Here is a 56,089-nt window from a genome sequence, read left to right as displayed (position 1 = left end):
ACTCGTCGGGCAAAACACCGGCAGGATAGCACCATGGCAGTGGCGCAACCGGCAGGCGACGATGTCCCATCAACCCATCCCCGTTACGTTTGCGCTCATCGCCCGGATACCCGCGGAGGGCATCTCGGACTTCAGGGCCTACGAGGATGCGGTGCTGCCGCTCCTGCCCGCGTTCAACGGACGTCTGGAGCGTCGGCTTCGAAACTCCGATGGCACGATGGAAATGCACATCGTCAGCTTCGCATCGGAAGCGGATTTTCAAAGTTATCGGAATGACCCTCGGCGGACGGCTCAGGCATGGCTGCTGGAAAGGTCCGCCGCCAGGCTCGAATTGATTCCGATGGCGGACGTCTGACGGGCCAAGCGCAAAGAGACCGCCCTCATCCGATCGCGAAATCAGCCACGGTCTCGGCGCGAATGGCCGTCGCGTCGAATGTCTCGACTGATGTTGTTCGACCAACTGCTCGATGATCGCTTCATGACTGATGACGTCAGCGGATGCACGCCGCGCAACGCCCGTAGATGTACGGGACGCGCGTCGAGCGGTAGCCTTTGCAGATTGCGCCAGTTGCGCGCGAAACGCGATTTGAAGGTGTAACGAAGTCGAAGCGCGCTTCGCGGCTGAAAATTAGTTTTGCCTCATAATCGTAATGACTCCGACGCAAAAAAAGAAAATAGGCTGCTTCAACAAGAATAATTAGTGGGAGGAGTACATGGATACTGCGGGTCGCCTGCGCGCGATGGCAGTGCTGTGCCGTCAGACAGCCGCGCGTCATCCTGATCGAAGTTGGAAACTGCTCGCCGAAGCCGAGTTTTGGGAGCATTTGGCCAATGATGCGGCGCGCGATCATGTCGACCAATGCTCGATTTGCTCACCGCTTCCTGAGGAGCGCAGTATTGCACGACCAGCTGCGGCCCCTGTGGAGTGACTGGGAAACAAAATAATTTGTTAGTGTCTGTGTGCGTAACTTGATGAGTGCCGCCCACCGCCGATTGCGGCACATTGGAATGGGAATGCCGGCCCCGGCTGTTACCCCATCCTGCGGCTGGGGCCGTTTGAACTTTCACAGCATCGTTCAACCCGGTCCACAACCATGATGAGAGGCATCGCCATAGCGCTATTCGGGATTGGGTTCCTCTCCCAGCTCGATCAAGCATTCCTCTATGGTCGCAATACCGACGCCGCGCTCCGGCTCATGCGGGACATCAGCAGAGGTTTTGGACTGTAGGACATCGTCTGATGCCCTCGTTGATCGGGCAGTGCTCCGCCAGGCCGCTACTTCTTCAATAATATGTCTTTCGCTCGCGCCATTCGCCTGACTGATCCGGCGTGACGGCCCAATTCCGCGGCTATCTTCGATGCGCCAACGCCCCGCCGGGCCAGCGCGATCAACCGCCGAATCTCCTGCTCGGTCCATTGCTTTGGCTTTGGTGTTTTCATGGTGCGACCCCACGAGCCCCACCACTTAACGGCTGCGGCTGGGGGCCGGCACTTGGGAATTTTACGGGTGGCGCGCCCGGGACGGCCACGAAGCCGCAGTGAGTTGGTTAGTCAGGTCTGCTTGGGGCACAGCTGACTTCCGCACCGACTTGAGCTGGTCGGCTTATCTCCCGAAGACGGACATAGATCGCGATTCTCATCTAAGCCGACTCTCTGCACCCCAAAAAATTCGTCAGCCGTCCAGTAACGTCAACGCCTCGCGCACGCGGTCGATGACGCTGTCGTAGTCACGGCCCTCTGTTTGCCTGAACAGGCGGACGGTGGGGTACCAGGGACTGTCGTCCCGACCGAGCAGCCATCGGTAGTCGGGAACGTAGGGAAGAAGGATCCACGTCGGGCACCCGAGCGCTGCAGCCAGATGTGCGACACTTGTGTCAACGGCAATGACGAGATCGAGCGCCGAAATCAGCGCGGCCGTATCAGAGAAATCAGCGAGGTCGCCGGTGAGATCGACGACATCCGGTCGTTGATCGAGAACCTGCTTGTCGAGCGGCCTTGGGTCCTTCTGCAGGCTGACGAACTGTGCGTCGACATCCATCAGGCGGCTGAAGACGCTGAGAGGCACGGAGCGGTTGCGGTCGTTCCAGTGCCGTGGATTTCCGGACCAGACCAATCCGATCCTGCGTCGATCGCGCCGCCCAAGACGCGTTTCCCAATCCGCGATCCGATCTGGCGAAACGGCCGGCAAGTATGAGCGCGCCGAGGGAATCGTGTTGAGCGTGGTTCCGAAGATCAGTGGCAGGCTGTCGAGCGCACAGTGAAAATCGAAGGCGGGCAGGACGGAATCGTCTCGCTTGAGAACGCATTGGACCAATCCGTCCATGCCCGAAAAGAGTGACGCCAGGGACTCCTCGACCAACAGGACAACGCGAGCACCTTGCGCGGCAAGGAAGGGAATATAGCGGACAAACTGAATCGTATCGCCCAGCCCTTCATCAGCACAGACAAGCACGGTCTTGCCGGCAATACTCTCATCGCCGAGCCATCGCGGGGAACCCAACTGAGGATAGCCGCGAGACAGATGCGGGATCTCCCATCGGGCTTCGCGCCCCCGCCAGCCCTTTTCGAATTCCCCAGTCAGCAGCTGGAGCAGCGCGAGGTTCCATTCCGTGACAGCCAATTCGGGGGCGATCGCCAGCGAACGTTCATATTCCGTCCTGGCCTGGTCGAGGCGGCGAAGCTCGACAAGAGATGCCGCCCTGTTGGTGATGGTTCGTGCAATGTGCGGCGCCATCGCCAGCGCCCGGTCGAACGACAAGACAGCCTGATCGTGCTGACCGAGCGCCTGCAGGACGTTGCCGAGGTTGCCATGGGTATCCGCGTTGGTCGGATCAAGCTCGATGGCGCGCATGTTGTCCGCGCGCGCCTCGTCCAGCCTTTTCAGGCTCTTCAACGCCAATGCCCGCATGTGGAACGACGGAGCATGATCGGGCTTCGCTTGGATGCTGCGATCGAGAAAAGTGAGAGCGTCGTCGAATTGCTCCAGCCCGTGTAGCAGGTGGCCGGCCTTGTAAGCCGCCTCCCACAGATGTCCATCGAGCTCAAATGCGTGCTTGAAGCAAAGCAGTGCGTCAGAGGATCTGGTCGCGTCGATCAGGAGGTTGCCCATGAGCGACCAAAGCGAGGCGTCGCCTGGCGCCAATTGAACAGCCTTGTCGGCCACCTGCAGGGCCTGTTCGATCCGCCCTTGCTTGGCCAACGCTGTCGCCAAGTTCGCCAGATAGCGTGGGCGAGGTTCGCTTCGAACCGCCTGCGAAAACCACTCGACCGCCTGCCCGAAATGACCTGCGCTGAAAAAGACCTCGCCCATGAGATGCAGGATCTCGGCCTTGTCCACGCCAGACGCCGACAGGGCCTGCTCACAAAGGCGCTGCGCATCAAGGTGGCGCCCCTCCTTGAGATAGGCGGAGACTGACTCTCGAAGATTGGCCTCTCTCAGGTTCTTGGCTGGCTGTGCCTTGTTCCGCTTTTGGCCGCGGTTCCCGGGAGACATTCCAAATTCCAAGTCCAGACAACAGGTCTCTCTACCTCTAGATGATTCGTCGTCACGGCGGCCAAAAAACCTCGCTCATTGGTTGCGACCAAAAAATACTCCAAGGCGCGGTCGGAACCAACTCCGCTAAAAGCTGATGAGTGGTCGGCTATGGGTCAAAATGCGAAAACTCGGGTTGAGCAAATGCGGTCCGCCCTGCCGCGACGAGCGGACCTCAGTCAGATGAGACGCAACTCCGCAGATGGGCCAATTTCGGAAGTGAGCACTTTCATTCGATCACCTCGTCTGCGCGAGCGACCAGCGAAGGTGGGATGTCGATTCCAAACGTTTTTGCAGTTTTGAGATTGATGAAAAGTTCAAACTTGGTTGGTTGTTCAACCGGCAAGTCAGCAGGCTTCGCGCCTTTAAGTATCTTATCAACATAGGCGACGCAGCGCCGGTTGAAGTCCATAATGTCCGCTCCATAGGATATGAACCCACCGAGTTGTACAAACTCTTTTCCCATAGCCACTATAGGCAACCGACGCGGTGTCGCGAGGTCGACAATGCGTTTTCGTTGATTGAAAAGCATCGGGCTCGGAAATATGAGAATGGCATCCGCACGTTCTCCAATGATCGTTGAAAATGCGAGATCCAAATCGTCGGGGGCGTGCACAGCAACAAGTCGGAGCTGCACTCCCAGGGTTAGTGCCGCCTCTTTTGCTTCCGCCATCATGTCATTCATCGTGCGCTCGCCATAGGCGCCGGGATGCCAAAGAGCGGCCACCCGCGAGGCCGTGGGTAGCGCTTCCTTGAGCAGTGCTAAGCGCTTGGGCACAAGCTGCGGGCCGAGGAAGGTCAACCCAGTGATGTTGCCCCCCGGTCGAGCGAGGCTGGCCACCAGCCCATCCCCCACAGGATCGCCCATAACCGGCACGACAATGGGAATTGTGGTGGTCGCTTGCTGTGCGGCCCGCGCGGCGGGCGTATTCGAAGCGACGATGAGATCCACGTTAAGTCGGACCAGTTCAATCGCCAGAGCCGGAAACCGTTCGACCTTCAGGCCTGCAGCTCGAGTCTCTACGAGCACGTTCTGACCATCGATATAACCAAATTCGCGTAGTCCTTGGTCGAAGGCTTTGAGGGCTGCGCGCGCCTCGGGAGATTCGATCGCACCCGTCACCATGAGGCCAATTCGAGGTATTTTCTTGGGTTGCTGCGCCCGCACCCCAAGCGGCCATGCTGCCGCTCCGCCAATAACACCAAGAAGTTCTCGCCGCTTCATGGGTCTCGCTCATAAACCGTGGCAAATCGTCATTGCCCGACTTGCTGAAGCACCGCGAACCACAGCGCGAGCGGTTCTCTGAGCGCTCCCGGCTCGGACGGCTTCTGACGAACGGCAGTGTGCACCATCACAAGCTTCGAGACGGGATCGACCAGGATGACCTGACCGCGTATGCCAAGCAGAGCAAATCTGCGCTGCTCGCCAGGGAGGAGCCACACCTGATAGCCATAGCCGAAATAGGGTGTGGCCACGCTCGGAGCAAGATAGCCGTCGCTCGGCCTGACGGTCGTGGCATCCAACAACCACTGCCGGGGGATCAGCTGACGACCTTCCCAAGCGCCGTCGTGTGCAAGCAGCCGGCCCAGGCGCGCATAGTCGCGCAAGGTCGCGTTGAAGCAGCAAAACGCGATCTCCTGGCCGCTGCCATCTATCGCCCATGAAGCATCCGCTTCGGTGCCGATGGCATCCCAGATCCGATCGTGGAGATAGTCGGCAACCGGCGTGCCCGTGGCGGAGCGCAGGACCAGGCCCAGGATCTCGGTTTCCACGCTTGCGTAGTGCCATCTGGTCCCCGGCGGCGCGATTCGGGTATTGAATTGCGCAATGACGGCGGCAGGATCTTTTGTCTCTTCAACGAACAACGCTCGCCCAAGCCGGGCTATATCGTCGTGCCCGTCATAGACTTCCGAAAACTCGACGCCCGACGACATATTCAGCAAGGCTCGGATGGATGTGTTTCCATATTCCGTTCCCGAGAGGCCAGGGACATAAGTTGAGGTAAGGTCGTCGATCGACTTGATCCGTCCCTCCGAGACCGCGATGCCGACCAGCATCGACACCAGCGTCTTGGCCATCGATTGCGAAAGAAGGCGGTCGTGATCGGTCCGCGAATATTGATAGTGCTCGTACAGGATGGTGTCGTCCCTGGCGATCAGGAGCCCTGTCACCGGGTTTCGCTTGAGGTAATCCCCGATGCTCAGCCGCTCGGTGCCAAAACTGTAGGCGATTGATGGCTCTGATGCGCGCTTGAATTGCCAGGGTACCGCCGCGCGACTGATCCGGCGAGAGGGGTAAATCTCGTCGAAGTGGCTGTAGGCTCCGACGAGCTTGTCAAGCTGTGTGGTGGTCGCCCGCGTGCCCTTTGGATAGCCGGACGCCGCGCCGTAGATATCAGCATCGGGGCCGCTATTTGAAAAAGCCGGTGCCGCCGCGCCGGAAGAGCTTTGGACGTCCTCTGCGCATGCCAAGGGCGTCCAGACCGCGGAGACAACGATCACGGGCAAGAAAAGCCTGCAGCAACCGCGCGGCGTGCAGAGCGCTCCCCAGTTCACTGGACTTAGCCTCCTCAAACGTTCTTGCGTACGCATTTACCAGAACGACTTTGCAGGCATGTAAGGAGAGCATGCTATCACCACGGCTAGACGGTGTCAGCATGGTGCACGTAGGATGGGTTGAGCCGTTGCGAAACCCATCGTCTAAACAGACGGGCGCACTAGCTCGACCCGATCGTGAAGGAAGTTTGATGGGTTTCGCTTCGCTCTACCCATCCTACAAGCTGCACCACTTAACGACTGCGGTCAGGGGCCGGCACTTGGGAGTTTGACGGGTGGCGCGCCCGGGTCGATATCCGCGTCCGGCCCCAGAGCTGCTATCCGCCGCCTCGCACAAGAAAAACCGCCGACGGCTCCACCTCGACAAGGAATTGCTCCCTGGCGAGGCTTGGCACTCCAATCCAGGTTGTGCACGGCGGGTTATCGCCGAACACCGATTTGAGAGCAGCGCTGATTGCCTCGCCCTCGTGCATGTGGCTTTGCTTGATGTAGAGCCGCAACGCACCGACCTGATCGAGGGTCGCACCAACCGCCCCCAGTGCAACGCTGAGGTTTTCGAGACTCTTGCTGAGTTGACGACCGATGTCGCCGGCTCCAATGACGTTCTGATCTGCGTCCCAGGCCACCTGGCCGGACACATGCACGATATCGCCGAACGGTGTGGGGACAGTAGCGACCTGCGCGAAGCCATATCGCGAGCTATCGAAGATTCCGGTGGGAATATGCATCGTTCGGCTCATGAGAGCTCCCTTGGCCAGAGCGCCAGTCAGCGGCGCCACGACAGTAGAGCAGAAAGCCGGCAATGGGAAAATCGACCTATCGAGCCTCCACCGACATTGCCCTCACCCGATCGCAAAATCCGCCGCCGTCTCCGCGTGAATGGCCGTCGTGTCGAACGTCTCGACCGACGTATCGGCGGCCCCCACCAGCATCGTGATCTCGGTGCAGCCGAGGATGATGCACTCGGCGCCGCGCGCCACCAGCGCGGCCATCACGTCCTGATAGCGGCGACGCGAGGGCGCTGCGACGACGCCGAGACATAGCTCGTCGTAGATGATGCGGTTCACGTCGGCGCGCTCGTCGGCAGACGGAATCAGAACATCGAGATCATGCGCACGCAGACGGTCGGTGTAGAAATCTTCCTCCATCGTGAACTTTGTCCCGAGCAGGCCGACCCGCCGATATCCCTTGGCCCGAATGCGTTGCGCCGTTGCGTCGCCGATGTGAATGAAGGGTATGGTCAGCTGCGCGGTGAGTTCGGGCGCCAGCTTGTGCATCGTGTTGGTGCACAGAATGATTGCACCGGCGCCCGCGCCTTCGAGCCGCCTGGCCACGTCCGCAAGGCTTGCCGCCGCATAGGCCCAGCGGCCGGAATATTGCATCTCCTTGATCTCCTGGAAGTCGTAGGAATACAGCAGCAGCGGCGCCGAATGCAGCTTGCCCATGCGATCGCGGACGCGTTCGTTGATGAGCTTGTAATAGAGCGCGGTGCTCTCCCAGCTCATGCCGCCGATCAGGCCGATGGTTCGCATCTTGGCGTCTCCGAAACGTAGCGCGATCGGATCGTAGACGAAGAGATCGCGGCATGTCACATCATGAAATGAGTAAGTGAACAGTCCCGGTTCACCTCTCCCCAGCGGGGAGAGGTCGGATTGCGCAGCAATCCGGGTGAGGGGCCGCAACGTACGGTGAGACCGTAAGCCCTCACCCGGCTCGCATCTTTCGATGCGATCCGACCTCTCCCTACGGGAGAGGTAATTCGGGTTCCGGGCGCGCATCGAGTCAATCAGAACCCATCCGCTTTGGATCAAGCACCACCGCTTCAGTTGAACCCGATCCGGCCTCGGCGACACTATCTCCTGCAGGGTAAGCGGCTTCGCCCGTCCGCGGGCGATACGGGGAGTGTCTCGCATGCGACAGCGAAACTGGCGATTGATTGCGGTGGGCACCGTGCTGCTGGTGCTGGCCGTGCTGTTCTTCCTGTCGATGCGCGACATGACGCTGTGGTCCAATGATCCTGTCGCCCTGATGCGCACGGTCGGAGAGGTCTCCGGCGTCGTCGGCGGCATCAGCCTCGTCATGATCGTGTTCGGCCTGATCGGCAGGAAGGCGCCGGTTTGACGCGACGCCGGCCGGAAGGCTCGGTCACGGCGGCATCACGCCTCCGCTACGAGCGGAATAACGGGTCTCCGACGCAAATCTGAATGTCAGAACCGCGCATTGCGCGCGGAATGGCATCTGGAGGCCGCGATGATCACCTCAAAACTGTTGGTTGCGCTCGTCCTCGCATCGACGATCGGCGCCGCGTCTGCGCAATCGTTCCATCCATCGGTGGCCGGAAAGGAAACGACCACAAGACCCTGGACAGCGCCGGTCGGCCATCGCCAGCCGCACGCCGCCGATATCCCGGCAACGACGATGGGTCCCTTGGATTTCCTCGATCAGGAGGATGCCAATGTCGACCGCAAGATCAGCGGCATTTGCCGGGGTTGCTGAATGCGTTGCTCCCAACGCCTGCACGGCCGAACAGGAGCTGGCGTTAACGACGTTTAACGGTTCCAGCCCGAACGGAAATCGCTTCGAGGTTTCTTAAAATTTGCTGGGTACCTCTTCCGGGCATCGTGATCCGGAGAGAAATATGGCGAAGCGGGCCAAGCGTGGAAAGGCGGAGACGCTCGCAGTACCAATGGCCGCGAGAGTTGCCATTGGCGCTGTGGCCGTCGCCGCGCTGGGGTACGGCTTGCTGTCTCACCCAGAGACAGTTCAACCGACGCGGAAGTCGTCCGTGCACGAGGCCCAGGCATCGTCATCTGCGGTTTACGTGGCAACTCCGGCTCATGTCTCAGCGCCAACGCCGGCTCCGGTGCCCGCCCCGGCTCCGGCCCCTCTGGTCGAACCGCCAAAAGCCGCCGATGGTCCCGGAGCATTTGTCCGGCAGGTGGTTGACTACGCCAGTCACCAGACGCCGGGCACCGTGATCATCGATACCAAGAACACGTTCCTCTATCTCGTTCTGAACGACGGCCAAGCGATGCGCTACGGCATCGGCGTCGGCCGCGAAGGTTTCACATGGTCCGGCGAGCAGACCGTGGCCCGCAAGACCGAATGGCCGGATTGGCGTCCGCCTACAGAGATGCTCGTGCGTCAGCCCTATCTGCCGCGGTTCATGGCAGGCGGTCCCACCAACCCGCTCGGCGCCCGGGCGATGTATCTCGGCGAGACCGAGTATCGAATTCACGGCACCAACAAGCCCGATACGATCGGCAAGCGGGTCTCGTCCGGCTGTATCCGCCTGACCAACGACGACGTCACGGACCTCTACGAACGGGTGAAGGTCGGCGCGAAAGTGATCGTGCTTCCACCAGCTGCTGCCCGCGCGACGCCCGACGCCGCGGTCCGGTCGCCTGATCCGGCATCGCCGTCGAAGCGGCCCTCGGCAGCCAATGCGCAGATGCTGTCATCCGGACCGAAGATCGCCGAGGCGCAGTAGCGCTGTCCTCGAGGGGGAAAGGCTTACTTCGAGATCCGCCGATAGAGCATCAGATCCACGCCTCTCGCGTCAGTCGATAAAGGACTTGCCGCCGCAAGGGATCACCTTCCGGGATACGGGGATGGTCAAAATCCGCTGCACTGTCGTGGGACATCCCGAGCTTCGCCATCAGGCGCCTTGATCGAATGTTTCGGATGCCCGCATGTGCTACGATCTCTGCGAGATGAAGCTCGTCGAAACCGAATTGAACCGACGCTCGCGCAGCCTCGACGGCAAATCCCTGCCCCCAGAACGGCCTCGCCAGCCGCCAGCCGACTTCGACAGCCGGCGTGAAGCTCGCGACAAAGCCGATGCGCAATAATCCGACAGCCCCCATGAATGCGCCGGATGCTCTCGATTCCACGGCCCACATGCAGAAGCCGTGAGAGGACTGATGGCTGATCTGGAAATCGATCCAGGCGTCAGATGCCTCCCGCGTCGCGAGTGGACGGAGATATTCCATGACGGCTGCATCCTGAGACATCTGCGCGAAGGGCAGCCTGTCTGAATCCCTCCATGGCCTAAGCAGCAGCCTTTGCGTCAACACTTGCATCCGCCTTCGCCTCAATGGAGATCACCCAATTGTGGCGCAGCTTCATGAAATTGCAACCGGCCTCGGCCGCACTTATAGATGAGCGCGGGAGCTTGACGATTGGCCAGCTGGTAGCGAGATGACCAGCGACAGAACCATTGTCGACACCGCCTTTTGACCCCCGCCAGATCCCGCAAGGGAGCCGACGGCGTCCGCCGGCTTCCCCGTCTCTTGCCCCATACGCGCCCTACGACGCCTTCTTCGCTTCCACGTATCGTTTAAAGCTGTCGAGGATCGCCTGCCAGCCGCCCTGCTGCTGCTCGACCGAGTGCGTCTGCTCGGCATCGAAGGCGACGCGGACGACGACGCCCTTGGCGCCGGGCACGAACTCGACCTCGGCCTTGCGATCGCCGAACGCGTATTCGATCCGCTTGTGCTCGACGATCTTCGTGTAGGTGCCGGCGAAGTCGAAGCCCATGCTGCCGTCCTTGGCCTCCATGCGCGACGAGAACAGGCCGCCTTCGCGCAGGTCGACCGTCGCCTTGGTCGTGTGCCAGTCGTCCGACGCGGCGTTCCACTTCACGATGTCGGCAGGCGTCGTATAGGCACGCCAGACCTGATCGATGGGGGCGGCGACGCTGGTTTCGACGGTGATCCTCATGGGTATTGCTCCAGTTCGATTTTGACGGCTCGAGATGACGACGTCACGTAGGGGGTCTGTACAGGACGCCCGAGACGTGTCCACCCAAGGACGGTCGAGACCAGTCGATGCCGACATGGCCCGACCGTCAATGCGACAAAAAAATGCGACAGAGAAGATGTTGCCGAAAAGGCGCGTGCCGCCGCCGGCTTTCGGTCGGCGCCTCAGCAGACCTTCTGGAAACGCGCGCGCCAGCGCGATGCGCTGGTCGGCGGCAGCACGTAGCTCTTGCCCTCGGCCGAGATCGTCAGGGGTTGCCCAGAGGCCAGAAGATCGAGGACGCGAGTTTCCAACTCCCCCCATTTGCCTTCGGCAAGTTCGGGATGGCCGAGGTCCGCCTGGTTGAACATCGCGGTGTTCGGCGGGAAGGACTCGGGGCCGGCGTAGGTGAAGCCGGCGAAATCCATCTGCGTCTTGCCGTTGCCGATCGTGATCGTGGCCGCGGTGTGCTCCTGCTGCGGCGCTTCGCCCGGATAGACCGCATCCAGTTCGTAATGCGTCCCGCAGCCGAAGCGAAACACCGTCTTGCGGTTCGTGTCGAAAAAGGTGAGCCAGGGCCGATCGTAGCGGTCCATCTCGAGCGTCCAGGCGCCGCGCCACATGTCCTTCGGCGGGCCGCCGGCCGCTATTGCCGCAGACAATCCGAGCCACGACAGCGCGACAACGATTCCGAGCAGCCTTGCGTGCGTCGCCATGACAAGCTCCCAACGCGATCCGCGATGATCCTTACACGAAAGCGGATCGACCGGCCGGTTCAGATCGCGCCCGTCTTGCCGCGGATGGCCATCGACCGCTTGATGACCTCCCGGGCATCGGCGTAGCGCCCCTGATCCTTGTAGAGACCGGCCAGGTTCTCCAGGACATCGGCGAGATCCGGATGGTTCGGGCCGAGCGTCCTCTCCATGGTGGCCACCGACTGCTTGAACAGCCGTTCGGCATCGGCGTTGCGTCCCTGACGCGCGTAGAGCGCGGCCAGATTGTTCAGCGCCTGCGCGACGTCGGGATGGTCGGGTCCGTACGCCTTCGTGGTCACCGCCATGGCGCGCTTGAGCAGCCGCTCGGCATCGGCATAACGGTGACGATTGATGTAGGCGTCGGCGAGGTTGCTCATCAGCACCGTGGCTTCGGGGTCGTCGGGACCGTTGGCCTTCTCGAGGACGGCGAGCCCGCGCTTGAACAGCGGCACGGCCTCGTCGTATCGTCGCTGACCGCTGTAGACGGCGGCGAGATTGCTCAACGGCAGCACGATCGACGGATCGTCGGGGCCGACCGTCTTCTCGTCAATGGCGATGGACCGCTTGAGAAGCGGTTCAGCGTCCGCGTAACGCCCTTCCGCGCGGTAGAGGTCGCCCAGATTGTTCAGCACCATCGCGACTTCCGGATGCGCCGGACCGAGCGTCTTCTCCCTGATCGCAAGTGCACGCTTGTACAGCGGCTCGGCGACCGCGTACTGGCCGAGATTGTAGTGGATCGTGCCGAGATCGTTCAGCGGCATCGCGACGTTGGCGTCATCGGCGCCGAACTCCTTCTCGCGCAGGGCCAGCGCCTTCTGGGCGAGCGGCAGCGCTTCGATGTACTTGCCGGCCCGATAGAGCTCTTTCATCTGCAGGGTGAGCGTGCCCGCGTCATCCTCTCCCGCCCGGGACGGCGCATTGAGCGACAAGGTCAACGCGAGCGCGGTCATCGCGACACGGATCGATGCTTTCAGGGCCTTCATCGCGCGTTCCTTCGTCGCGGTTCTCGGGGCATACGCGCTTTTGGTGCGCCCGGGGGCCGGACAGGTTCAATGCGGATGGGTTACCGGAGCGAGCCCGGCAGGGCGGCGTCCCTTGCGGTGTTCGCCTTACGGTCCACTGCTGCGATCAGGTGAAGAAGCCGCCCAGCCGGTCAATGACGAGCTCCGGCGCCTCCTCGGGCAGATAATGTCCGCAAGGGAGGCTTTCGCCGCTCACATCGACGGCCTTTTCGCGCCAGGTTGCGCGCACGTCGTAGGTCGATCCGACGACGCCTTTTTCGCCCCAGAGCACCAGCAGGGGGCAGCCGATCCGCTTGTCCGAATCGGCCGCGTCGTGGAGCAGATCGATGCCCGCGGCCGCGCGGTAATCCTCGCAGACCGCGTGCAGCGTCTCGCGCGTATAGCAGCGGCGGTATTCCTCGAGCGCGACCGGATCGATCGCACCTGGCGTCTTGTTCTGCTTGTTGATGTGCGCCTGCAGATAGAAGTCGAGATTGTTGCCGATCAGGGTTTCCGGAAGCGGCGCGGGCTGGCTCAGGAAGAACCACCACATGTAGCGCATGGCGAAATCCTTGGTCACCTTCGCATACATCGTCGCGGTCGGCGCGATATCGAGCAAGACCGCCTTGGTCACCGCAGCGGGATGATCCAGCAACAACCGGTGCAGCACGCGTCCGCCGCGGTCGTGACCGGCCGCATAAAAATGCTCGAAGCCGAGCGCGCGCATGACCTCGACCTGATCGCGCGCCATCTCGCGCTTGGAATAGTTGATGCTGTCCTTGCCACCGTCCGGCTTGCTGCTATCGCCATAACCCCTGATATCAGTGAGCACGACCGTGAACCGCTCGGCCAGTTTCGGGGCAACCTTGTGCCAGCACACGACCGTCTGGGGATGACCATGGAGAAGCAGCAGCGGCGCGCCCTCGCCCTTCACCAGCGTGTTGATCTCCGCGCCATCGGTCCTGATGCGGCTGCGGCGAAAGCCCGGCAATAGTTTTTCGATCTGGTCGCTGTGCACGGTCGTCGTCTCCTCGGCAAGAGCGGGCAAATCCAGCATCGTCGAACCGATCGCGCCCGTGGTCGCCGCTGCGAGCGACATCAGGCGACGCCGCGTCAGCCTCGGATCAAATGGACGTTCTGCCTGATCATCATCGGACATGTCGCGTTCCCCGGAAGGAATTGGGCCCTTGCGGAGAAGGTGCCGGCCGGATCAGCGAAAATCCAATGTCAGGTCAAAATATCATTATGCACGGCCTGCATAAGCGGCCCCGCCAGCGCAGCGCCGCAATGGCCGCGATCAATTCAGCGACGCCGCCGGCAGGATGTAGTGATCCAGCAGATCCAGCTCGGGTGCGACCATGTTCTTGGATTCCCGGCCCGCGTTGAAGACGACGACCATGTCGAGCGCGGGGATGATGATGGTCTTCTGCGAATTGAAGCCTTTCGCGGCGGCCCATTCGATGGTGCGATCGCCGTCCTGTGAGCGACCGACCCACCATTGGTAGCCGTAGGAATTCGGCTCCGTGGTCTTGATGTGCTCGGCGGTCGATTGATCGACCCAGGAGGCCGAGACGATCTGCTTGCCCTGCCAGGCGCCGCGGTTGAGTACGAGCTGGCCGATCTTCGCCCAGTCGCGCGGCCGCAGGCTCAGCCCGCTCGCCGACGTCGGAAGGCCACTCACCGGGTTCTTGTACCAGGCAACGTCCTTGATGCCGAGCGGCGCGAAGATGTTCTCCTGCGCCAGCACATCGACGCCCTTCCCGGTGATCTTCTTCAGGATGGTGCCGATCAGCTCCGTTTCCGCATTGTTGTACTGGAAGGACACGCCGGGAGCCCGCTCGGCGCCCAATCCCGCCGACATCGTCAGGAGATGGCGGAGCGTGATCCGATCCTTGTCGGATGCGCCCAAGCCCGCATAATCGGGGAGATACGACGAGATCGGCGCGTCCAGATCCCTGATCAGGCCGCGATCCATGGCGATGCCGACCAGCAGCGAGACGACGCTCTTGGTCATGGAATAGCCGTTGTGCCGCGTGGTCGGGTCGTAATTCATCTGATGCGGATAATCATAGTAGCGCTCATAGACGAGCACGCCGTGCCGGATGACGACGATGTCGTCGACATCAGCGAGCTTGCCGCCGCTGATGCCCTGGTCCATCGCGCAGAGCAGCGCCGCGTTCAGCCCCTGCTTGTCCGGCGAGGTCATCGCCCATCCGTCATGGATTTCGTGCGGAATGCCGCAACCGGATGCAGGCGCGGCCGCGACGGGACTTGAAGCAAAAGCACACGCGGCCGCGATGACGCCGATCCATGTCCGCATGTCAGGCTCTCCCCCACCATTGCCAACGACGAGCAACCCAAGGATGCCGTTCTGTGTGTGACCGTTTTGCGGCGTTGCAGGTTTTGCAGGAGCCTTCATTGTAGGCAAATGCCTGAGTGCAACACAGTCCGGCCATTTTACTCCACTAGGTCAACGCCACATTTTGGAGCCGCGTCGATGCGCCGGTTGTATTTGTTTTGCCTCGCTTTGTTTTTTGGCCTGGCCTCGTCCGCGCATGCGGCAGGTCTGCAGCTTCTGGACACCGATCCCACTCTGGCCGGCGCGATCTGGTATCCCTGCGCGGCGGAGCCGCAGCCGGTGCCGCTCGGCAAAGTCTCGATGAATTTCATCACCACCTTGCAGGGCGTGAAGGATTGCCCGGTGTCCGGGAGCAGATTGCCGCTCGCCATCATCGCGCATGGCCGCGGCGGCTGGTTCGGTGGACACGATGATACGGCTCAGGCGCTCGCCGACGCCGGCTTTGTCGTCGCCGCCATCAACTATCCCGGCGACAACGGCGCCGACCGTTCACAGAGCGACAGCCTGTCCATCATCGCCGCGCGTCCGAAAGAGACGATCCGCCTGCTGGACTTCATGCTGAACGAGTGGCGCGATCGCGCGGTGATCGATCCCGAAAAGATCGGCTTCTTTGGCTTTTCCGCCGGCGCCTATACCGGATTGATCCTGGCGGGTGCCAAGCCGGACTATCAAAAGATTGCGGGACTCTGCACCGAGGGCAACAATTCGCCGGGATGCGAGCAGTTTCGTCGTGGCGACATTCCGCCCGAGCCGCAGCACGATCCGCGCATTCGCGCCGCGGTGCTCGCTGACACCGCTTTGAACTTCATGTTCTCTGCGGACGGACTGACCGACGTGCACATTCCCCTGCTGATCTGGCGATCGAAATCGGGGGGCGGTGGCATCGATCCCAAAAATGTGGTGCTGACGGCGAGCAGCCTGCCGGGCAAGCCGGAGGTGCGCGTCATGCCCGCCGGCCACTTCGGATTCCTGGCGCCGTGCACGGAGAAATTCGCCGCCGAACTGCCGCGGCTATGCGCCGATCCGCCGGGCTTCGACAGAACCGCGTTTCATCACGAGCTCAACGCGAGCATCGTGAGCTTCCTTCGCGATCATCTCGCCACCGAGCGGAAACCCTAAAGCCCGCCGGGACACGGCACACACACGCTGGAAAGAGAACGATGGCTTTCGGGATTGCAGGCGCGACTGGATTGGTGATCGCCTATCTGCTCGGCTCGATACCCTCGGGCTATCTGGCGGGGAAGCTCCTCAGGGGCATCGACATTCGCGAGCACGGCTCCAGGTCCACCGGCGCCACGAATGTGTTGCGCACCCTCGGCAAATGGCCTGCGCTCGCGGTGCTGATCGCCGATGTGCTGAAGGGCGCGGCTGCCATCGTCGTTGCGCGCTGGTTCTGCCCCTGGCTGGCTGCCGAACTATCGCCGGCACCGCCGGCGGCGACCGATCTGCAGGTCTGGGTGCCATGGGCGGTGTGCCTCGCCGGCATTGCCGCGCTGCTCGGCCATGGCCGCTCGATCTGGCTGAACTTCACGGGCGGCAAATCGGCGGCAACCGGGCTCGGCGTGCTGCTGGCGATGTCGTGGCCGGTGGGACTGGGTGCAGCGGCCGTGTTTGGCGCCGTGCTGGCGCTGGTGCGGATCGTCTCGCTCAGTTCGATGCTCGCGGCTTTGACGGCGATCGTCCTCGTCTGCGGCTTCGAACACCCTCTGCCCTATCGCTTGCTGGTGATCGCAGGCGGCCTCTACGTGATCATCCGCCATCGCGCCAACATTCAACGGCTGCTGGCGGGGACGGAGCCGCGGCTGGGCCAAAGCAGCGTGGACGTGAAAGCGGAAGCGCAGGTCTAATTCACCGCCTGAAGCGCGGCCGTGAAGGTGGCCAGATCGGCGCGCGCCATCTCGTCGGGCGCCCATTTCGGGAGGTCGGCCAGCTCTGCGATCACGCGGGCCCGGTCCTGCGGCAGCAGAAAGCTCGCCCAGACGTCGCGCGTGTCGCGCAGCGCAGCCGCCACCAGCCGCGCGTTGGCGGGCTTGCTGGCGCCCTGGATCGCCGCGCAGACCGTGGTCAGGATGTAGACGGCGCTATTCTTGCGAAAGCCTGTCATTCCTTCCTCGCGGATGCGGGTACGTTGCTCCGGCGGGAGCTCTCTCCAGAACAATTGGCCCGCCTCCGCCTCGCGGGCCATGCCGCGGATCATGAAACTCATCGCCACCGCGTATTGGTCGCCATACTCGGTCATGTTGCGCCCAAGCGCAGCGAAATCGGGCTGCGGCCCCGGCTTCGCGCCGTAAAAGATGAACAGCTTGTGGGTCTGGTTTGCGGTGTCGGTCCAGTCCATCAGCCAGCCCATGTCGCTGCCCTGCACGGGCGGCAGCGCGGCGAGGGCGTCGAGATCAAAGACATGGCCAAGCAGGGCTGCGATCTCCGGCCGGGTCAGATCCGGCCGCTCGCCCTTCTTCGCGACGCCATCGACATAGGCCTTGAAGGCCTTCGCGGCATCGCGCGCGGCGGCCAGATCGCGCGCACCGTCCTGCGCGAATGCGGGCGACGCGAAAGCGAGCAGGATCAGGAGAATTCTGACGATCGGCATGGGAGTTGGTCGTGCGCCACGCCGCCGAGGTTCAGAGCGCCGGCAGCCCTGGCGGCGGCTTGCGCCTATTCGAGGCCTGCTCATAGGCATAGGCCAGTTGCAGCAGCTTGTGCTCGCTCCAGGCACGGCCGGCGAAGCTCACGCCGAGCGGATAGTCCGGCGTCTCCTTGTCGCCGGCCCCGGAGACGAAGCCCGCGGGCACCATGACGCTGGGATAGCCCGCCTTCGCCGAGATCACGCAACCGCTGCTGCCGGGGAACAGCACCGCATCGAGCTTGTGCTGGTTCATGTAGGCATCCATGCCGTGCGTCCTGGCGGCGAGCAGGTCCATCGCGCGCGCGGATTTGTATTCGCGTTCGCTCAGGTCGCCCCTGGTGAGGTCGGCGGCGAGAAACAGATCCTGGCCGAAGCGCAGCGCCTTCTTCGCGTGCGCCGCGTTGAAGGCGATGATATCGGCCACGGTCTTGATGTCGGTATTGGTCGCCCAATCCTCGAGATAGAGATTGAGACCGTATTTCAGCTCGTAGAGGAACACGATCGGCGAGCCGGTCGGATTGCCCTTGTTGATGCTCAACGGATTGCGGTTGAGCACGGCCATGCCCGTGCCCGGCCCGCCGAGCCAGCCACGCGTCGGCATGTTGGCGCGCACGATGACGGCGCCGAGATCCTCGAGCACCTTGATCGCCTCGGTCATCACCTTGGCCCAACCGGGTTGCAGCTTGCCGTAATAGCGATCGTTCAGCGGATCGGCCGGGTCGCCCGGCACGCCGATACGCGCGCCCTTCATGGCGTCGCGCGAGAGGCCTGCGGTGTAATCGGCCGGCCGCCGCTGCCGCTTTGTCGCGGGATCGAGCAGGTCCTGGGCCGCCAGAACATTGAGCAGCAACGCCGCGTCGCGCACCGTGCGCGTCATCGGCCCTGCGGTGTCCTGGCTGTGCGCGATCGGAATGATGCCGGCGCGGCTGATCAGGCCGACGGTCGGCTTCACCGTAACGAGGCCGTTCATGCTTGCAGGATACAGCAGCGAACCCGAGGTCTCGGTGCCGATCGAGGCCGCGCACAGGCCGGCCGCGACGGCGACCGCCGACCCCGAGCTCGAGCCACCAGGGACCACGACCGGGATGTCGTGTTCTCCCATCAGCGCCGGCGCATAGGGGTTTTTGACCTGACCGCCCAGCGATGAGTAACCCGCGGGCATCTCGATCGCGATGATGTTGGCGAACTCCGTCAAGTTCGCCTTGCCGAGAATCACCGCGCCGGCCTTCCGCAGCAATTTGACGACGGTGGCGTCGCGCTTCGCGCGTGCGCCCTCCAGCGCCAGCGAGCCCGCCGTCGTCGGCTGCTTGTCGGAGGTCGCGATGTTGTCCTTCACCAGGATCGGCACGCCCGCGAGCGGTCGCCCGGCTGATGGCTTGGTGCCGTCGAACCCGGCTGCGATTGCGGGCGCATCGGGATTGAGGGCGCGGACCGAATTGAGCGCCGGCCCGGCACGGTCGTAGGCTGCGATCCGCGCGCGATAAGCTTTGGTGAGCGCCGTCGCGGTGACCTGCCCGCCTGCCAACGCATCGATGATGTCGCTCATCGGCGCGTCCTCGAGCCTCAGCTCGGGCAGCGCTGCGACGCCTCGGGTCGGCTTCTTCATGATGTGCCTCTACTCGCCTGTCTTGCCGCGCGACTTCTTCGCCTTGTCCACGGACGGGGCGGCTTCAATCAGCGCCTTGAGGAAGGTCAGCACGATGCGCCCGCCGCGATCGTCATCGCCACCGGTCGGAGAGAGTGCGAGCCCGCGGCTCAGCGCGGCAAGGCCGCTCGCGATCTCCGACGGTTCTCCCGGCACTTTCTTGCCGAACAGTTCGAACAGATGCGCGATCATCGTGCCGAGCGCACGACGATGCTTGCGGTTCGACTCGTTATAGACCTTCGCGAATGCGGGGCTCCGCAGCGCGTGCAATTGCAGTTCGATCGCGAGCACGCCGAGATCAGGGTCGGAATTGACTGTCTCCGCCCACGCCTCGATGCCCGCCATGGCCACATCGGCGTCGCCTTGCGCGCGCGCCAAATTCTCCTCGATCCGCGTCCGCTCCTCGGCCTGATGCTGCTGGATCAGTTCGAGCAGTATGGCTTCCTTGTCCGGGAAGTTCGAGTAGATCGCGCCCAGCGAGAAGCCCGCAGCCTCCGCGATGTCGCGGATCGAGGCTGTCGCAAAGCCCTTTTTCACGATTTCCCGGCGGGCGGCCTCGATCAGGAGGCCCCTGGTACGAGCCTGGCTCTCTTCGCGATTCAGTTTCGCCACGCGGACATTCTCTCTCGTCTTTAAATATCACTTGATATTCGAATATCAATTGATATTTGTATTGCATCGATGGTTTCTCAGAGGGCATATAACATGGATCAGAAAAGCCTGGATCGCACGCTGGCGCTGCTCGCCAGTCTCGCAGCGTTGACAGTCGCCGCGATGGTTGCCTCCATCCTCGCGACCCACAGCTCGCAGGACTTTTTCCAGAGCGCACGCGCGATCGACGATTACCGCGCCTTCATTGCCTCGCCGCTTGCGGTCCTGGGGCTTCGGCTCAATCTCGGCCTCGACAATCTCTTCATGGTTTTCTACGGCGCCTTCTTCGTGGCGCTGGCCGCCCGGTTGCGCGGGCTGGTGGATTCGCGGCTGATCGGCGTCGCGCTGGCCGCTGCCATGCTGACACTGCTGCTGGATTCGCTGGAAAATCATCACATCATGACTGTTGTGCACGCGCTCCAGACGGGCCTGCCGGTTTCGGCCGCCGACGGCGAAGTCCAGATGATCGCCTCTCAGGTCAAGTTTCACGCCAGCTATCTCGCGACGTTCCTGTTCTCGCTCGGCTTTCTCCGCCTCGGCAAAATGGGGCGCATCATTGCGATCGTGCTCTGGTGCTACATCCCCTTCGGCATCCTGATCTCGGTCGTGCCGCCCGAGCAGGCCAAGGTTTTGGCATTGGCGCGAACGATCTTCTTTGTCCTCGCCTTCGTGCTGTCGGCCCGCCTTTTCTTCTCGCTGGCCCGGAAAGACGACGCGACGACTGCCGTTGCGACTTGATTGAATTGCGCAGATAGACCACCATCGCGTTTCACCGCTCACGGCAGAATGGGCGAGGAAACGCGGATATGGACGGAACCGTTGAAGTCGATCTCGTCGCGCGGGCGCGGGCCATCGCGCCGCTGATTGCAGGTGAGGCCAACGAGATCGAGCGGACGCGGCGGCTGACGCCTGCCGTCGTCGACGCGCTGATCGAGAACGGGCTCTATCGTGCGCTGCTGCCGCAAGACCTCGGCGGGTCGGAAGCGCCGCCAGACATCTTCATGCAGATGCTGGAGGAGATCGCGAAGGCCGATGCATCCACGGCCTGGTGCCTCGGCCAGTGCAGCGTCTGCGCGATGATCGCGGCCAGCCTCGACCACGGCAGCGCGCACGAGATCTTCAACACCGCGCCCGGCATCCTCGCCTGGGGCGCGGTGGCGCATGAGGCACGCGCGGTCGAGGGCGGCTACCGCGTCACCGCGCGCTGGGATTTCGCCTCGGGCTCGCGGCAGGCGAGCTGGCTTGGCGCGCATGTCCGCATCGCCAATGCCGACGGCACGCCGCGCAAGAATGCCGACGGTTCGCCGGAGATGCGCACCATCCTGTTCCCGCTCGCGAGCGCCGTGATGCACGATGTCTGGCAGGCGATCGGCCTCGCCGGCACCGGAACCGATTCCTACGAGGTGAAGGATCTCTTCGTTCCCGATCGCTTCGCCGTGTTCCGCGACGTGCCGAGCGCGCTGCGCGAGCCGGGCCCACTCTACCGGCTCCCGACCGGTTCGACCTTCAGCCTCGGCTTCGCAGCGGTCTCGCTCGGCGTCGCGCGCGCGACGCTGGATGCGGCGATTGCGCTGGCGCGCGCTAAGCACCAGTCGCTGGCGGCCAGCGCCATGCGCGACAACCAGGCGGTCCAGGGCCTGATCGGCCGTACCGAGGCGGATTTGCGCGCCGCCCGCGCCTATCTCTATGCGACGGCGAATGCAATGTGGCGCGATCTCTCCGCGACGGGCACTTTCAGCCCGGCGCATCGCAGCGCCGTGCGCCTCGCCTCGACCTGGACCATTCAGCAATCGGCAAAAGTGGTCGACACCGCCTATCACATGGCCGGCGCCACCGCCGTATTCCGCAGCAATCCGTTCGAGCGGCGGTTTCGTGACATGCATGCGATCGCCCAGCAGATTCAGGCGCGCGACACGCATTACGAGGATGTCGGCAAGGTGATTTTGTCGTCGCCCGCATCCTGAAGTAGCATATCACAGCAGCGTTGCGGTCGCATGCATCTACAGGAATCGCGACAAAAGGGGGTGATATGCGCCGGCTTCCAACTGTGATCGGTACGGCCCTCTTGACGTTAGTCATGGCGGGCTCCGCCCACGCGGAAAAAATCTATTATCTTCACGACCCCGGCGGCAACACCGCCGCGCACATCTACACCTATACGCACATCAATGCGGAGTATGATCGCGTGGTGATCGACGGTCGCTGCAAGTCGTCCTGCACGACGGTCCTCGGGGTCGTTCCCCTCAACAAGATCTGTATCACCCCGAGCGGTTACTTCATGTTCCACGCCGCGCATCACGGTGACCGCAGCATCAATCCCGGCGAAACTCAGCTGATGATGTCGGCCTATGCGCCCCCGGTACGGGACTGGGTGATGAAGCACCACGCGCTCGAACAGGTGGACCCTTACACGTACCTGTACGCCAGGAATGTAACGTTCATCCGCCAGTGTCGCCGGTAGCCGATGCTTCAGCCTTGAAGCGGACACCCCAACGCCAGGCTACAATCCGTTCGAGCGACGGTTTCGTGACATGCACGCGATCGCCCGGCAGATCCGGGCGCGCGACACGCATTACGAGGATGTCTGCAAGGTGATCCTTGCCGAAAACCGCTAGTCGCCCGCGCGCGACGCCGCGTCGCTTTGTCTCTGCCGATAGCGAACGATCAATCCCTCCATGCGCTTATCGCATTGAGTCATGCAAAAGGGCCGTAGCGAATCCGTGGAAACACGGAGCCCATCCGCTCTTGTTGTTAAGCAATTTCTGGGACCGTTCTGCAAAACCAAGATCAATCTTTGGAATGCCCGGGAATTTTCGATGTTCATGCTCAAGTCGATTGCGGCTCGCCTGATTCTCACGATCGCGCTCACCGTTGCGGTGGCCTGCGCCATCCTCTCCGGCTTCTCGATCACCCAGCAGCGGGCGCTGACACGGATGGCGCTCGATCAGCAGCTCAAGCTGCAATATGAGAGCGTCATCGCAGCGATCGACTATGAGGGACGTTCGGCCCTGGCGGTCTCCGCCGTGATCGCGGCACTCCCGCCGGTTGGAGATGCCATCGCCAAGGGCGACCGCGACAGCCTGGGCACGCTGCTCGGCGACGCCAACAAGGCGCTGAAGGCGCAGGGCATCCCCCTGATCACCTTCCAGCTGCCGCCGGCGACCTCGTTCTATCGCGTCCACGCGCCCAAGACCTTCGGCGACGACGTCTCCGCGCGCCGCGCCACCGTGGTCGAGGCGCTCAAGACCGGCCGGCAGATCGTCGGCGTCGAGCCGGGCCGCGAGGCGCTCGGCATCTTCGGCCTGACGCCGATCGTGCGCGACGGCAAGAACCTCGCCAATGTCGACGTCGGCGCCGCCTTCGGCAAGGAATTCGTCGACCGCGCCAAGAAGCGTTTCGGCATCGACCTGGCGGTCTATTCGGTCGACGGCGCATCGCTGAACAAGCTGTCCTCGACCTTCGGCGAGAACGCCGTCGCCAAGCCGGACGAGCTGAGAGCCGTGATCAGCGGCGCGCCGCTGCTGCGCGAGGCCGAGCTCGACGGCCACCCGGCCGAGGTCTATGCCGGGCCGATCAAGAACTACGCAGGCCAGCCGGTCGGCGTGCTCGAGATCATCAAGGACACCACCGAATACGAGGCCGCTTTCGCCGCCTCCGAACGCAATCTGATCCTCGGCACGGTCGCAATCCTTGCCGCCGCAATTCTGCTGGCGTTCCTGCTCGGGCGCGGATTGTCGCGGCCGCTCATCGCGATCACCGCGGTCATGAACAAGCTGTCGAGCGGCGACACCAGCGTCAACATTCCCGGCAGCGAGCGGGCGGACGAGCTCGGCACCATGGCCAAGGCGGTCGAAATGTTCCGCCAGGGCATGCTCGAAACGGGCGCGCTGCGCGAGGCGCAGGAGGCCGACAAGGCCAAGGCCGCGATCGAGAAGCAGGCCCTGCAGCGCCAGATGGCCGACCGCTTCGAGGCCGACGTCAAGGGCGTGGTCGCCGCGGTCGCCAAGGCGACCGAGGGCATGCAGCATGTCGCGGGCGAAATCACCTCCAGCGTCAACGGCACCTCGCAACGCGCATCCGCCGCGGCGACCGCGTCGGAGGAAGCCTCCACCAGCGTCAACGCGGTCGCGGCCGCGACCGAGGAGCTAGCCTCCTCCGTCACCGAGATCGGCCGCCAGGTCACCCATTCCAGCCAGGTCGCGAGCGGCGCGGTGGTCAAGGCCACCGAGACGACGGAGATGGTCACGAGCCTTGCTGCCTCCGCCGAGCGGATCGGCGACGTGCTGCGGCTGATCAGCGAGATCGCGAGCCAGACCAATCTGCTGGCGCTGAACGCCACGATCGAGGCGGCCCGCGCCGGCGAGGCCGGCCGCGGCTTTGCCGTGGTCGCCTCCGAGGTGAAGGAGCTGGCGAGCCAGACCGCGAAAGCGACTGATGAGATCGCCACCCAGGTCAATGCGATCCAGGCCGCGACCGGCAATTGCGTCACCGCGATCTCCGACATCAGCGGCACCATCCGCGAGATCAGCGGCATCGCCACCACGATCGCCGCCGCCGTCGAGGAGCAGGGCTCGGCGACGCGCGAGATCGCCCGCAGCGTGCAGCAGGCCTCCACCGGCACCACCGAAGTCTCGGCCAACGTCGCCGGCGCAAGCCAGGCCGCGGACCAGTCGCGGGCGCTGGCCGGCAATGTCATGGTCGCCTCAGGCGAGCTCGGCCAGCACGCGACCGCGCTGATGAAGAGCGTCGATACGTTCCTGGCGGGGCTGCGCGCGGCCTAAGGGTTGCGTCTTGGGTTAGGACGGTCGAGCCGCGGGCTGGCTCACCTCTCCCGCTTGCGGGAGAGGTCGCGCCGAAGGCGCGGGTGAGGGTTCTCTCCTCTTGGAGTTCTCGCGCCAGGAGATACCCCCACCCCACCCCTCCCCCGCAAGCGGGAGAGGGAGCGCACCTGTTTCGGAGCGACGAAGTCTACGCCACCAGCGCCGTTTCCCCGTCAACCCGCGCTGCGCCGCCAGCAGGCTGATGATCTCTGCATTGGGCCGGGCCTTGCTAAACAGAAAAACCCTGGCCCGCGTCGCAGCCCCTCGGTGCGGAGGCAGCTCAGTTCGGCTTCGGTCTCGACGCCCTCGGCGGTGATGAAAAGCGTCGATACGTTCCTGGCGAGACTGCGCGCGGCATAAGGGCTGCGATCTGTTTGACTTAAATCAAGTCTGGCGCAGCACGCCTGCCTCCGAATAGGCTGTTGACGGCCGCGCCAGGGCGCCGCCGCACAGCACGGAGATGGTCATGAGGTTCTCGAACTCTCTGCAGACTACCGTTCTCGCCGCGGCCGGTGCCCTGCTCGTCACAAGCGCCCAGGCGGGCCCGATGCCGACATCCGTGGCGACGATCAAAGCGATGGTCGATCCCGTGACCACCGAAGTACGCTGGGGTTACGGCTACCGCGGCGGCTACGGCTATCGTGGTGGCTATGGCTATCGTGGCGGCCTGGCCTATCGCGGCTACGGTTATCGTGGCTATGGCTATCGCGGCTACGGCTACCGCCGCCTCGGTTACGGGGTCGCCGGCGCCGTCGTCGGCGCTGGGATCGCGAGCGCTTACTACGGAGGCCATGGAAGCTATTACGGCGGCTATTACGGCGGCGACCCTGGCGGCGGCTATTCCGCCTACGGCTATCCTTCCGGATACGGCTATGGCGGCGGCTACCACTATGTCGACGACTCCTGCATGCCGTCCGGTCCCTACTCGGGCTACTAGAAGCCTATCTGCCGATAGGCTAGGCCACCAGTGCGGTGTCGCCATCGATCCCGCGCTGCGCCGCCAGCAGGCTGATGATCTCGGCATTGGGCCGGGCCTTGCTGAATAGAAAACCCTGGCCTTCGTCGCAGCCCTCGGTGCGGAGGCAGCTCAGCTCGGCTTCGGTCTCGACGCCCTCGGCGGTGATGATGACGCCGAGGCCTTTGCCGAGGCTGACGATGGAGCGGATGATCGCCTGCGCCTCGCGATTGGCGCCGAGATCGCGGACGAAGGACTGGTCGATCTTGATCTTGTCGAACGGAAAGCTGCGCAGATAGCTGAGGCTGGAATAGCCGGTGCCGAAATCGTCCATCGAGATGCGGACGCCGAGCGCGCGCAGCGCATGCAGCGTCGCCAGCACCTGCGCGCTCTTCTCCAGCAGCAGCGTCTCGGTGATCTCGAGCTCGAGGCGACGCGGCGGCAGGCCGGAATGCTTCAGCGCGTCCGTGACCATCGACAGCAGATTGCCGCTGCGGAACTGGAGCGGCGACAGATTGACGGCGACGCGGACGTCGTCCGGCCAGGTCGCGGCATCGAGGCAGGCGCGGCGCAGCATCAGACCGCCGAGCGGATTGATCAGACCGGTCTCTTCCGCGACCGGAATGAACTCGGCCGGCGAGACCATGCCGCGCTCGGCATGCGGCCAGCGCACCAGCGCCTCGAAGCCGGTGATGCGGCCACTCTGGAGATCGACCAGCGGCTGGTAATACGGGCGCAGCACGTCGTTCTGGATCGCGTCGCGCAGCTCGACCTCGATCTTGCGGCGGCTCTGCGCTTTTGCATCTAACGCGGCCTCGAAGAAGGCGAAGGTGCCGCGCGCGTCGGACTTGGCCCGCGACAGCGCCATGTCGGCGCTCTTGAGCAGCTTTTCGGACTCGTCACCGTCGCCGGGCGCCATCGCGATGCCGATGGAGGCGCCGATCACCACCGAATGACCGTCGAGCAGATAGGGATCGGCGATGGCTTCGAGCAGGCGCTTTGCCAGGCCCACCGCGTCCTCGGGCCGGGTCAGGCCGCTCTGCACGATCGCGAACTCGTCGGAGTTCAGCCGCGCCAGCGCGTCCTCGTCGCGCAAGGTCGAACGCAGCCGCTTGGCGACACCGCGCAGCAGCTTGTCGCCGACGGCGTGTCCGAGCGTGTCGTTGACCGCCTTGAAATTGTCGAGCCCGAGCATCAGCACCGCGACCTTCTCGGGACTGCGCCGCGAATGCTGCAACATCTCGTCCATGGTCTGGCGCAACAGATTGCGGTTGGGCAGGCCGGTCAGCCCGTCATGCTGGGCCATGAAGGCAAGCCGCGCTTCGGCGCGCTTGCGCTCGGTGATGTCCATCAGCGCGAGCAGCACGGCGGGCCGTTCGTCATAGCTCAGTTCGCGGGAATAGATCGCGAGATCGATCAGCGCGCCGTCGGCCTTGACGTGCTTCCAGGTGCGCGCGGCCTGCTCGTCGCTGGAGCGGTCGGTGGTCCAGGGCGGCTCGCTGTCGAAGGCCTGCAGTGAGCGGATCTTCAGCTTCTCGAACTCGGCGCGGCTATAGCCGTAATGCGCGATCGCGGCGTCGTTGACGCCGAGAATGCGCTCGTCGTCGAGCGCGCAGACGATCATGGGAACGGGATTGCCGTCGAACAGCAAGCGGAACGAAGCCTCGCGCTGCTTCAATTCGGTGATGTCGACGCGCAGGCCGACGACACCGCCATCGTCGGTGCGGCGCTCCTCGATCAGGATGACGCGGCCATCGGACAGCGTCTGCTCATGGCGCTTGCCGGGCTCGTGGAGCTTCTTCAGCCGCTCGGCGATCCATTCGTCCTCGTGGCCGGCCGCTTCCGGATAATCGCCGCGGGCGACGCCGACCCGCAGCGTGTCTTCGAGGCGCGCGCCTTCGGCGAACAGATCGGCGGTCCTGCTGTAGATCTCGGAATATTGCTTGTTCCAGAGGACGTAGCGGCCTTCGGGATCGAGGATCACGATGCCCTGCGGCAGCAGGTCGACGGCCTGGCGCAGCCGTTCATGCGATTTGCGCGCTTCGATGATGGCGGCTTCGGCTTCCGCACGGCTCTGCACGAGCTGGTCGCGCTCGGCGGGCGGATGAGGCGCGCGCGCAAATCGCGGCTTGCGCGGCTGTCCGCCGCCCCTGGCAAGCACGTTGCGCTTTCGCTTTCCTGTTTTTTTGGACCCCAAACTCAACTTCACACGTCCTAGCCGCGCCCAGCGGACGCAAGTCTTGCTCCAAGTGTCTGAAAGAAAAGTAATCTTGCGTGGTCTCGTCCTCCGACGACGCGCCTTGCAGCAGCCGGACGGCGGAGCGTTTTGCCTGTTTGCGAGGCGCAATCGGCGCCGGCGGCGCGTCGAACCAGCTTGCTCGTCGCGATCGTCGAGAGCGGAGATGCAAAAACGCGCAGTCTCCATGAATCAATTCCGGAATGCAGGCCGCTTGCATGCAGGAGCCAGGTGCATCTCGTTCCGCGCACGAATTTTGGTCAATGCAGGATAGAGTTATCGCGCCGTTAAGAATCGCGCCGCCGCAGCGGAAATTTGCGACTTTCGCACGATGTCCCCGCTGCGCTCGATGGAGCGCTCATCCGAAATATGGCTCTTGGTGTTGCCCACGCGAACAGGGCCGCTACCGCTGTAAAGACGTTGTGAGGCGCCGTCCCGCCGAGAGCCTCATCCTTAACCCCGACGCAGGCTTGGGTTATAAGAACGTCAGCATGAGTCCCCGCCGAATCGCCCCTCTCCTGCTGATGATGACGCTGCTGGCCGCCGGCGGCGCGCTGGCCCAGGACAAGGGCAGCGTGAACGCAAAACCGTTGCCGCCGCTCGCCAATCCGAACGATCCGCATCTCGGCGCCAAAGAGCTGTTCGCGCGAAAACTGCTGCCCTCGACAGGACCGGCGCATGTCATCGGCTCCTACGTGAAGGGCTGCATCGGCGGCGCCCAGCAGATGCCGCTCAACGGCGACAATTGGCAGGTGATGCGGCTGTCGCGTAACCGCAACTACGGTCATCCCGATATGATCGCGCTGATCAAGCGCCTGGCTGCCAGGGCGCACAAGGACGCGGGCTGGCCGGGCATTCTGGTCGGCGACATCGGCCAGCCACGCGGCGGGCCGGCGCTGTCAGGTCATGCCAGCCATCAGATCGGGCTGGATGCCGACATCTGGCTGACGCCGATGCCGGACCGTCGGCTATCGCGCGAGGAGCGCGAGGAGATGTCGGCGGTGATGATGGTGCGCGAGGACCGGCTCGACATCGATCCGAAAGTGTTCACGCCGGCCCACGTGCTGGTGCTGCGCGATGCGGCGCAGGAACCGGCGGTGCAGCGCATCTTCGTCAATCCCGCGATCAAGAAGGCGCTCTGCCGTGAAGCCAAGGGCGACCGCTCGTGGCTGTCGAAGATCCGGCCGTGGTGGGGCCACGACTATCATTTCCACATCCGCATGCGCTGCCCGGCGGGATCAGGCGAATGCGAGGGCCAGCCGTCGCAATCCGAGGACGAAGGCTGCAAGCCCTCCGATTTCGCCTATTGGTTCAGCGAGGGCGTGCTGCATCCGAAGCCGCCGCCGGAGCCGCCGAAGCCAAAACCGCCGATGACGCTGGCCCAGATGCCGGCGGCCTGCAAAGCGGTGCTGCGCGCGGGTGATGCGAAGCCATAGGGCACACTGCCGCTCCATTTTCGGTTGTCGTCCCCGCGAAGGCGGGGACCCATAACCACAGGGAGGAGTGTGGGACATCGCTCACACTCCGGGTCTTCGTCAAACATCTCCCTGTGGGTATGGATCCCGGATCTGCGCTTCGTTTCGCTGCGCTTGTCCGGGATGACGAGGAGAGGAGCATGCGCTAGGATCGTCCTGCCGCGCGGCCGTAAGCCCGCGGCATTCCGGGATGCGCATCCCGTTCGCCGACAAAACCTGACTGCAAGCTGCGCCCACGCGCGGCCAACGATGAGATTTGACATGCGCGTCCTCGCTCTTCTTGCCGTGCTCTCGATCAGCGCGACCTCCGCTCTCGCGGCGGAGGAGCCCAGCGGCTGCGACAAGTTCAAATGGCCGATCGAGCGCGACCGCGCCGCGCTGACCGCGCCGGACCGCGCCAAGCTCGCCTCGGGAGCCGAACAGGCCGCGGTCCCGGCATCGGCGATCACGCTGGGCCTGGTCGCGCCCCAGGAGGCAAAGCTGCCGACGCCGCCGGAGCGGGCGCCGAAGGACGGCACCTTTGCCGGCTTCACCAGCATCAAGGCGGCCAAGGCCGGGCTCTACACCATCAGCCTGTCCTCCGGCGCCTGGGTCGATCTGGTCCAGGACGGGCATTTCCTCAAGCCGGTGGCCTTCAGCGGCGCCACCGATTGCGACGGCATCCGCAAAACCATGAAATACGAGCTCTCGGACAAGCCGTTCGTGCTCCAGGTCAGCGGCGCCAAGGACAATTCGCTGTCGATTTCGATCCTGCCGGCGCAATAAGCGGGATGTTATTGTTTGCGCATGATCTTTTCGGAAAACCGCGACACACTTTTCCGGATCATGCGTTGGACAAAGGGTCGCCTTTGACCTGAAGCCCCGGCCTGCTATCTTCGCAGCTGCGATATCCCCGTCGGCCGTAAGCCGTTGCGGGGACACGTGGAACAGCGCTTCCGCCGGTCGCGACCTGAACCCACCCAACGCCAGATTTGCGCGTGCGTTTGCGCGCGCGGGCTCGCACGGAGCGCCATCCATGTATCGTATTGCCGGACTTTTCACCGCCTTCGTGATGCTCGCGGGCGCGAGCCTCTCGCCCGCCGCCGCCGAGGACAAGACCATCACGGTCTTCGCCGCCGCGTCGATGAAGAATGCGCTCGACGAGGTCAACGCCGCCTACACCGCCAAGACCGGCGTCAAGTTTTCCGTGAGCTATGCCGCGAGCTCGGTCCTGGCAAAACAGATCGAGCAGGGCGCGCCGGCCGACGTGTTCGTCTCGGCCGACACCGACTGGATGGACTACGCCGCCTCCAAGAAGACCATCAACGAGCCTTCCCGCGTGAACCTGCTCGGCAACAGCATCGTGCTGATCGCGCCGAAGGATTCCAAAATCGACAACGTCACCATCGCGCAGGGTTTCGACCTCGCAAAACTCGCCGGCGACGGCAAGATCGCGACCGGCGACGTCAAGTCGGTGCCGGTCGGCAAATACGCCAAGGCGGCGCTGGAGAAGCTCGGCGCCTGGACCGCCGCAGAGCCGAAATTCGCCATGGCCGAGAGCGTGCGCGCTGCGCTGACGCTGGTCGCCCGTGGTGAAGCCAACCTCGGCATCGTCTATTCCACCGACGCCAAGGTCGAGCCCGGCGTCAAGATCGTCGGCACCTTCCCGGCGGATTCGCATCCCGCGATCATCTATCCGGTTGCGGCGACCACGACCGCGAAGCCCGAGACCAACGACTATCTCGCCTTCCTGCGTACCTCGGCCGCCAAGACCATCCTGGAAAAATACGGCTTTAAGTTCCTGATCAGCCCGACCACTTGATCTTCGCGATCTGATATTACGACTTAATGCTCGACATCTCTCCCGCCGAATGGACGGCGATCCTGCTCTCGCTCAGGGTCGCCGTCATCGCAACGCTAGTGGCAACGCCGTTCGGCATTGCGCTGGCGTGGCTGCTTGCCCGCAAGGATTTCTGGGGCAAGTCGGTGCTAGATGCCGTCGTGCATCTGCCGCTGGTGCTGCCGCCCGTCGTCACCGGCTATCTGCTGCTGCTCACTTTCGGCCGCCGCGGCCTGGTCGGCGGCTTTCTCGCCGATCATCTCGGCATCGTCTTCGCCTTCCGCTGGACCGGTGCGGCGCTCGCCTGCGGCGTGATGTCGTTTCCGCTGCTGGTGCGCCCGATGCGGCTGTCGATCGAGGCGATCGACAGCCGGCTCGAACAGGCCGCCGAGACGCTCGGTGCGGCGCCCTTCAAGGTGTTCTTCACGGTGACGCTGCCCTTGGCCCTGCCCGGCGTGCTCGCCGGCATGGTGCTCGGCTTCGCCAAGGCGATCGGCGAGTTCGGCGCGACCATCACCTTCGTCTCCAACATTCCCGGCGAGACCCAGACCATCTCGTCCGCGATCTACTCACTGATCCAGACGCCGGATGGCGACGCCGCCGCGGCACGACTCGTGATGATCTCGGTCGGGCTCGCGATCGGCGCGCTGATCGCCGCCGAATGGTTCGCCCGCCGCGCCACGCAGCGCCTGCACGGGAACTGACCATGCTGCGCGTCGATGTCGAAAAACAGCTCGGTGAATTTTCGCTTCAGGCGTCGTTCTCAAGCGAAGGCCGCGTCACCGGCCTGTTCGGCGCATCCGGCGCCGGCAAGAGCTCGCTGATCAACATGATCGCAGGCCTGCTGCGGCCCGATCGCGGCACCATCGTGATCGACGGCGAGACCGTCGACGACAGCGCCGCCGGCATTCATGTGCCGACCTATCGCCGCCGCATCGGCTACGTGTTCCAGGATGCGCGGCTGTTTCCGCATCTCAACGTCGCGCAGAATCTCGACTATGGCCGGCGGATGAACCGCCTCGCGGCCGATCCGGCGCAGCACAAGCGCGTCGTCGAGCTGCTCGACATCGGTGCCCTGCTTGACCGCCGCCCCGGAAAACTCTCCGGCGGCGAACGCCAGCGCGTCGCGCTCGGCCGCGCATTGTTGTCGAAGCCGCGGCTGCTGCTGCTCGACGAGCCGCTCGGCGCGCTCGACGAGGCCCGCAAGCTCGAGATTTTGCCCTATCTGGTCCGCCTGCGCGACGAGGCCAATGTGCCCATGGTCTATGTCAGCCACGACGTCGCCGAGCTGCGCCAGCTCGCAACGCAGATCGTGATGCTGAGGCAGGGCCGCGTCACGTCGTTCGGCGGGGTGAAGGTGCTGACGTAGCAACTCCGTCGTCGTCCTTACGACGGCTTTCGTAGGGTGGGCAAAGGCGCCCTTGCGCCGTGCCCACCAACTCTCTCGATCGCAAGAAATGCGTGGGCACGCTTCGCTTTGCCCACCCTACGGCAGCCACAGCAGCGTCAGACCCCCGCCACCGACGTCCAGATCTCCGCGAGCTTCTTCCGCAACGCCTGCCTGCGCGTCAGCGGCGGTGGCGTTTCGTCGTCTTCCGGCAGGCGGAGGCCGACGACGTTGACGCGGCCGCCGGAGATGCTGCGCGCGACGAGCACGATCTCGCCGAGCGCGAGCTCGGCGCCTTCCTTCGGCGCGCGATCGAGATGAACGTCGAAATAGTCGGCCAGCGTCAGCTTGCTGTCGTCGTCGCTTGCCGTCACGCCGTAGATCTCGGCAAGCTCGGCGAGCGTGTGCTCGCCGGAGACCATGAAGTCGCCGAGCAGATGCGGATCGGGCGCCGAGCTTGGTTGCATATCGACGAAGAAGCGGTCGAGCGCCTCGGCCTTTTCCGGCGGTGCCAGCAGATAGATGTAATCGCCGGGCTCGATCGGCTCGGCTTCCACGGGCGTCAGAATGCTCTCCTTGCGGATCACCAGGGTCGGCTTGGACCAGGAGGGGATCAGGCCGCGGCGGAAATACAGGCTCTTCGGCCGCACCGGATAGCCGACCAGCTGCTGTTCGAGCTGGCCGGGCAGATCCAGTTCGACGCGGCGCGGGCCGCGCTCGGCGCGCGGCAGCGCCACATGCAGCTTGCGCGCGGCGGGCGCCAGCGTCCAGCCCTGCAGCAGGAGCGAAATGATCACGACGACGAAGGCGACGTCGAAATAGAGATAGGCCTTTGACAGGCCGACCAGCATCGGGATCGAGGCCAGGAAGATCGCGACCGCACCGCGCAGGCCCGTCCAGGCGATGAAGATCTTTTCGCGCCAGTTGAAGCGGAACGGGGCGAGGCACACGAACACCGCGATCGGCCGCGCCACCAGCATCAGGACGAAGGAGATACCGATCGCGGGCAGCACGCTGGAGCCGAGCCGGCTCGGTGACACCAGCAGGCCCAGCAGCACGAACATCACGATCTGCGCCAGCCAGGTCGCGGCATCGAGAAACGCCACCACCGAATTGTGCGCGCGCGTCGGCCGGTTGCCGATGATGATGCCCGCGAGATAGACGGCGAGGAAGCCCGAGGCGTGCATGATCTGCGAGCCGCCGAAGATCACGAGCGCGGCCGTGGTGACGAACGGCGCGTGCAGGCCCTGCGGAAGCGCGACCTTGTTGAGCCCGATGACGACGAGACGTCCGCCGATCACGCCGACGATGGCGCCGAGAGCCGCCTCCTGGACAAACTCCATCACCACATGGCCGGGCGAGCTCGAGCCCAGCGAGATGTATTCGACCAGCATCAAGGTGAGGAAGATGGCGAAGGGATCGTTGGTGCCGGATTCGGCTTCCAGCGTCGCACCGACTCGCGGGCGCAGGCGCAGGCCCTGGGTATGCACCAGCAGGAACACCGCGGCGGCGTCGGTCGAGGCCACGACGGCGCCGACCAGCAGCGACTCGGCCCAGTTGAGATCGAGCGCGAATTTCGCGAACGGCGCGGTGATCAGCGCGGTCAGCAGCACGCCGACGGTCGCGAGCACCACAGAGGGCGCGAGCACGGTGCGGATGCTGGCGAAACGCGTCTTCAGGCCGCCGTCGAACAGGATCAGGGCCAGCGCCACCGAACCGACCAGATAGGTGGTGCCGACGTCGTTGAACTGGAGCTGGCCGGGACCTGAATCACCCGCCAGCATGCCGATCGCGAGGAAGACCAGCAGCAGCGGCGCGCCGAAGCGCAGCGCGAGCAGGCTCGAGAGGATACCGGCCATGACGAGGACGGCGCCGAGCAGAATGGCGATGCTGAAAGAGTCGAGGGAGGCCATCCACCTTCCGGGTTCAAATCGCTGGAATTGCATCCTTATCGTCGCCGTACCGGCGCGCCAACCCATTTTCTCCCGCTCGCGGCAATCTGCCCGTATTTTGCGGCCTTAACGCGCTTCACTTCGCGGTGTATCGATGGCCGGGCCGCTTCCTTTGTGGGATTCTGCGGCACTTTCGAATCAAATCCTCGCCCGACGAGACCTGTCCCGACGCGACCTTTCCAACGAGACTTGCCCGATGGACCTCAAAGACTTCATGGAGTTCGTGCAGACCACCGCGCGCAGCGTCGGGGCGGAAATCGCCTCGCCATGGTTCTACCTGCAGTTCGGGCTCATGCTGGCGGCGGCCGGGATCGCCTATGCGGCGGAAGCCGCCATTCGCAACCGGGTCGACATCACCTCGCTGGCGATGCGCTGGCCGCTGCCGCTTCGCCAGTTCGCCCGCGTGATGGTCGCGAGCGGCTCGACGGCGGTGTTCACCCTGCTCGTGATCATCTCCCGCATCGTGATGTATCACGCGACCTGGCCGAGCCGCAGCTACCTCCTGATGGTCGCCGCCAAGCTGGGGCTGGCCTGGCTCGCGATCCGGCTCGTGACCTCGGTGCTGCGCAACGCCTTCTTCGTCAAGCTGGTGTCGGTTGCGGCTTGGTTCTTCGCCGCACTGTCCATCCTCGGCCAGCTCGATACCACGGTCGAGCTGCTCGACTCCTACGCCATCGTGCTCGGCGGGTTGCGCTTGACGCCGCTGCTGGTGATCAAGGCCGGCGCGCTCCTGATCATCGCGCTCTGGCTCACCAACATCGCCAGCAATTTCGCCGAGAGCAAGATCAACGCGACGACCGACCTGACGCCGTCGGTCCAGGTGCTGCTGGTCAAGATCATCCGCATCGGGCTGCTTGCGATCGCGATCGTGATCGCGCTCGGTGCGGTCGGCATCGACCTCTCCGCGCTTGCGGTGTTCTCCGGCGCGGTCGGCGTCGGCATCGGTATCGGCCTGCAGAAGATCGTCGCCAATTTCATCTCCGGAATCATCCTGCTCGCCGACAAATCGGTGAAGCCGGGCGACCTCGTCACCATCGGCGACAACACCGGGCGCATCAGCGCGATGAAGACGCGCTATATTTCCGTGGCCGCCGGCGATGGCCGCGAGTTCCTGGTGCCGAACGAGGATCTGGTGACACAGAAGGTCGTCAACTGGACCTATACCGACAAGAACACGCTGGTGAAGATCATCTTCGGCACCAACTACGACGCCGATCCCAGGCTGGTCTGCAGGCTCGCGATCGAGACCGCGGCCGCCCATCCGCGCGCGCAGAAGGGCAAGCCGCCGAACTGCATCCTGACCGAGTTCGCCGAAGCCGGCATGAAGTTCTCGCTGACCCTCTGGCTCGCGGACCCCGACGGCATGGACAACGTCAAAAGCGACGTGATGCTGTCGCTATGGGACGCCTTCAAGCGCGAGGGCATTCGGGTTCCCTACCCGGTCCGCGAAATCCGCGTCCGTGGCGGGGCGCTGCCGGTCGAAGCCACCGTAGAAGTCCCGAATTGAGACCGCTTTCGGGCACATGGCGGGTGGGCCCCTTGTTTTGACGCGCTTTCTTCATGCGAGCCAGGACCCACTTCGCCCGAAAACGCTCCAGCCAAGCTTGCGCGAAGGCCCGCAATCATTAAATTAGGGCCTCAAATCAAGCCCTTCCGCCCTGTTCCAGAAGATAGCGCCCGCATGAGCTACGTCGAAGCCACCGATACCTCCCTGCGCAAGACCGGACAGATCAAGCTGCATGGGCCGGCCGCCTTTGCCGGCATGCGCAAGGCGGGTGCCCTGGTGGCGAAATGCCTCGACGAGCTCACCGACATCGTCGGCCCCGGCGTTGCGACCGACCGCATCGACGAGTTCGTCCGCGAGTTCGCCTTCAGCCATGGCGCCTATCCGGCGACGCTGATGTATCGCGGCTATCGCTACTCGACCTGCACCTCGCTCAACCACGTGGTCTGCCACGGCATGCCCGGCGACCGTCCGCTGAAGGAAGGCGACATCGTCAACATCGACGTCACCTTCATCGTCGACGGCTGGTACGGCGATTCCAGCCGGATGTATGCGGTCGGCCCGATCGCACGCAAGGCGGAGCGGCTGATCGAAGTGACCTATGAAGCCATGATGCGCGGCATCGCCGCCGTGAAGCCCGGCGCCACCACCGGCGACATCGGCCACGCCATCCAGAGTTTCGTCGAGCCGCAGGGCATGAGCGTGGTGCGCGATTTCTGCGGCCATGGCCTCGGGCGCATGTTCCACGACGAGCCGAACATCATCCATATCGGCCGGCCCGGCGAAGGCGTGCAGCTCAAGCCCGGCATGTTCTTCACCATCGAGCCGATGATCAATCTCGGCAAGCCGCATGTGAAGATCCTCTCCGACGGCTGGACCGCAGTCACCCGCGACCGCTCGCTCTCGGCACAGTTCGAGCACTCGGTCGGCGTCACCGCCACCGGCGTCGAGATCTTCACGCTGTCGGAGCGGCACGGCGAGAAGCAGATCGCCTGATCTACCGGCCTCGCGCCGTCAGTCCAGCGTGAAAAATTCGGCGCCTTCGATCGCGTAGTGCGCGAACAGAAAATCCCTGATGTTGACGATGCTGCCGTTCTTCCAGTCGAGGAGCACGAAGTAGCGCGGCGGGCCTGACAGATCCTGCGGATCGAACATGATGATCGCAGGGCGCCGGTCGACGAATCCGGGAACGCAGCGCCAGGGGCTGGTCTGCGCATAACGCCCGAAATACTCGGCGACGTCGTGGCGGCCGGTACGGCGTGTCCTGTTGACCATCTCCAGCCGCACGTCGTCGGCCAGCATGTCGCGCAAGGAATCGAAGTCGCGGGCGTTGAAGCGCTCGACATAATGCATCAGGCGGGCGCGCTCCGCCGTCTCCAGTTCGGGAGGCCTGATGTCGTCGGGTTCGTTCGCGAGCTCGCGGAGGCGGACGCGACCGCGTTGCAAGGCGCCCTTGGTGGCGGGAATGCTGCCGCCCATGATGGTGCAGACCTCGTCGACGGAATAGCCGAGCACGTCTCGCAGGATCACCGCACTCCGCTGCGACACCGGCAGCCGCATGAAGGTCTGCAAGCTCGCAGCCACGATCTGGCGGTCGTTCACGGGGCTGGTCAAAGCGGCGATCATGTCCAGATCTTCATCGGAGTGAGCAGCGTTGTAGCGCGCGCGCCGGCGCAAGAAATCCAGCGCGGCATTGTGGGCGATGCGGAACAGCCAGCCTTCCGGATTGTCGAGCGACTCAGTCCGCGGTACCGCCTCGACGGCCTTGAGCAGCGCCTCCTGAAGCACGTCCTCGCCGTCGACGACCGAGCCCGTCATGCGCGCGCAATAGCGATGCAGCTGCGGCCGCATCTCCACTGCCAGGCGGTCGAGGGCTTGCTGGGCGGTCTCCCGGACCGCCCCCGAGTTGTTGCTGGTCACATCGTCGGTCAAGCAGGCTCTCCCCGTCGCCGACAGGCGTGATACGTCAATCGGAATCGAGATACCACCCACTGAGGGTCAGGCATGATTGACCTCGACGACCTCGCACAGGATCGTCTCGGCCTTCGCGATCGCGGCAAGGCGCTGGATGTACGGCGCGAATTTCGGATCCTTGCGGAAACTCTCGATATCGCCGGCGCTGCGCCATTGCGAGTAATTGATGGCGCGGCCGCCTTCCTTGCTGGCATGGACGCTGGAGGAGATGAATCCGGGCTGCTTGCTGAAGAAGGTCTCGGTACCTTCCTTCAGGAGCTGGACCAGCTTCTGCTGGTTGTCCGGCTCGACCGTGAAGACGTTGACGAGGGTGGCGACGTCGCTGCCGGTGCGAATGGTGGCTTCCATTTTCGAACTCCTGTTCTGGCTGTAGGACGGGACGCTTTGAGCGGCCAACAGGACGCCGGCACTGATGCCGGTGGCAACGACCGCACGACGCGATGGCGTGGCTTTGATCTCTGACATCGATGTTCTCCCTTGAGGAAACCCTGCTGGCCGCTCGACGAGGCCCACAGCGCTAGAGACGAACGAGGAGGTGCAAAGGAAACGGTTAGCCGCAAATTTTTTTCAGCCGAGTGCGACGGTTCCGGCGGCGCTCCTCCGGAGGGCCGCGCCATCCCGCCCCCACCTGCGCGACACGATCAGAAACCACGGGGCTGATTGTCGCCATCTTCAAAGCCTGATCTTGCCATCCTGTTTCCCGATGACGATCTCTCGTCAAGCAGACAGGAGAGACGGAGTGAGCACATCGACGCGCCGCGGCTTTCTCGGGTTTGTGTCGGCCAGCGCCGCGGGCCTGTTGCCCGGCCGCGCGGACGCTGCCCCCGTTGCCGCGGACGCCCAGCCCGCCTGCATCCTGACGCCGCAGGCGGAGGAAGGGCCGTTCTATTCCGACCCGAAACTCGTGCGATCCGACATCGCCGAGGGCAGGCCCGGGGTGCCGCTAACCTTGCGGCTGCGGGTGATCGATGCCGGATCGTGCACGGCGATCCACGACGCACGGATCGACATCTGGCACTGCGACGCGAAGGGGCTCTATTCGGCCTTCGCCGGCCAGAGCGACAACCACAATGTCGATGCGACCGGCCAGACGTTCCTGCGCGGCACGCAAACGACCGACGGCGCCGGCTGGGTGACGTTCAACACCATCTATCCCGGCTGGTATGACGGCCGCACCACCCACATTCATTTCAAGGTTTTTCTCCGCGACCGGACCGTGCTGACCGGGCAGACCTTCCTGCCGGATGCGCTCAACGAGTTCATCTATACCAACGTCCCCGATTACGGCGGCCGCGCACGGCAGCGCATGGTGATCAATGCCAACGACCACGTCATCGAGCGCTCTGATCCCGAGCATCGCGCCTTCTGCGCGGTGAAGGAGGAGCGCGACCGTTATGTCGCGACGCTGACGCTCGGCGTCGACCGCCGCGCGGAGGCGACGGTCGGCCGTGCAGGCCCGCCGCCACCGCCGCCCGGCATGCACGGCGGACCGCCACCGGGGCCGCCGCCCGGAGGCCAGGGCGGCCCCATGTTCGGACGCCCGATCGGGGACCGGCTGGCTGCGCTGGTGCCGGGGTTGAAGCGCGACCGTTGAACGATCGTTGCCGCTCCGCGCGATCTTTGCTAGGCAGGGCGCGCCGAAAAAGGCATGGCCGGATTGGTAAGCCCGGCCTGTTCCTGATTGTCCAGGAATTCTGCCACCGTCTTCACGGGTGGACCCACGGCCGGACAGAGTGACGCGATCGTCACGCTGACCGGCGTGTCGTGTCACCGTGTCAACCCGGCCGCCGCCTCAGCCTGGATCTCGCCTCGTCCGTTCATTCACCTTGAACGGAGACAGACCCATGCGACTGCAACATCTCAACCTGGCGACGTCGGACGTGGCGGCCCTTTCCGCCTTCTTCGAGCGCTTCTTCGGCTTCACGCTCTACGCGGGGCGCGGCGACGCGCTCGTCGTCCTGCGCAACAAGGAGGATTTCGTCCTCACCGTGATGCGCGGCAAGACAGGCGAGACGGCCGACTATCCCGCCAACTTCCACATCGGGTTCTATTATGACGAAGCGAGCGAGGTCGAGGCCAAGCACGCCGAGCTTGCGGCCGCAGGCCTGAACCCAAGCCGGATCGCCTTCATGGATCGCGGCGGCGGTGCGCGCGTGCCGCATTTCTACTGCAACGCGCCGGGCGACGTGCTGGTCGAAATCTGCACCCCGCCGGGCGGCCTGACGGCGTAGGCTGGATGGCGCCTCCTGCGGGCGGCAGCGAAACCGCCCGCAGGACGTCCCGACACTTCATGGTTGCAAAACGCGCCGCGTACGGCATGGTTGTGCCGATGCCCGCCAAAGCCAAGCCTGACGACAGCACGCCCGAAGAGACGCCGCATTATCTCGGCCATCGCGAGCGGCTGCGCGAGCGCTTCTACACCGCCGGCGCGGATGCGCTCAGCGACTACGAGCTGCTGGAGATGGCGCTGTTTCCGGCGCTGCCCCGGCGCGACACCAAACCGCTGGCAAAGACGCTGATCAAGACCTTCGGCTCGTTCGCCGAGGTCGTCCATGCGCCGGTGGCGCGGTTGCGCGAGGTCGACGGCGTCGGCGAAGCCGCGATCAACCAGCTCAAGCTGATCGCCGCGGCGGTGCACCGCGTCGCCAAGGGCGAGGTCAACAGCCGCAACGCGCTGTCGTCCTGGAACGAGGTGATCGCCTATTGCCGCACCAGCATGGCCTTCGCCGACAAGGAGCAGTTTCGCCTGCTCTTCCTCGACAAGCGCAACCAGCTCATCGCCGACGAGGTACAGCAGACCGGCACCGTCGACCACACCCCGGTCTATCCGCGCGAGGTGATCAAGCGCGCGCTGGAGCTCTCGGCGACCGCGCTGATTCTGGTGCATAACCATCCCACTACCCCATTTTGATCACGCCAGATCACGCTAAATACCACTTAATCATCAAGCGATTAGCTTCTTTTTGTGCTTTGCGTACAGGGGGTGGTTATGGCAAATTGGGAACGGTTAGAGGGGTTGAATACGGCTTTCCGATCCCAGCAAACGACCCCCGTTTCTCCTCGACCGATCCCAGTTGCCGGACCAGGAGGAACGCCATGCCAAGCCTGACCGACATAGCAATCCGACATGCGCTCAAGCGCGTCGAGATGAGCCAGAAGCAAGAAAACCTCGCCGACGGCGAAGGGCGCGGCACGGGTCGTCTCGTTCTGGTCCTCAAGCCCATGCCGAAGCGCGTCACTGCCGATTGGATGGCGCAGCAGTGGCGCAATGGGAAGCGCACTAAGAGGAAGCTCGGCGCCTACCCATCAATGTCGCTCGCACAGGCGCGAGAAATCTTCAAGCGCGACTTTGCTGACGTGATCCAGAAGGGCCGAAGCATCAAGATCGCGACCGACAGGCGCCCAGGAACCGTCGCCGATCTGTTTGAGGGCTATGTCGCGTCACTTAAGGCCGCGGACAAACCCTCGTGGAAAGAAACGGAAAAGGGACTGAACAAGATTGCGGGCACGCTCGGTCGCGATCGCCTGGCCCGCGAGATCGAGTCAGAGGAAATCATTGAACTGATCCGCCCGATCTATGAACGCGGCGCCAAGTCGATGGCCGATCATGTGCGATCCTACATACACGCTGCCTTCAGCTGGGGCATGAAGTCAGACAACGATTATCGGCAGCAATCCGCTCGGCGCTTCCGCATCCCCTTCAATCCGGCGACCGGCATTCCGACCGAACCGAAGGTCAAGGGCACGCGTTGGCTCGACGAGGACGAGTTCGTCCAGCTCTATCGCTGGCTGGAGTGCCCGGATACGCCTGTCCATCCACCCTATACTCGCGCAGTCCGAATTCTCATGCTGACCGGCCAGCGGGTCGAGGAGATCGCGAGCCTCCACATCGATCAATGGGACGCTAAGGAGAAGATCATCGACTGGTCCACTACCAAGAACGACCAGCCCCACGCCGTTCCGGTGCCGAATCTGGCCGCAGAGTTGATCTCATCCATCAACGTCAACGAATACGGCTGGTTCTTCCCTTCGGCCAAGGACCCATCGAAGCCCGTCAGGCACGGCACGCTGTATTCGTTCATGTGGCGCCAACGGGACCGCGGCGTGATCCCCTATGTGACGAACCGCGACCTGCGCCGGACCTTCAAGACTCTGACCGGCAAGGCCGGCATCCCCAAGGAAGTCCGCGACCGCCTGCAAAACCATGCCCTGCAGGACGTCAGCTCGAAGCACTACGACCGCTGGAATTACATGGCCGAGAAGCGGGCCGGGATGGCGAAATGGGACAAGTTCGTCCGCGCCATGCTGGCGAAGAAGCGCCTAAAGGCGGCGGCATGAGCTCCCGGCGCGGAACCCGCTCCTCGCCGATCCCGCGGTCGAAATCGACGCTCAGACCTACACCGCCTTCGTCGGCGATCTGGAGCAGAAGATCTCCGCCGCACGACACCGGGCGGGCTTGTCGATAAATCGCGAGCTGGTGATCCTCTACTGGACCATAGGCCGCGATATTTTGGGCCGGCAGGAGCGCGAGGGTTGGCGGGTGACCATACAACCTTCGAGCTCAAGGGGGACGAACTCGACAACGCGATCACGCACGCTATCGGCTACCGGGCTGATATGGGAGTCAAAACGAACCAAGAAATAGTCGGACGGATGGCTACCCAAATTGCGGGACGATCAGAGACGCTGCGGGGCCGATATCGCGCTGGTGATCTCGAGCGTCCTTCCAAAGGACATTGAAAATTTCGATCTTGTGGACGGCATGTGGATAGCGCATCCCCGGAAAAGCATGTCGATAATGAGTGTGAACCAGCGTGATCATTCCAACCCTGTGTTAGAACGGCAACAGCCAGAGGAAATAGAGAAGCCCAGCGACGGCGGTCCAGAAAAGCATCCCGCGGACTATGTTCCGTGATGATGTCATGCGCCGGGCTGTTATCACAAGCTTAGCTGGCAGGCCGCTTTGCCGTGACGATTTCATCGATCGCTTCCTCGAGCTCTCCCCGCAGGCCAGCGACTTATCGCAGAGCAATAACGCCGGCGATCGTGGTTGGCGCAGAATAGATGAGCACATTTGCATGCTCCGTGAGAGCTAGGTTCCTTTGGCCGCTGATTTCGTCTGGCAACAATTCGGGCACCATCCTCGAGCTTAGCCGAAACCGAATCCGCCACATTGTAGTACGCGAACAGCTCGCGATGACGCTCGATCGGTACGAAGATCAAATCCCGAACGGCTGTAGCAGCCGACTGGGTAGAAATTTCCTGCGACGACAACGTTGGCCCTTGGCAAAAAACAGACCGACGTTAGCATCGCGGCCATGGCGATAATCAGCGTACAGGGGCTTTCATCCGCCATCTTTCTGCTCGATCGGCCTAGAATTCAGACAAGGTCCACACTCGCGAAGGCCTATCTTTGCGGCTTTCGCGACATTGGGGGGCCGGAATGCGCTGCGCCTGCTTGATCATCGATAAAAGCCCGCCATGTAGCGGATTGCGACCAAGGTCCCGACGGCAACTGCGGCCGTGATAGCGATTGAAAACGCAACTCGCGCTAAGAACTGACCAGGGCTAAGTCCGTCCCATGAACTCATCTTCTTGCTTTGCGTTGCGACTCTCGTTTGGACCCGAGGCGTAAGGGCCTGGTTAGATGCGGGGGTTGATCCAGTCCCAGACCTCTTTGGACAACCAGCCTTCATGCTGACCGCTCACCAGTCTCGTGACAATGAGCCGATCGTTTTTGTCTATGTGTCGTCGGATGTCGGCATCTAGCGCCTCGGCGGTCGACGCCGCTTGGATGAACCACACGGAATCGAGGTCCACATCCTTGATGTGACTGTAGCGCGAAATGTGATCAATCAAATTTTGTCGAGCCTGCGTATAATTCGCCTTATGTTTATTCAAGTCCCAAGTGACCAAATACACGGCCATTACTTGATCTCCATACTTCGCGTAACGCGCTTAGAATGGTCATGCCACACGCTCGTTGCGAGTATTCAGCGGAATCTAGACTACACGCGCCGTGAATCTTCGCGCAGATTGGGGCGCCCGCTGCAAATCCCCCAGCGCAGCTTGCACCCCGATCGCGGAACAGGTGAATCTTACGCCATTAAGGAAGAGCTGCGACAGGCTGAACGCGAGTAAACTCGCCCGGCCCAGCTTAGCGATTTGCCTCGGCGCTTCGACTTCGATGACCCCAAGCCTTCACTTGGCAACCGGTTCGAGGGAACGTGATTCCTTGAAGACATCTTGAAGGAGCATTGAACGAAGCCAGACGTTGTGTCGACGGGCTTCGATAAGCCTTGTTCCGCGATCGGTGGCGTGGACACCGAAGATGCGAGAGAGAATCGTACGTTATGCGTCAGGGGCGTTCGCGCGGCACACACCAGTTGACCGTTGATGCTTGCGGTCTTGACCGCCACGAGCACCACCCATCCCACGCGAGGTCACGACGTCTAAAGGTTTCGTATTGGACGCCGAAGTCGCGCATTAAGCCGCAAAAAGGACTGCAGCCCGGCAAGGCGAGCGGAGTTGGCAGTAAACGGTACGAGAGGGCCACGGACTCGGTGCGGACGGCCTACGCACCGCGCTTGAAGCGTATAGGCATCCAGAACTGGCGCAGGGCCTCGACGGTTGCTGGAATGTCGCGCCAGACGTTTTGGACAATGGGCTGCGTTCCCAGCGTGCGCCGGGCCGGAGGTAGCAAGGGCCGACCGGCGTCGTCGATGCAATGGACCAAGATCGGCCGCAGCATACGCCGTCCTCCCAAAGATCACGATTGCGACGGAGTCCCGTGGAAGTGGACATTGTCAACCCTTTGCAATCAAGGAACGCTTCACAGTTCGATGCCGCGATCGCTGAGCACCTGGTGCATGACCTCACTTTTGATCTCGCGGGCCATTTCTTTTATGATCTCGGCTCCGAGCAGGCGCTCGGAATCGCGGTCGCCTATCAGACCACGCTCGGCGAGCCCCTGGTTCAGGCGGGTTTGAAACTCCTCGTCCGTCGCCTCGGCGAGCCGCGCCTGCATCGCGGCATGGTCTTCGGGGGCGATGCGCCTCATAACCGTCTCCCACGGTTGCCAGCTCGTTGCCAGATAGTCCGCAAAGCCCGTCGTCTCCTGGCTCCGCACCGAGGTCTCGGCGCTGGCAATGTCTTCCTCGCTGACGTGAGAGACATTCAAGAAGCGCATGTCCGGGGCGATGTGCCGGAGCTCCAGCGGCTCGCGCAGCTGCGTCTGGTAGGCAAGATAGACCTCGATCTCGTCGACCTCGGCGTCCGGGTCGGCAAGGCGGAGCGAATCGACCCTCTGGCGCGCGATCCTGTCCAGCGCTTCCAAGCGGAACATGACACGGCCATGCTGGAGCAATTCGTCGAGCCGACCGTCATAGGCGCCGTCCTCGACATCAGCGTTCACGCGTGCGGTCTGCATGCGATTCCATGTCAAAGTGATGCGATCCTCACAGCTCATGCTCGCTTCGGAAGCCAGCTCGAAGAACTGCTCGCGCAATGGCGGCCTTGCCATCCCCTGCCGCAGATCCTCGATCACCGCCTGCCGAAACGCGTCATTGCTATAGTTCACAGTGCCCCGAAGCCTGTCGAGGAAACGTGCATAGTCCTGGGCGCCCGGCTCTTGGGCGAAGCGTTGCCAGGCGGCTACCGCCGCCGGATCGCGCTCCAGCCAGTCCGCGACAACCTCGTGCAGGGGCCGCGGCTCAACTTCCTCCGCTCCTTCGTTCATCGAGAGAAAGATCTGCGGGCCAGCATAGTCCCCGGCGTGCATGGCTGCCGACAGGTGGGTCACCACCTGCTCAGGCAGCGGATTATTTTCCAGATCAACGCTGGACTCGCGGCCTAGGTGTGTCAGCAGGGTATCGGGAACTCTGGTCAGCTGATTGTCGCAGGCGCCGAGCCAGAGGAGCTCGGCGGGGAACGTCTCCGGCAGGTTGGTCAGCCCGTTGTGGCTAGCGCTCAGCCACTCGAGCCCTGGGGGGAGGGGCTCGGGCAGATTGGTAAGCTGATTGTAGTCGACGTTCAGGCGCTGGAGCCTGGCTGGTAAGTCGGGCAGACTGGTCAGCCGGTTGCCGCTGGCATCCAACTCGCGAAGCGTTGGAGGAAGAGCGGTCAGATGAGTTAGCTGGTTATTGTCGACCATCAGGCGCCGGAGCCGGGGTGGCAGGCCTGCGGGCAGGCTGCTCAGCCTGTTGCTGATGGCGTAGAGCCGCCGGAGACTGGTCGGAAGGGGGGCGGGCAAGGCGGTCAGGGACAAGGAAGATAGATCCAGGCTCTCATTGACATCGCCCTGCTCCTGCCAATCACTCGTTCGACTAACCGCCTCTTGCCGGTTCTCGCCTTCTGCCTGCCTCTCTTCGGCAGCCCAACCCGCCAAGATCCGATCCTGTGACGAGCCGGGGTCAGCGGCGGATACCCGCGTATTCGTCAAGGCTTCGGCCCATCGCGCCGCGGCGGGAGACCCAGGTTCGGAGGTTTCGGAATCGGACGTTTCGATCTCGGAAGTTTCCGAGGCGGCGCCGGCGCCAAGCTGCAGCTGTTCTGTATTCATCGATGCCGTCTCTTCGGTAGCCAAATCATAAGGGAATGCGCCGGAGCGGCGCTGTTCGAAGCTCGCGGCTGTCACCGCTGGTGGTGATCACCACGACTGATGAAGCAGGCGATTATAAAGATCGGCTCCCGTCAAATACTGCCCAACACGTTTCCCATTTTACCCACCGAGCAGTGCTGCCAGAGACAGCGCGTCCGCACCAAATCTCAGTTCTCCAATCGCTTCAGATTGTTAAAGGGATCCATCATTCCCTCTGCTAGATCTGAGCAGATCAGGCCGGGCCTGTCAGTCCAGATCGAGACGTTCTCATGCTGACCGGTTTTGCTGTCGATAAGCTGACAAACCCCATAGCGATCCCAAACTGCACGGATGGAACTCTCGAAGATTTCGAAGCCAGTGGTGCGCTGAAGAAAAGCCGGCAACGGTCAATCAGAGCTTCGAGCTGACAAGTGCCGATGGCGGCGCGCCGGCAGCTTGCGCTCACGGTCGGCGAGCTTGGTGCGCTTTGGGGGGCGCGGCCGGCCTCGTGCTGTTCGACCCGCGCCAGCCAGACGGTGCCGACGAAAGAAGAAGAGCAAGGGCTGCACGTCTGAACGACAACTGCTCGACTTGATCGAGTCCACTCCGCAGCACGGGCGCGAGGGCCACGGACTTGGTGCGGGCGGCCTACGCACCGCGCTTGAAGCGTATAGGCATCCAGAACTGGCGCAGGGCCTCGACGGTTGCTGGAATGTCGCGCCAGGCGTTTTGAGCGACGGGCAGCGTTTCCAGCGTGTGCCGGGCCGGGGGTAGCAAGGGCCGACCGGCGTCATCGATGCAAGTGGATCAGGATCGGCCGCAGCATAAGGTGTTCAGTGCCGTTCGGAGAGAGAAGGCGCCACCAGACGAGAAGCCGAAGCTTCATGACGGCGTAGAAGCCCATGCACCAGGGCTGCGGGTCGACTTCGCCGTCCGGCGATCGCACGAACAGCGGCTCGAAGCTCTCCGGTCTTGTCGACAGCATCTCGCTGATCGCGTTGTGGCGCATCAGCGTGCCGGCGATCGCCGAGAACTCCTCGGTATCGTGATTGAAGGCGTCGGGATCTAAGCCAAGAAGCGAGCACACCCATTCCTCGGACGCCATTGAGACGGGCCCGGCGACGACCGCAGCCTCTGCGCCGTCGAGCATGGAGAGTGACGTCGCTTGTGGATGCCGAAGCGCCGGCGTCCTGGCGCGCTCGCTGATCCATTGCCCGAGCTGTTCGAACGACATGGCATAGTCCGCCATCGTCGTCTTGGCCCGTTTTCCTCGCCGTTGCTTCGGCTTTGTCATGCTGCGGCCTGCTTTTCGGCTTCGCGTGCGGCCTTCCAGTTCCAGGCCAGAAGTTCGTGAAGCTGGTTGGTCTTCGTGGCGCCGCTCACCATGCGATCGAGAACGTCGACGAGATAGGCCTCGGGGTCGAGGCCAATCAATTTTGCCGTGTTAAGAAGCGAAGAAAGTATCGCCCAGGTCTCGCCTCCGCCTTCGTCACCACTGAACAACGAGTTCTTTTTCCCGATCGCAATTGGCCTGATCGATCGCTCGACGGTGTTGCTGTCTGGCTCGAGCCGCCCGTCATCCAGGAACGCCGTCAGGCCCTGCCAGCGTTCGAGCATGTAGTCGATGGCCTTGATGAGCGTCGAGCGGCGGGAGATTCCGTCCTTCACCGCGATCAGACGGGCCCTCAACGCCTCCATCAGCGGCTTCGTCTCGGCCTGTCGCGTCGCGCGGCGTTCCCCAGCGTCGAGACCGCGGATCCTCTCCTCGATCGCGTAGACGGCCGCAACGCGCTCGATAACCTCCGCGGCGAAGGGTGAGTTCGTCGTCTTGTGCACCCTCACGAAGTTGCGGCGCGCGTGAACGAGACAATATGCCAGCTGGATCTGGCCCGACATCTTCGCATCGCCTGCCAGCGAGGCGTAGGCGGCATAGCCGTCGACTTGCAGCACGCCTTCGAAGCCGGCCAACTGCGCCACGATCTCCTTCTTGCCGCGACCGCCTGCGAACACGTAGGCGACCGCCGGCGGCGCCGGCCCCTTCCACGCCCGATCGTCCGTCGCATGCGCCCAGAACTGGCAGATCCTCGTGCGGCCGCGCCCCGGATCGAGCACCGGCATCGGCGTCTCGTCGCAGAACAGCCGCTCGAAGCCGTGCATGGTCTTCAGTTGCAGATCGTAGAGGCCCCTGGCCAGCCATGCCGCGCTCCCCATCCAGCGCGCCAGCGTCTGACGGTCGACGACGACGCCCTGGCCCGCCAGGATCTGCGTCTGGCGGTAGAGCGTCGATTGCCAGGCATATTTGGCCGCGGCGATATGCGCCACCAGCGCCGTCGTCGCCATGCCGCCCTCGACGAGCCGCGCCGGTGCCGGCGCCTGGACGATCGGCCCCTCACAGGCGCGGCAGGCGTATTTGGGACGGATCGTGCGAAGCACACGCAGCCACGCGGGAACCCGATCCAGCGCTTCACTGCTGTCCTCGCCGATCCGATGCATCTGACCCGTGCAGCACGGGCAGAGCGTGGACGCCGGCTCGATCACCCGCTCGACCCGGGGCAGATGCGCCGGCAGCGCGCCGATGTTGCGCCTCGCTTTGCGCCGCTTCGGTCTCGGCGCGTCCGGTTTGTCGTCATTGGCCGGAGGCTGCGCGCCCGCGGTCCGTTCCAGATCGAGCGCAATCTGTTCGGCGCAGACGATTGCCGAGCGCTCCGATCGCGCGCCGAAGATCAGGCTCTTCAACGTGGCGATCTCTGCGCGCAGATCGTCGTTCTCGCCTTCGAAAGCCAGCACCATCTCGGCGAGAGCCGCAGGGTCAGAGGGGAGATCTTCAGGGCGAAGCGCCATATCGCAGAGCTACACGAACACACTCGCAGTTGCCAGCAAAACAAGACGATTCAGGCAACTTTCGTCGGCTGCTTCGTCACCTTCGGGACCACACGCGACCACTCCGCAAGACCTTCAATCAGCATCGCAAGTTGCGCCCCCGTCACCGGCATCGTACCCTCGCGAACAGGTGGCCAGGCGAAGCCCCCATTCTCGAGCCACTTCGTCGCTAGAACCATTCCCGAGCCGTCAAAAACCAGTAGCTTCAAGCGATCCGATCGCTTCGATCGGAAGACATAAACGTCGCCGCTGTAGGGCTTGCCGCTCAACCCCTCAGCCACCAGCGCGACCAGGCCATGAACTCCTTTGCGAAAGTCAATCGGCTGCGTCGCGACGAACACACGGACCATTGGACCGAACGAGATCATCGCGTCGACCTCACCGCCGCCAGCACGCGCTCCAGCGTCGCGGCGTCGACGCCGACGGGCACGCGCACCGTCGCGCCCGCGATCATCACCTCGATCCGCTCGGCCGGACTCACCAGAACACGCGCCTTATCGATCGCGTTCGGCTGCGCCTCGACGGCGGCGTCGAGCCTGACTTGCACGAACTGCGGCGCTTCGCTCGACGCGAGCCGCGCCTGGCGCCGCCACACACTGAGCAGTCCCCGGTTGACCCCGTTGCGTCGAGCCACCTCGGAAATGCTCGTCTCCGGATCGCCGCTCTCGGCCACGATCCGCGCCTTCTCCGCATCGCTCCAACCGCGCCGTCGCCTCTCCCCCGTGATCACCTCGATCCGCTGATAGGAGGCGGCATCAAGCCTGTCTTGATGTCTGTCTTGATGCATGGAATGAGCGTCCCTCGCGTTGTTAAATCCACGCGCGAGTCTCGCTCATCCCGTCCACCTAAACGAGGTGGGGGCGTCGTACCGCTATCAGTTGGCACCACGTCCGAAAACGACCGCGCGGCGGTCGCTGCGGGCTACTGCTCCTGGTCCTCGAGACGCGCGCGAGACCGCGTTGGTGAGTAACATCTTACGGCAAAAAGGATCCAACTCTCCGAGACAACTCCGCTCGGATTAGCCCCTTAGCTGCTTCCCAGACAAACCGTAACGTCTCCCCACTGGCGGCTTTGGCAGTCGACTTGGCGCGATCCCACAGCTCCGGATCTTTGGTCGAATCGATGAAATCGAGCCCCTCCGCCGTCAACCGCTTAATGACGAACGCGCCTGACGTCCGGTTGCACTCGCCATCTAGCCATCCCTCATCGATGGACCAGCATGAGGTGATATGCAAGTTCATCGTCGCTGTGATCCGGAAGATTAAGCAGTTGACTCGCCGTGACTGAATAGACGCTCCGACCATTCAGGCGCGGACTCTGCTCGAGGGACTGCATGATTCTCCGGATCAGATCGACGTTCCTCTTCATAACCTTCGTCATCCTCAATGAGGCTGTGCGTCCGAGTAGCCAGCTCGGTCAAGCCACCGGCGTCCAATGGTGTCGGGATCAGCGTCGCTAAGTTCAGCCGGATCAAAAGCATCGAACGCCACACTCCTTGAACCGCTGGCTTGATGAGGTAGGGCATCTCAGCGCCCCTTTCATCCACAAGATGCGCGGAACGATGTATGTTGCCCTCGGCTTTAGTGATAGGCGCTTCCATTCGTCCAGCCGTTTCTTTCGCATATAACGGATTTCGGGAGTGTAGAGCGGTCTCGGTGAAGCAGTGAGCCGTAAAGATCGATGCCTCTCTCGCCAATGCCCGCAACAATGGCAGAGAGTCACCAAATTCTTGAAATTCCGCCGTACCGGATCGGAGATATCACCCTGAACAACGCGGCTCCAATCGATCGATGGGCTCCAATACTCGAGGACATCTAGCCGCATTGCCTTATCGTTGTCGAGCCAAGCTCGGTGACCTGATCCAGTCCCTCAACTAGTTGCGCAGCATGGCGTCGCTACGCTTAAGGTTTCTTCCCTCTGATCGTTGTGAAGGCACTTGGCCGCATTGTCTCGTTAATGAGCGAGCGAGCTATTGTGGCCCACCGCTGTTCGTGCATTTCGTTTATTAGATCAAAACCTACTTTTGAAGGCCTGCCAAAGACCTTTGACCGCATCCCAAAGGCATCCCCAGAACCCACATTCTCTCCTGTACCGTTCGGTATGCGCCTGTTGCCGCGCGCGTTAATCACTGGCGCGGTTCGCCGCGACCTGAGAGAGGTAAAGCCCAGCACCCAATCTATCTGGTTACCCCGATCCAGTAGTGAGATTGGCAGCCCGCGCTCCAATTTCCGATTGACGGATAGATACTGATGGAATCCCCCCCTGGCGATCAAACGATCCTTGATGAGAAAAATGATCGCTGCAGAAAGAATGCACGACGAGGCAAAAGAGTTCGGAGTCGCGCGTGAGACCGGCCGGATCCGTTGAAATGCTGCATGGCATGTTTCATATAATGCTCGCAACATGTAACGACCATGATAAATGCATCAATACGTCGACTTCGGCATGCCGGACAGTCGCGGTGGCAGCGTCAACGCAGTGGAGCTGCGCGAGGTTCGAATTTCCAGCTGTGCGCGTTGAAGCGCCCTCGGCCCAGCTGCGCCCTCCCGGTTGATCCCGTTGCTATTCCAGCGTTTATATGTGGAACTTGCCACTTGACATTGCGGTTCCGTTGAACCAACACGAGTCAATAGATTTCTTTTCATTTCTTTTCACCAAGCTCGGCTCGGACGGCCAAATGAGACATGGAAATGGGCATCGCAAATTGGGCCGGACATCCGCCCACAGGCGATCTCTGTTCCGCAATCTCGCATCCAATCTGTTGCTTCACGAGCAGATTTTGACCACGATACCGAAGGCCAAAGAACTTCGGCCTATCGTAGAAAAACTAATTACCAAGGGCAAAGAGGACAGTTTGCACAACCGGCGGCAAGTGGCTGCTGTTCTCACTCGCAAAGACGTCCTCAAGAAGCTGTTCGAAGACATCGGGCCACGATACGCCCAACGTCCAGGCGGCTATCTGCGCATCATCCGAGCTGGCTTTCGATATGGCGACAGCGCTCCTATGGCTGTCATCGAGTTTGTCGATCGAGACGCGACCGCAAAGGGAGCTGCCGCCTATAAGGCGCCGGGCCAATACCGCTACGGGACCAAGGAAGACGATCCAGACGATGTGAAGGGCTAAAATGATGGAAACGATTGCAGCAAAACTATCTGACACGACAATCCTTATCGCCGCACTGGCAATTTTTGCCGTTGTCGCAGTCATCTTGTTGAGATCGAGACTCAAGCGCATCAACTGGTCGCCGCTGGGCGGCGCATCCGTTGAAACGCACAGCCCTGCGGATGTCTCAACAGTTCGGCGAATCAAAGCCGCTGGCACGGACATCGAAGTCGGGGCGGCCGGCAAGGGGACCAGCATCGAAGATGTATCGATCGATCACGCCAGCAAAAACGTCAAGATTACCTCGTCCGCGAAATGACAAAGCCCTCGCCGCTGGTCAACCACAAGCAAGGGCGTGAAAGGCTACGGGCATTTCTGGTCAATGACGGTCTGAGACTTTGTGTCATCAGCGCCCCCAAAGACTACGGCAAGTCGATGCTCTGCGAGTGGCTATACGAGCAGATCAAAGACAGCCACATGTCTGCCTTCGTTCAGCTCAATAGTCTCGAGAAGCCACCAGACATCATCTACACGATTCTTAACGATTTGGGTGTCGGGCATGCATTTCAGACCAACCTGCAGGCCTGCCGGACGCCGGCATCGGTCTCTCTAAGCTTTGTGCAGGGCGTGCAAGTAAATAACTCGCAGCATGTCCAGATCGACGCAATCAGTAGAGCCCAGACAGAAGATAATCTTTGGCTGCATTACTCTGATCTTTTTGACGCATTTGCACGAGATCTGGCGACCTATTTTGGGCAGCGACCATTCGTTTTGATCGTCGATAACTACGAAAAGTGCGATCCCATCATCCGGACGTGGACATACAAGCACCTTCTGAAGCTTCCGAAGCTCATCCCTTCTGCCAAGATTGCATTTTTCTGCCAGAGCTTCGCCAGCGAGAATATCGACTATCACACCAAACGCGTTTGCTGCGAGTATTCCCTCGGTCCGATAACCGATCGCGAAGAGCTATTTGATTGGTTGCGCGAACACGGGCGAAAGATCGATGAGAATATCGAGAGCATTGTGGAGAGAGCCTTAGAGGACTACTCCACCGACCCGATGCGTATGGCGGCTGCCATAAAGATATTGCTTCCTCCAAGACGGCTTCGAGTTCAGGTGGCCAATGAGGTCCCCCGCAATGAGTAGTGAAGCACCCTTTGCTAGATTTAAGACCAAGGCGTACATCGGAACGCTCGACAGCGTCCTCTTGCAGTTGCTGACCAGTCACGCCGGTGAGGAACTGGCGCCCTTATCAGTCCTTGGATTCCCAAGGTTCTTTTTGCAAGAGACCTACCAACAATTGTGCGAGAGACATAACCTGCGCGAAAGCAACATCGAGGCCTTTTTTCAGAGCTACGAGAAAGATCGCGAACTTTCTATCGCAGAGCCAATCCGCAAGGTCTTACGATATATCTTCGCAAGCCAGTTTGCTCCCTCGGAGCAGTTACGGGATTTTGAGCTCGTCCTTTCAGCCTTTCGCGATCACGCCTCGATGACCAAGCCGGCACTGAAGGGAAAATATGAAGCCGAAATAACCTACCTAGAGTATTTTTTGACCCCCCCCTGGGCGATGACCCGGTATACGACCGCGTATATCCGCGCAGCGCTACAGCCTGAGCTTCGAGCCACGCTACGCCGCCTCATCCGCGCGTTCGACGATTTCAAGCAAGATGCCTTGTTTGCAACCAAAAACGACAGCTTGGTTCACGAAGCGTTGCGTTGCACAATCAATCCTTGGCGAACAGCGCCGGCGGACCGGACAAAGAGGATTACCGCGGTCCTCGACCCGCGGTCGACAGAGCCATTGCATCTTCTTCTTAGTGAGGAGTTGCTACAGGCACTGTTGAAGAAACGCGATATCGAAGAAGTGTTGAGCGTCGCCAAGCAACTGGAAAAAATCGCGAGCAAAGCCAGGTTGCTCGACTGGCAAGGGCTTGCGATACGATACCAGGCCAGGGCGTATCTCCACAAGGACGAGTATCGGCTCTGCGAGAAGGCGCTGGAAAGAGCGCGCGATCTGTTGAAGGAGCAGGACTCAAAGAACCGCGCGGGCGAGATCAAGCTGGCGGAGATCTCCGCCGATCTATACCGACTAATCGGTGATTTCGATCGCGCCAGCGAGACCATCGACATCTGCATTGAATATTACTCTCAGTATGAACTTCTGTATCAGTACGCCAATGCAGTCTTCAAAAAAGCCAAAATTCTCAGCGAGCAACCCGATAGCGACAATGAGGCTGTCGTCAAGTTGCTACAACTTGTCGAGCCCATTTTTGCGAAGATGATTGACCCCACTGGCCGGGGCAACATACTCAACATGCATGCTTCTTGCCTGCTTGATCGAGATCAGTTCGATGATGGGGAAGTGCAGCGTCTTTTGGTGGAAGCTGAAGTCGAGCACGAGCGCGGTCATAGCGAAAGCGGCCTGATCAACGCGCTCATCTTGCGCGCCAAGCGGGAGTGGCGCCACTCGACCGATCTGGACAAGGGAATCGCTCTCGCGGCCGAGGCCATACAGCGCATCGAAAAAAGGGGCGGTTCCGATCTTTACGGGCTCTTCAACGCGCGCGAGGTAAAAGCAAGATTGCTTCGAAAGGGAATGCGCTATGATGAACTTCGTCAAGAAATCAGGAAACTAAAGCTGCTCAATCAACGCCTCTCAAAGGGCGCGAGCACCATCTCCGGCTCATTCGAAAGCCGCGCTCGTGCCATCGAGCAGCTGCAGGCCGCTCCCTGAGCGTCAAGTTATGTCAAACTTCTCAAAATGACTTAGCGGCAGATCGTCGCTTTCTCTTTCGATGAAATATAACGTCGAATCAATGCGCGGCCTCGTGGCTGTCCGCATCGACTTCTTGCTTTCGCCGCGGCTTGAGCTTGCGGTACGCAATGCGTGTTTCGGCTCCTTGGATTGAGAGCCGTTTTGCGCTTTCTTGCCCAAGTCTCTCTCCGTCGTACCCGTGCCTAGCATGACCACAAAACGTGATTCGGCTGAAGCGCCCCACAGCAAAATCCTAGCCTCATTTGGTTAATTGTTGATTCATCTTGTGGATGATTTCTGGATGGCGCGATAGAGTCGACAAAACTCTTCACTCCGCCGATCGTTCTTGCCAGGCTCGGGATTTCTTTTCGGCTCGTCGCGAGCGTTTCAAACAGCCAGTAGGTCCAGCAAACAAACGGTCCAAGGTCAACGGTCATCTCAAACAGAGGCGATGCGCAAAAGCTGCGTCAAATCAAAACTGTGCAATGTCCATCAGACACAGCAGCAGGCAACTTGGTGAAATGCTGCGCGACATCAGGGTAAGCTCACAAACAAACGAGCAGCGATCCATCCGCGTTGGACGCGGAGACGAAACGCTTTGCGGCCATGTCTGACGGCCGCCGGGTCAACGCCCCAGCTGCTACTGCGACCTTGAAATTGTCCGCGGTAGCTTACGGGCATTATCCGAAAGGTCTGACGGGCTGTACTACTTTTGACTGCATTTGGTGGGGGCGTCTTTGAAGATCAAGTCGATTGCTATTAAGAATTTCCGTTCGTTC

General features: G+C 62.5%; 54 protein-coding genes and 1 pseudogene (1 of these 55 cut by a window edge). 28 read left to right on the top strand and 27 right to left on the bottom strand.

All coding sequences use genetic code 11. From position 1 onward, the window contains the following. Positions 1-61: 61 nt before the first annotated feature. A complete protein-coding gene (locus QA645_RS05380) occupies positions 62-355 on the top strand; it encodes a hypothetical protein (RefSeq protein ID WP_283048708.1) in 294 nt (97 codons plus the stop codon). A gap of 136 nt (positions 356-491) precedes the next feature. Here the strand turns inward: QA645_RS05380 and QA645_RS05375 are convergent, their stop codons facing one another. The 6 genes from QA645_RS05375 to QA645_RS05350 form a co-directional block, all read right to left on the bottom strand. Continuing rightward, on the bottom strand, positions 492-860 hold the full coding sequence (locus tag QA645_RS05375) for a hypothetical protein (protein ID WP_283048706.1): 369 nt from the start codon (positions 858-860) through the stop codon (positions 492-494). 813 nt (positions 861-1,673) lie between these two features. Then, on the bottom strand, positions 1,674-3,494 hold the full coding sequence (locus QA645_RS05370) for a tetratricopeptide repeat-containing glycosyltransferase family protein (RefSeq protein ID WP_283048705.1): 1,821 nt from the start codon (positions 3,492-3,494) through the stop codon (positions 1,674-1,676). Between the two features lie 268 nt (positions 3,495-3,762). After that, a complete protein-coding gene (locus QA645_RS05365; RefSeq protein ID WP_283048704.1) occupies positions 3,763-4,758 on the bottom strand; it encodes an ABC transporter substrate-binding protein in 996 nt (331 codons plus the stop codon). A gap of 29 nt (positions 4,759-4,787) precedes the next feature. Continuing rightward, the gene (locus QA645_RS05360; RefSeq protein ID WP_283053091.1) at positions 4,788-6,035 is read right to left on the bottom strand and encodes a serine hydrolase; all 1,248 of its coding nucleotides are present in this window, start codon (positions 6,033-6,035) and stop codon (positions 4,788-4,790) included. Positions 6,036-6,406: 371 nt separating this feature from the next. Further along, a complete protein-coding gene (locus tag QA645_RS05355; protein ID WP_283048703.1) occupies positions 6,407-6,829 on the bottom strand; it encodes a Rid family hydrolase in 423 nt (140 codons plus the stop codon). Positions 6,830-6,931: 102 nt separating this feature from the next. Continuing rightward, positions 6,932-7,621, bottom strand: a complete 690-nt coding sequence (locus QA645_RS05350) for an aspartate/glutamate racemase family protein (protein ID WP_283048701.1) — start codon at positions 7,619-7,621, stop codon at positions 6,932-6,934. Between the two features lie 379 nt (positions 7,622-8,000). Between QA645_RS05350 and QA645_RS05345 the strand changes: the two genes are divergently transcribed. The 3 genes from QA645_RS05345 (at position 8,001) to QA645_RS05335 (ending at position 9,579) form a co-directional block, all read left to right on the top strand. After that, a complete protein-coding gene (locus QA645_RS05345) occupies positions 8,001-8,210 on the top strand; it encodes a hypothetical protein (RefSeq protein WP_254127989.1) in 210 nt (69 codons plus the stop codon). A gap of 129 nt (positions 8,211-8,339) precedes the next feature. Further along, positions 8,340-8,585, top strand: coding sequence for a hypothetical protein (locus QA645_RS05340; protein ID WP_254127988.1), 246 nt, complete (start codon positions 8,340-8,342; stop codon positions 8,583-8,585). Between the two features lie 142 nt (positions 8,586-8,727). Then, positions 8,728-9,579: a L,D-transpeptidase gene (locus QA645_RS05335; protein WP_283048697.1), complete on the top strand. Its 852-nt coding sequence runs from the start codon at positions 8,728-8,730 to the stop codon at positions 9,577-9,579. Between the two features lie 49 nt (positions 9,580-9,628). Here the strand turns inward: QA645_RS05335 and QA645_RS05330 are convergent, their stop codons facing one another. The 6 genes from QA645_RS05330 to QA645_RS05305 all read right to left on the bottom strand — a co-directional run bounded on the left by QA645_RS05330 (position 9,629) and on the right by QA645_RS05305 (position 14,905). Further along, entirely contained in the window at positions 9,629-10,171 is a 543-nt protein-coding gene (locus tag QA645_RS05330; RefSeq protein ID WP_283048695.1) for a GNAT family N-acetyltransferase, read from the bottom strand. 226 nt (positions 10,172-10,397) lie between these two features. After that, entirely contained in the window at positions 10,398-10,811 is a 414-nt protein-coding gene (locus QA645_RS05325; RefSeq protein ID WP_283048694.1) for an SRPBCC family protein, read from the bottom strand. 203 nt (positions 10,812-11,014) lie between these two features. Next, entirely contained in the window at positions 11,015-11,545 is a 531-nt protein-coding gene (locus QA645_RS05320) for a hypothetical protein (RefSeq protein WP_283048693.1), read from the bottom strand. A gap of 59 nt (positions 11,546-11,604) precedes the next feature. After that, on the bottom strand, positions 11,605-12,567 hold the full coding sequence (locus QA645_RS05315; protein ID WP_283048691.1) for a tetratricopeptide repeat protein: 963 nt from the start codon (positions 12,565-12,567) through the stop codon (positions 11,605-11,607). A 145-nt stretch (positions 12,568-12,712) separates the two neighbouring features. After that, a complete protein-coding gene (locus QA645_RS05310; RefSeq protein ID WP_349253171.1) occupies positions 12,713-13,744 on the bottom strand; it encodes an alpha/beta hydrolase in 1,032 nt (343 codons plus the stop codon). 138 nt (positions 13,745-13,882) lie between these two features. Next, the gene (locus tag QA645_RS05305; RefSeq protein ID WP_283048689.1) at positions 13,883-14,905 is read right to left on the bottom strand and encodes a serine hydrolase; all 1,023 of its coding nucleotides are present in this window, start codon (positions 14,903-14,905) and stop codon (positions 13,883-13,885) included. 177 nt (positions 14,906-15,082) lie between these two features. Here QA645_RS05305 and QA645_RS05300 point away from each other — a divergent pair, with 177 nt between their 5' ends. Beyond that, complete coding sequence (locus tag QA645_RS05300; protein ID WP_283048687.1) at positions 15,083-16,063, top strand: prolyl oligopeptidase family serine peptidase; 981 nt, start codon at positions 15,083-15,085, stop codon at positions 16,061-16,063. Positions 16,064-16,104: 41 nt separating this feature from the next. Next, on the top strand, positions 16,105-16,791 hold the full coding sequence (gene plsY / locus QA645_RS05295; RefSeq protein WP_283048685.1) for a glycerol-3-phosphate 1-O-acyltransferase PlsY: 687 nt from the start codon (positions 16,105-16,107) through the stop codon (positions 16,789-16,791). Here plsY and QA645_RS05290 read toward each other — a convergent pair. Genes QA645_RS05290 through QA645_RS05280 form a run of 3 tightly spaced genes read right to left on the bottom strand, consistent with a single transcriptional unit; the run spans position 16,788 to position 19,827 of the window. Further along, positions 16,788-17,534, bottom strand: coding sequence for a hypothetical protein (locus tag QA645_RS05290; protein ID WP_283048684.1), 747 nt, complete (start codon positions 17,532-17,534; stop codon positions 16,788-16,790). The two genes, plsY and QA645_RS05290, sit on opposite strands and share 4 nt — an antisense overlap. Before the next feature lie 31 nt (positions 17,535-17,565). Continuing rightward, positions 17,566-19,176, bottom strand: coding sequence for an amidase family protein (locus QA645_RS05285; RefSeq protein WP_283048683.1), 1,611 nt, complete (start codon positions 19,174-19,176; stop codon positions 17,566-17,568). A gap of 9 nt (positions 19,177-19,185) precedes the next feature. Continuing rightward, entirely contained in the window at positions 19,186-19,827 is a 642-nt protein-coding gene (locus tag QA645_RS05280) for a TetR/AcrR family transcriptional regulator (protein ID WP_283048681.1), read from the bottom strand. A gap of 93 nt (positions 19,828-19,920) precedes the next feature. On the opposite strand from QA645_RS05280, the gene QA645_RS05275 reads away from it, so the two are divergent. The 5 genes from QA645_RS05275 to QA645_RS05255 all read left to right on the top strand — a co-directional run bounded on the left by QA645_RS05275 (position 19,921) and on the right by QA645_RS05255 (position 25,623). Further along, positions 19,921-20,604 carry a hypothetical protein gene (locus QA645_RS05275; RefSeq protein WP_283048679.1) on the top strand — a complete coding sequence of 228 codons (684 nt, stop codon included), beginning with the start codon at positions 19,921-19,923 and terminating at the stop codon, positions 20,602-20,604. 68 nt (positions 20,605-20,672) lie between these two features. Continuing rightward, the gene (locus tag QA645_RS05270; protein WP_283048677.1) at positions 20,673-21,830 is read left to right on the top strand and encodes an acyl-CoA dehydrogenase family protein; all 1,158 of its coding nucleotides are present in this window, start codon (positions 20,673-20,675) and stop codon (positions 21,828-21,830) included. A gap of 113 nt (positions 21,831-21,943) precedes the next feature. After that, complete coding sequence (locus tag QA645_RS05265; RefSeq protein ID WP_283048675.1) at positions 21,944-22,327, top strand: hypothetical protein; 384 nt, start codon at positions 21,944-21,946, stop codon at positions 22,325-22,327. 355 nt (positions 22,328-22,682) lie between these two features. Further along, a complete protein-coding gene (locus QA645_RS05260) occupies positions 22,683-24,647 on the top strand; it encodes a methyl-accepting chemotaxis protein (protein WP_283048673.1) in 1,965 nt (654 codons plus the stop codon). Positions 24,648-25,152: 505 nt separating this feature from the next. Then, positions 25,153-25,623: a hypothetical protein gene (locus tag QA645_RS05255; protein ID WP_283048671.1), complete on the top strand. Its 471-nt coding sequence runs from the start codon at positions 25,153-25,155 to the stop codon at positions 25,621-25,623. A 19-nt stretch (positions 25,624-25,642) separates the two neighbouring features. On the opposite strand, the gene QA645_RS05250 is transcribed toward QA645_RS05255, so the two are convergent. Further along, a complete protein-coding gene (locus tag QA645_RS05250; protein ID WP_283048669.1) occupies positions 25,643-27,802 on the bottom strand; it encodes an EAL domain-containing protein in 2,160 nt (719 codons plus the stop codon). Positions 27,803-28,368: 566 nt separating this feature from the next. Here QA645_RS05250 and mepA point away from each other — a divergent pair. The 5 genes from mepA (at position 28,369) to modC (ending at position 32,540) form a co-directional block, all read left to right on the top strand. After that, on the top strand, positions 28,369-29,313 hold the full coding sequence (gene mepA / locus QA645_RS05245; RefSeq protein ID WP_283048667.1) for a penicillin-insensitive murein endopeptidase: 945 nt from the start codon (positions 28,369-28,371) through the stop codon (positions 29,311-29,313). Positions 29,314-29,613: 300 nt separating this feature from the next. Beyond that, a complete protein-coding gene (locus QA645_RS05240; protein ID WP_283048665.1) occupies positions 29,614-30,117 on the top strand; it encodes a hypothetical protein in 504 nt (167 codons plus the stop codon). A 250-nt stretch (positions 30,118-30,367) separates the two neighbouring features. After that, positions 30,368-31,153, top strand: coding sequence for a molybdate ABC transporter substrate-binding protein (gene modA, locus QA645_RS05235; RefSeq protein WP_283048663.1), 786 nt, complete (start codon positions 30,368-30,370; stop codon positions 31,151-31,153). A 26-nt stretch (positions 31,154-31,179) separates the two neighbouring features. After that, positions 31,180-31,875, top strand: coding sequence for a molybdate ABC transporter permease subunit (gene modB, locus QA645_RS05230; RefSeq protein ID WP_283048661.1), 696 nt, complete (start codon positions 31,180-31,182; stop codon positions 31,873-31,875). Positions 31,876-31,877: 2 nt separating this feature from the next. After that, a complete protein-coding gene (gene modC / locus QA645_RS05225; RefSeq protein ID WP_254127965.1) occupies positions 31,878-32,540 on the top strand; it encodes a molybdenum ABC transporter ATP-binding protein in 663 nt (220 codons plus the stop codon). Between the two features lie 137 nt (positions 32,541-32,677). On the opposite strand, the gene QA645_RS05220 is transcribed toward modC, so the two are convergent. Next, positions 32,678-34,471 (bottom strand): potassium/proton antiporter, encoded by a 1,794-nt coding sequence (locus QA645_RS05220; protein WP_283048658.1) that lies wholly within the window; start codon positions 34,469-34,471, stop codon positions 32,678-32,680. A gap of 235 nt (positions 34,472-34,706) precedes the next feature. On the opposite strand from QA645_RS05220, the gene QA645_RS05215 reads away from it, so the two are divergent. Both QA645_RS05215 and map read left to right on the top strand, forming a co-directional pair. Beyond that, a complete protein-coding gene (locus QA645_RS05215) occupies positions 34,707-36,017 on the top strand; it encodes a mechanosensitive ion channel domain-containing protein (protein ID WP_283048657.1) in 1,311 nt (436 codons plus the stop codon). 174 nt (positions 36,018-36,191) lie between these two features. Beyond that, the gene (map, locus tag QA645_RS05210; RefSeq protein ID WP_283048655.1) at positions 36,192-37,010 is read left to right on the top strand and encodes a type I methionyl aminopeptidase; all 819 of its coding nucleotides are present in this window, start codon (positions 36,192-36,194) and stop codon (positions 37,008-37,010) included. Positions 37,011-37,028: 18 nt separating this feature from the next. On the opposite strand, the gene QA645_RS05205 is transcribed toward map, so the two are convergent. Next, positions 37,029-37,865, bottom strand: a complete 837-nt coding sequence (locus tag QA645_RS05205) for a sigma-70 family RNA polymerase sigma factor (RefSeq protein ID WP_283053087.1) — start codon at positions 37,863-37,865, stop codon at positions 37,029-37,031. A 147-nt stretch (positions 37,866-38,012) separates the two neighbouring features. Then, complete coding sequence (locus QA645_RS05200; RefSeq protein WP_283048653.1) at positions 38,013-38,453, bottom strand: antibiotic biosynthesis monooxygenase family protein; 441 nt, start codon at positions 38,451-38,453, stop codon at positions 38,013-38,015. Between the two features lie 274 nt (positions 38,454-38,727). On the opposite strand from QA645_RS05200, the gene QA645_RS05195 reads away from it, so the two are divergent. The 5 genes from QA645_RS05195 to QA645_RS05175 all read left to right on the top strand — a co-directional run bounded on the left by QA645_RS05195 (position 38,728) and on the right by QA645_RS05175 (position 42,903). After that, positions 38,728-39,582 carry an intradiol ring-cleavage dioxygenase gene (locus QA645_RS05195; protein ID WP_283048651.1) on the top strand — a complete coding sequence of 285 codons (855 nt, stop codon included), beginning with the start codon at positions 38,728-38,730 and terminating at the stop codon, positions 39,580-39,582. 250 nt (positions 39,583-39,832) lie between these two features. After that, complete coding sequence (locus tag QA645_RS05190) at positions 39,833-40,219, top strand: VOC family protein (protein ID WP_283048649.1); 387 nt, start codon at positions 39,833-39,835, stop codon at positions 40,217-40,219. Positions 40,220-40,317: 98 nt separating this feature from the next. Next, complete coding sequence (radC, locus tag QA645_RS05185; RefSeq protein ID WP_349253170.1) at positions 40,318-40,899, top strand: DNA repair protein RadC; 582 nt, start codon at positions 40,318-40,320, stop codon at positions 40,897-40,899. Between the two features lie 185 nt (positions 40,900-41,084). Continuing rightward, positions 41,085-42,326, top strand: a complete 1,242-nt coding sequence (locus QA645_RS05180; protein ID WP_283048648.1) for a site-specific integrase — start codon at positions 41,085-41,087, stop codon at positions 42,324-42,326. Between the two features lie 328 nt (positions 42,327-42,654). Then, entirely contained in the window at positions 42,655-42,903 is a 249-nt protein-coding gene (locus tag QA645_RS05175) for a DUF2130 domain-containing protein (RefSeq protein ID WP_349253169.1), read from the top strand. A 728-nt stretch (positions 42,904-43,631) separates the two neighbouring features. Here QA645_RS05175 and QA645_RS05170 read toward each other — a convergent pair. The 7 genes and pseudogenes from QA645_RS05170 to QA645_RS05140 all read right to left on the bottom strand — a co-directional run. Further along, positions 43,632-43,916 (bottom strand): hypothetical protein, encoded by a 285-nt coding sequence (locus tag QA645_RS05170; RefSeq protein ID WP_283048647.1) that lies wholly within the window; start codon positions 43,914-43,916, stop codon positions 43,632-43,634. A gap of 646 nt (positions 43,917-44,562) precedes the next feature. Then, a complete protein-coding gene (locus QA645_RS05165) occupies positions 44,563-44,739 on the bottom strand; it encodes a hypothetical protein (RefSeq protein ID WP_283048646.1) in 177 nt (58 codons plus the stop codon). Positions 44,740-44,820: 81 nt separating this feature from the next. Then, complete coding sequence (locus tag QA645_RS05160; RefSeq protein ID WP_283048645.1) at positions 44,821-46,548, bottom strand: NEL-type E3 ubiquitin ligase domain-containing protein; 1,728 nt, start codon at positions 46,546-46,548, stop codon at positions 44,821-44,823. A gap of 808 nt (positions 46,549-47,356) precedes the next feature. Continuing rightward, positions 47,357-47,860, bottom strand: coding sequence for a UPF0149 family protein (locus QA645_RS05155; protein ID WP_283048643.1), 504 nt, complete (start codon positions 47,858-47,860; stop codon positions 47,357-47,359). Continuing rightward, entirely contained in the window at positions 47,857-49,407 is a 1,551-nt protein-coding gene (locus QA645_RS05150; RefSeq protein ID WP_283048641.1) for an IS66 family transposase, read from the bottom strand. Before QA645_RS05150 ends, QA645_RS05155 begins: the two co-directional genes overlap by 4 nt. Positions 49,408-49,457: 50 nt before the next feature. Continuing rightward, positions 49,458-49,814 (bottom strand): IS66 family insertion sequence element accessory protein TnpB, encoded by a 357-nt coding sequence (gene tnpB, locus QA645_RS05145; protein WP_283048639.1) that lies wholly within the window; start codon positions 49,812-49,814, stop codon positions 49,458-49,460. Positions 49,815-50,029: 215 nt separating this feature from the next. Beyond that, a pseudogene (locus QA645_RS05140) lies at positions 50,030-50,233 on the bottom strand (transposase); the annotation flags it as partial. 1,890 nt (positions 50,234-52,123) lie between these two features. On the opposite strand from QA645_RS05140, the gene rplQ reads away from it, so the two are divergent. From rplQ to QA645_RS05120, 4 genes are read left to right on the top strand one after another with little or no spacing between them, the layout of a single operon-like run. Beyond that, the gene (gene rplQ, locus QA645_RS05135; RefSeq protein ID WP_283053083.1) at positions 52,124-52,570 is read left to right on the top strand and encodes a 50S ribosomal protein L17; all 447 of its coding nucleotides are present in this window, start codon (positions 52,124-52,126) and stop codon (positions 52,568-52,570) included. Position 52,571: 1 nt separating this feature from the next. Then, a complete protein-coding gene (locus QA645_RS05130) occupies positions 52,572-52,868 on the top strand; it encodes a hypothetical protein (RefSeq protein WP_283048637.1) in 297 nt (98 codons plus the stop codon). Beyond that, complete coding sequence (locus QA645_RS05125; protein ID WP_283048635.1) at positions 52,865-53,698, top strand: hypothetical protein; 834 nt, start codon at positions 52,865-52,867, stop codon at positions 53,696-53,698. The genes QA645_RS05130 and QA645_RS05125 overlap by 4 nt, the downstream gene beginning before the upstream one ends. Then, positions 53,691-55,289, top strand: a complete 1,599-nt coding sequence (locus QA645_RS05120; RefSeq protein WP_283048634.1) for a hypothetical protein — start codon at positions 53,691-53,693, stop codon at positions 55,287-55,289. The genes QA645_RS05125 and QA645_RS05120 overlap by 8 nt, the downstream gene beginning before the upstream one ends. Before the next feature lie 3 nt (positions 55,290-55,292). On the opposite strand, the gene QA645_RS05115 is transcribed toward QA645_RS05120, so the two are convergent. Further along, the gene (locus QA645_RS05115; protein ID WP_283048632.1) at positions 55,293-55,490 is read right to left on the bottom strand and encodes a hypothetical protein; all 198 of its coding nucleotides are present in this window, start codon (positions 55,488-55,490) and stop codon (positions 55,293-55,295) included. Between the two features lie 557 nt (positions 55,491-56,047). On the opposite strand from QA645_RS05115, the gene QA645_RS05110 reads away from it, so the two are divergent. After that, positions 56,048-56,089 carry the start of an AAA family ATPase gene (locus QA645_RS05110; protein WP_283048631.1) on the top strand. It continues 1,884 nt past the right edge of the window, so only the first 42 of its 1,926 coding nucleotides appear in the window; its start codon is at positions 56,048-56,050; its stop codon lies off the right edge, out of view.

This window comes from Bradyrhizobium sp. CIAT3101, from assembly GCF_029714945.1.
In the GTDB taxonomy this organism is placed as follows: Bacteria; Pseudomonadota; Alphaproteobacteria; order Rhizobiales; family Xanthobacteraceae; genus Bradyrhizobium.
The sequence above is the reverse complement of the archived record's forward strand: the minus strand, read 5'-3'. Positions and strand labels throughout refer to the sequence as shown.

What these genes read in the sequence shown, in the direction of transcription:
- QA645_RS05320 (WP_283048693.1), bottom strand. Translation starts at nt 11,545, where the DNA reads ATGGCGACGCACGCAAGGCTGCTCGGAATCGTTGTCGCGCTGTCGTGG.
- QA645_RS05125 (WP_283048635.1), top strand. Translation starts at nt 52,865, where the DNA reads ATGACAAAGCCCTCGCCGCTGGTCAACCACAAGCAAGGGCGTGAAAGG.
- QA645_RS05275 (WP_283048679.1), top strand. Translation starts at nt 19,921, where the DNA reads ATGGATCAGAAAAGCCTGGATCGCACGCTGGCGCTGCTCGCCAGTCTC.
- tnpB (WP_283048639.1), bottom strand. Translation starts at nt 49,814, where the DNA reads ATGATCTCGTTCGGTCCAATGGTCCGTGTGTTCGTCGCGACGCAGCCG.
- QA645_RS05340 (WP_254127988.1), top strand. Translation starts at nt 8,340, where the DNA reads ATGATCACCTCAAAACTGTTGGTTGCGCTCGTCCTCGCATCGACGATC.
- QA645_RS05370 (WP_283048705.1), bottom strand. Translation starts at nt 3,494, where the DNA reads ATGTCTCCCGGGAACCGCGGCCAAAAGCGGAACAAGGCACAGCCAGCC.
- QA645_RS05300 (WP_283048687.1), top strand. Translation starts at nt 15,083, where the DNA reads ATGCGCCGGTTGTATTTGTTTTGCCTCGCTTTGTTTTTTGGCCTGGCC.
- QA645_RS05205 (WP_283053087.1), bottom strand. Translation starts at nt 37,865, where the DNA reads ATGCGGCCGCAGCTGCATCGCTATTGCGCGCGCATGACGGGCTCGGTC.
- QA645_RS05350 (WP_283048701.1), bottom strand. Translation starts at nt 7,621, where the DNA reads ATGCGAACCATCGGCCTGATCGGCGGCATGAGCTGGGAGAGCACCGCG.
- QA645_RS05315 (WP_283048691.1), bottom strand. Translation starts at nt 12,567, where the DNA reads ATGAAGGCCCTGAAAGCATCGATCCGTGTCGCGATGACCGCGCTCGCG.
- QA645_RS05355 (WP_283048703.1), bottom strand. Translation starts at nt 6,829, where the DNA reads ATGAGCCGAACGATGCATATTCCCACCGGAATCTTCGATAGCTCGCGA.
- QA645_RS05215 (WP_283048657.1), top strand. Translation starts at nt 34,707, where the DNA reads ATGGACCTCAAAGACTTCATGGAGTTCGTGCAGACCACCGCGCGCAGC.
- QA645_RS05335 (WP_283048697.1), top strand. Translation starts at nt 8,728, where the DNA reads ATGGCGAAGCGGGCCAAGCGTGGAAAGGCGGAGACGCTCGCAGTACCA.
- QA645_RS05270 (WP_283048677.1), top strand. Translation starts at nt 20,673, where the DNA reads ATGGACGGAACCGTTGAAGTCGATCTCGTCGCGCGGGCGCGGGCCATC.
- QA645_RS05150 (WP_283048641.1), bottom strand. Translation starts at nt 49,407, where the DNA reads ATGGCGCTTCGCCCTGAAGATCTCCCCTCTGACCCTGCGGCTCTCGCC.
- mepA (WP_283048667.1), top strand. Translation starts at nt 28,369, where the DNA reads ATGAGTCCCCGCCGAATCGCCCCTCTCCTGCTGATGATGACGCTGCTG.
- map (WP_283048655.1), top strand. Translation starts at nt 36,192, where the DNA reads ATGAGCTACGTCGAAGCCACCGATACCTCCCTGCGCAAGACCGGACAG.
- radC (WP_349253170.1), top strand. Translation starts at nt 40,318, where the DNA reads ATGCCCGCCAAAGCCAAGCCTGACGACAGCACGCCCGAAGAGACGCCG.
- QA645_RS05345 (WP_254127989.1), top strand. Translation starts at nt 8,001, where the DNA reads ATGCGACAGCGAAACTGGCGATTGATTGCGGTGGGCACCGTGCTGCTG.
- QA645_RS05180 (WP_283048648.1), top strand. Translation starts at nt 41,085, where the DNA reads ATGCCAAGCCTGACCGACATAGCAATCCGACATGCGCTCAAGCGCGTC.
- QA645_RS05155 (WP_283048643.1), bottom strand. Translation starts at nt 47,860, where the DNA reads ATGACAAAGCCGAAGCAACGGCGAGGAAAACGGGCCAAGACGACGATG.
- QA645_RS05165 (WP_283048646.1), bottom strand. Translation starts at nt 44,739, where the DNA reads ATGCTGCGGCCGATCTTGGTCCATTGCATCGACGACGCCGGTCGGCCC.
- plsY (WP_283048685.1), top strand. Translation starts at nt 16,105, where the DNA reads ATGGCTTTCGGGATTGCAGGCGCGACTGGATTGGTGATCGCCTATCTG.
- QA645_RS05290 (WP_283048684.1), bottom strand. Translation starts at nt 17,534, where the DNA reads ATGCCGATCGTCAGAATTCTCCTGATCCTGCTCGCTTTCGCGTCGCCC.
- QA645_RS05285 (WP_283048683.1), bottom strand. Translation starts at nt 19,176, where the DNA reads ATGAAGAAGCCGACCCGAGGCGTCGCAGCGCTGCCCGAGCTGAGGCTC.
- QA645_RS05200 (WP_283048653.1), bottom strand. Translation starts at nt 38,453, where the DNA reads ATGTCAGAGATCAAAGCCACGCCATCGCGTCGTGCGGTCGTTGCCACC.
- QA645_RS05260 (WP_283048673.1), top strand. Translation starts at nt 22,683, where the DNA reads ATGTTCATGCTCAAGTCGATTGCGGCTCGCCTGATTCTCACGATCGCG.
- rplQ (WP_283053083.1), top strand. Translation starts at nt 52,124, where the DNA reads ATGAGACATGGAAATGGGCATCGCAAATTGGGCCGGACATCCGCCCAC.
- QA645_RS05330 (WP_283048695.1), bottom strand. Translation starts at nt 10,171, where the DNA reads ATGCAAGTGTTGACGCAAAGGCTGCTGCTTAGGCCATGGAGGGATTCA.
- QA645_RS05325 (WP_283048694.1), bottom strand. Translation starts at nt 10,811, where the DNA reads ATGAGGATCACCGTCGAAACCAGCGTCGCCGCCCCCATCGATCAGGTC.
- QA645_RS05310 (WP_349253171.1), bottom strand. Translation starts at nt 13,744, where the DNA reads ATGTCCGATGATGATCAGGCAGAACGTCCATTTGATCCGAGGCTGACG.
- QA645_RS05365 (WP_283048704.1), bottom strand. Translation starts at nt 4,758, where the DNA reads ATGAAGCGGCGAGAACTTCTTGGTGTTATTGGCGGAGCGGCAGCATGG.
- QA645_RS05220 (WP_283048658.1), bottom strand. Translation starts at nt 34,471, where the DNA reads ATGGCCTCCCTCGACTCTTTCAGCATCGCCATTCTGCTCGGCGCCGTC.
- QA645_RS05160 (WP_283048645.1), bottom strand. Translation starts at nt 46,548, where the DNA reads ATGAATACAGAACAGCTGCAGCTTGGCGCCGGCGCCGCCTCGGAAACT.
- QA645_RS05305 (WP_283048689.1), bottom strand. Translation starts at nt 14,905, where the DNA reads ATGCGGACATGGATCGGCGTCATCGCGGCCGCGTGTGCTTTTGCTTCA.
- QA645_RS05380 (WP_283048708.1), top strand. Translation starts at nt 62, where the DNA reads ATGTCCCATCAACCCATCCCCGTTACGTTTGCGCTCATCGCCCGGATA.
- QA645_RS05240 (WP_283048665.1), top strand. Translation starts at nt 29,614, where the DNA reads ATGCGCGTCCTCGCTCTTCTTGCCGTGCTCTCGATCAGCGCGACCTCC.
- QA645_RS05120 (WP_283048634.1), top strand. Translation starts at nt 53,691, where the DNA reads ATGAGTAGTGAAGCACCCTTTGCTAGATTTAAGACCAAGGCGTACATC.
- modB (WP_283048661.1), top strand. Translation starts at nt 31,180, where the DNA reads ATGCTCGACATCTCTCCCGCCGAATGGACGGCGATCCTGCTCTCGCTC.
- modA (WP_283048663.1), top strand. Translation starts at nt 30,368, where the DNA reads ATGTATCGTATTGCCGGACTTTTCACCGCCTTCGTGATGCTCGCGGGC.
- QA645_RS05170 (WP_283048647.1), bottom strand. Translation starts at nt 43,916, where the DNA reads ATGGCCGTGTATTTGGTCACTTGGGACTTGAATAAACATAAGGCGAAT.
- QA645_RS05130 (WP_283048637.1), top strand. Translation starts at nt 52,572, where the DNA reads ATGATGGAAACGATTGCAGCAAAACTATCTGACACGACAATCCTTATC.
- QA645_RS05255 (WP_283048671.1), top strand. Translation starts at nt 25,153, where the DNA reads ATGAGGTTCTCGAACTCTCTGCAGACTACCGTTCTCGCCGCGGCCGGT.
- modC (WP_254127965.1), top strand. Translation starts at nt 31,878, where the DNA reads ATGCTGCGCGTCGATGTCGAAAAACAGCTCGGTGAATTTTCGCTTCAG.
- QA645_RS05190 (WP_283048649.1), top strand. Translation starts at nt 39,833, where the DNA reads ATGCGACTGCAACATCTCAACCTGGCGACGTCGGACGTGGCGGCCCTT.
- QA645_RS05265 (WP_283048675.1), top strand. Translation starts at nt 21,944, where the DNA reads ATGGCGGGCTCCGCCCACGCGGAAAAAATCTATTATCTTCACGACCCC.